The following is a 56363-nucleotide window of genomic DNA, read 5'->3' as shown; positions in this document are numbered from 1 at the left end:
CTGCGCTCGCTCGACGACGTCCGGGCGCTCAAGGAGACCGAGGGCGGCAGCTTGTACGTGCACGGCAGCGGTGAGCTGGCGGCGGGTCTCGCGCAGGCCGGCCTGGTCGACCGCTACAACCTGCTGGTCTTCCCGTGGGTGCTCGGCGGCGGCAAGACCGTGTGGGCCACCGCCGCGTCCGGCGGGCAGCAGCTGGCGCTGCGGGAGTCGCAGGCGTACGCGAACGGCGTGGTGAAGGCCGTCTACGACGTCGTGCGCTGAGCGTCCCGCTCGCGGGTCGCGGTGAGGTCCTCGGCCAGCATCACCAGGATGCCGCTCGGACCGCGCAGGTAGGTGAGGCGGTAGAGGTCCTGGTAGGTCGCCACCCCGCGCAGCGGTCGGCAGCCGTGGCGCGCTGCGGTCGCGAGCGCGGCGTCGAGGTCGTCGACGCGGAACAGCACGCGGTGCATGCCGACGTCGTTCGGGTGGGTGGGGCCGGTCTCGACCGCGTCGGGGTGCAGGTACTCGAACAGCTCGAGCCGCCCCCGCCCGTCAGGCGTCTGCAGCACCGCGATCCTCGCGTGGTTGCCGTCGAGACCGACTGCGGTGTCGGCCCATTCGCCGCTGACGGTGTCGGTGCCGAGCACCGTCAGACCCAGGTCGGTGAAGAAGGCGACCGCCTCGTCGAGGTCGCGCACGGTGATGCCGACGTTCTCCAGCGTGATCGTCACCGGCGCAGGCTACCGACGCGCGGACGGTCATGCGCTTGCGCGTACATACGTCACGCCGTATGTTTCTGCCGTGCTCCCCGGAACCGACGTCCTCGAGGTGATCGCCGAGCCCACGCGCCGGCGCATCCTCGACGCCGTGCGGGGCGGCGAGCGCTCGGTGGGCGAGCTGGTCGACCTGGTCGGCATGCACCAGCCCGGCGTGTCGCGGCACCTGCGGGTGCTGCGCGAGGCCGGGCTGGTCGAGGTCCGGCGCGACGGCCAGCGCCGGCTGTACCGGCTGCGCGCCGAGCCGTTGCGCGCGCTGGACGAGTGGCTCGAGCCCTACCGGGCCGAGCTCGCCGGCCGCCTCGACGCCCTCGAGCACCACCTGGAGCGCACCGAACGTCCGATCCCCCCGAAGGAGCGTCCGCAGTGACCGACGACCTCACCACGCGCTACGACGGCGTGCTCGAGCGCACCGCCGACGGCGGCGTGATCCGCTTCGAGCGCCACCTGGCGTACGACGTTCACGCGGTGTGGGACGCCATCACGGCGCCGGCGCGGCTCGCCGACTGGTGGCTGCCCTTCGAGGCCGACGTCACCGTCGACCTGCGCGAGGGCGGTGAGATGGTGTTCGCCGGCACCGACCCCGACGAGCCGGTGACCCTCACCTGCACGATCCTGCGCCTCGACCCACCGGTGCTGCTGGAGCACACCCACCCCGCCCCCGGCTCGCTGCTGCGGTGGGAGCTCGAACCCGCCGAACGCGGGTGCGTCCTGCGGCTGACGCACGTCGTGCCCGACGTGCAGGAGGCGGTCGACGGCAACTACCTGGTGGGGCTGCAGACCTCGCTCGACCGGCTCGTCCCGGCCCTCGACGGCCGGCCCCTCCCCTGGGACTGGAACGCCTTCGAGACCGCCCGCGCTCACTACGCCGCCGACGGCCTTGCGGCGCAGGCGGCCACGCAGTGAGCGCCTCGCGCCGACCGCTGCTGCGCGTCCAGAACCTCATGCTCTCCTCGGACGGCTTCGGCACCGGCGTCGGGCAGAGCCTCGAGCGTCCCTTCGGGCACGCCGACCCCGCCCTCCTCGCGTCCTGGGCAGGGGCGACGGCGAGCTGGCCGAACCGCACCGACCCCGGCGGCACACGCGGTCTCGACGACTACTTCACCCGCGACTTCACCAACAACATCGGGGCCGAGATCATGGGCCGTGGCAAGTTCGGGCCGCAGCAGGGACCCTGGGACGACCTCGGGTGGCAGGGCTGGTGGGGCGACGACCCGCCCTTCCGCACACCGGTGTTCGTCCTGACGCACCACCCCAGGCCCTCGATCACGCTGTCGGACACCACGTTCCACTTCCTCGACGCATCCCCGCACGAGGCGCTCGAGCAGGCGGTCGCCGCGGCCGGTGGTCGCGACGTCCGCCTCGGCGGCGGCGTGCGCACGGTGCGCGAGTTCCTCGACGCCGACCTCGTCGACGCGATGCACGTGGCCGTCGCACCGGTCGAGCTCGGCGAGGGCGGACGGCTGTGGGGGTCCCCCGACGAGCTGACCGACCGGTTCCACCTCGAGGTCGTCCCGAGCCCGAGCGGCGTCGTGCACCACCTGTTCTGGCGCCGCTGACGCGGCTCGGCGACGGTCAGCCCGGGACGCCGAGCTCGGCGAGCAGCTGCTCGACGTGCCCCCGGATCCGGTCGCGGATGCCGCGGACGGTGTCGAGGTCCTGCCCGGCGGGGTCGGGCAGCTCCCAGTCGAGGTAGCGGGTGCCCGGGTAGAACGGGCAGGCGTCGCCGCACCCCATCGTCACGACCACGTCGCTCGTGCGGACGGCGCCCGGGGTCAGGACGGCCGGGACGTTGGCGCCGATGTCGACACCGACCTCGGCCATCGCGGCCACGGCCACGGGGTTGACCTGGTCGCGCGGTGCCGAACCGGCGGAGCGCACCTCGACGCGGTCGCCGGCCAGGTGCTGCAACCAGCCGGCCGCCATCTGGCTGCGCCCGGCGTTGTGGACGCAGACGAACAGCACGCTCGGACGGTGCCGGAGCTGGGGGTGGGACTGGTGGACGGTACCGGTCACGAGATCTCCTGGTGCGTGGTCGGGCGGAGCAAGGCGTCCTGGGACGCAGGCGGTGTGCGGACGACGGGGTGCAGCACCGCGACGAGCGCGAGGCCCACCAGGCCGCCGAGCAGCTGGGCGGCGACGAACCCCGGGACGTCCGGCGGTGCGATGCCGGTGGCCGTGTCGGTGAGCGCCCGACCGAGCGTCACGGCGGGGTTGGCGAACGAGGTCGAGGACGTCCACCAGTAGGCGGCACCGACCCAGGCCCCGACCGCCGGACCGGCGAGCGCGGTGCGGCCGGTGCGCACGAGGGACCCGACGAGCGCCACGAGGCCCGCGGTCGCGACGACCTCCCCCAGCAGCTGACCGGCACCGCCCCGCGCGGTGGTCGAGGTCGCCAGCAGCCCGGTGGTGCCGGGCACCGCGAACATCGCGTGGGCGAGGGCGGTGCCGGCGACCGCGCCGGCGACCTGGACGGCGACCACGGCCGCGACGGTGAGCGGACCGGGGCGGTCACCGGCCGGGGAGCCGGGCGCACGCCGGTGCCACCAGGCGGCGGCGAGCGTGACGACCGGGTTGAGCTGCGCCCCGCTGACCGGACCGAGCCAGACGACCAGCACGGCCAGCCCGAGCGCGGTGGCCGTCGAGCCCTGGAGCAGCTGCAGCCCGGCGTCGTCGGGCGAGAGCCGCCGGGCCATGACGCCGGAGCCGACGACGACCGCCACCAGCAGTCCCGTGCCGATCCCCTCGGCCGCGAGGCGGCGTGGGAGGTCGACGCTCACGCCGGCCTGGTCGCGCGCACGACGGCGCCGTGCAGCCCGGGGACGGCCTCGTGGGTGAACTCGACCGACGCGTCGACGAAACCGGTGGCTCCCAGCAGGTCGAGGTACTCGCTGCGCGAGAGCGCCCCCGCGATGCACCCGACGTACGACCCGCGCTCGGCGCGCTGCTCGGGGGTGACGTCGTCCTGCGCCACCACGTCGGACACGCCGACCCGGCCGCCGGGCGCGAGCACCCGGAACATCTCGGCCACGACGGCCGCCTTGTCGGTCGACAGGTTGATGACGCAGTTGGAGATCACGACGTCGACCGCGCCGTCCGGCAGCGGCACCTGCTCGATCCGCCCCTGCAGGAACTCGACGTTGGTGGCCCCGGCCCGGGCCGCGTTCTGCCGGGCGAGGTCGAGCATCTCGGGCGTCATGTCGAGGCCGTAGGCGAAGCCGTCCGGACCGACCCGGCGCGCGGACAGCAGCACGTCGATGCCGCCGCCGGACCCGAGGTCGAGCACCCGCTCGCCGGGACGCAGGTCGGCCACCGCCAGGGGGTTGCCGCACCCGAGCGAGGCCAGCACGGCGTCGGCGGGGAGGTCGTCGAGCTCCCCGTCGCCGTAGAGGCCGGCGCCGAACCGGTCGCCGTTCTCGTCCAGGGCCACCGAGCCGGTGGAGCAGCACGACCCCGCCGCGTCGCCGCAGCCCGCCGCCTGCCCGGACGTCACCGCCAACGCCGCGCCGGCGTACCGCTCCCGCACCTGGTCCTGCAGCGTCTCGTCCACGATCCACCTCGTCCTGCTCGAACGGCCAGGCATCGACCGATGTCGATGCGCTGAGGAGCCTGCCGGAGGGATCGACATCTGTCAATGTCTCGGGGAGGATGGCGGGGTGACGACCCTGCCGCTGACCGACACCCGGGTGTGCTGCCCGCCCGCGACGGGCACCCCGATCAGCGCGGAGGCCGCCGAGCGGCTCGCCGCCACGCTCAAGGCGCTGGCCGAGCCGACCCGGCTGCGGCTGCTGTCCATCGTCGCCTCCCACGAGGGCCGGGAGGCGTGCGTCTGCGACCTCACCGACCCGGTCGGCCTGTCGCAGCCGACGGTGTCGCACCACCTCAAGGTGCTCGTCGACGCCGGCCTGCTCGAGCGGGAGAAGCGGGGCGTGTGGGCCTACTACCGGCTGGTGCCCGAGCGGCTCGGCGAGATCGGTGCGGCGCTGCAGGTCGGCTGAGCCCGCCGCGCTCCGCCGGCCCCGTCCCGGCGGTGGCGAACCCGTCGACGCACGACGCTTCAGTCGGGCCGCGGCCGTGTCGAAGGCTGACGAGTGGACCCGTCTGCGTCGAGCAGCTGCGTGGAGCGGGCCGCGGGCAGCGCCGCGGTCCGCAGCCTCGCGTTCGCCGTGGCCTTCCTGGTCGCCGTCCTCGCCGGTCGTGCCACCGTCATGGACGGCACCAGCCTGAGCCTGGTCTGGCCCGCTGCCGGGGTGGCCGCGCTGTGGCTGCTGGTGCAGCGCGGTGCCGGAACCCGTCGCCTCGACCTCGGCCTGCTGGGCGTCCTCACCCTCGTCGCCAACGCGGTCACCGGCGCACCCCCGTGGCTGGCTGTCGCCTTCGTGGTGGCCAACGTCGTGCAGGTGCTGGTGCTCGAGCGGGTGCTGCTGCGCTGGGCCGGCCCGTTCGGTGACGACGGCCGGCCGCGGCTGACCACGCTGCGGCACCTCGGCGGGCTCGTGGCCTCGGCCGTCGTCGCCTCCGCCGCCGGTGCCGTCATCGGCCCGGTCGCCGTCGCGCTGGCGTCCGGCACCTGGTCGTGGACGACGGTCGCGGTGTGGATGTGCCGCAACGTCGGCGCGATCGTGCTCACCGTCGCGCTCGGGCTGCACCTGCTGGCCGCCTGGCAGCGGCGCCGCGAGCCGGGCGCCAGATCCGCGTACCGGCGCGGCCGGGAGGCCGCGCGGTCGGCCGTCCGGGCCCGGGTCGAGCTGGTCGCCGTGCTGTCCACCTCGGCCCTGGCCTACGTGCTGGCGTTCCGGGTGCTGGCCGACCTGCCGGTCGCGTTCCCCCTCCTCGGCCTCACGGTGTGGGTGGCCCTGCGGTTCAGCTCGGTGGCCGCCGCGGTGCACGACAGCACGATGGCCCTGGCAGCCGTGGTCTTCACCCTGACCGGCACGGGCCCGTTCGCGCTCATCCCCGACGACGCCCTGCGCGCCCTCGTGGTGCAGGTGTTCGTGGCGATGGTCGGCATCACCGGGCAGCTCCTGGCGCTCGGTCGCGACGAGCGCGAGGCCCTGCTGACGCAGACCCGGGTCTACGCGCAGGAGGCTGCCGACGCCCGGGCGCAGGCCGAGGAGCAGACGATGCTCGCCGAGCTGGTGATGGCCGAGGTCGCCGAGCGCGCCGCGACCAACGCGGCCGTGCTGGCGTCGGTCGACGTCGGCATCGTGATGGCCGGACCGGACGGCCGGCTGCTGCTGTTCAACGAGACCGCCCGCCGCTGGCACGGTCTCGAGGCCGACGCCTCGGTCGACCCGAGGCAGCACGCCGACCGCTACCACCTGTTCGGCGAGGACGGCCGCACACCGCTCGCGCCCGCCGAGATCCCGCTCGCGCTGGTGCTCCGTGACGGCCAGGTCCGAGACCTGCGCATCGTCATCGCGCGAGCGGACGGGACGCGGATCACGGTGTCGTGCAACGGCCGGACGATGGCCGGCGACGACGGGTCGCTGCTCGGTGCCGTGGTCGCGATGCACGACCTGACCGCCGAGCTCGAGGCGAGGGCCGACCTGGCCGACTCCGAGCAGCTGTTCCGGCTGGCCTTCGACGACGCGCCGGTCAGCATGATGCTCGTCGGCCTCGCCGACGACGAGCAGGGCACGATCCTGCGCGCCAACGACGAGCTGACCGGGTTCACCGGACGCACCACCGACGAGCTCGTCGGCTCCGACATGCACGACCTGACCCACCCCGACGACCGCGTCGACTGCCGCACCGCGCTGGGCGTGTTCGTCACCGGCGAGCAGAGCCACGCGCGGGTCGAGAAGCGCTACGAGCACGCCGACGGCAGCACCCGGTGGGGGCTCATGTCCGCGACGGTCGTGCAGCCGGAGCCGCACCGCGGCACCGTCGGCGCGCCGTACCTGCTCTGCCTCGTGCAGGACATCACCGCCCGCAAGCGCGCCGAGCAGGAGCTGCAGCACCAGGCCGAGCACGACCGGCTCACCGGGCTGGCCAACCGCGCCCGGTTCGACCACGTGCTCGAGGCCGCCCTGCTGGACGCCCCCGACCGCGGCGAGCGCGTCGAGCTCGTGTACCTCGACCTGGACGACTTCAAGCCGGTGAACGACACCCACGGCCACGCGGTCGGCGACCTCGTCCTGCAGGAGGTCGCCCGGCGCCTGCAGAGGTGCCTGCGCGCGCACGACCAGGTCGCCCGGCTCGGCGGGGACGAGTTCGCGGTGGTGCTGACGACGCCGCTGGCCGCGCCGCCCCGCGCCGCCGAGGTGGCCGCGCGCATCGCCGCCGCGCTGGAGGCACCCGTGCTCACCGTCGCCGGCGCCCACCGGATCGGCGCCTCCCTGGGGACGACGGTCGCGACCGCAGGCGAGAGCCGCGCCGAGGTCGTGCAGCGGGCCGACGCCGCGATGTACGAGGTCAAGCGGGCGCAGGTGGCCGTCCCCCACCCCCGGGGCGCGACGGTCTGACCACCGGCGTGGCGCCGAGCAGGCCGGTGAGCAGGCTCGCCAGGGCGCGCTCGAACAGGTCGGCGGGAGGTGCGTCCATGCTGGCGGCACCGAGGGCCGCGACCAGGTGCTGGTGGCGCGTGGGCGAGATACCGCTCAGCGCCTGCGGACCCGTGGCCGCGCCGCCCCCGCCCGCGAACAGCGCGGCGAGTCCGTTCACCAGCGCGAGCGCTACGGCCTGGCGACCGAGGTGGGTGACCTGCGCACCGTGCTGGCCGAGACGGGCGCCACGCGCGTGGTCGGCCACAGCGTCGGGGGGCTGATGGCGCTGGCGGCCGCCCGCGAGGTGCCGATCGGCAGGCTGGCGCTGCTCGACCCCGCGGTGAGCGTCGACGGGAGCTTCCCGGTCGACTTCCTGCCCGACCTCGAGCGGGCCGTCGCGGACGGCGACCTGGTCGAGGCGGTCGTCGTGGCCGGCCGGGGTCTGCGGACCCCCGGCTCGTCGCTCCCCCGCCCGGTGCAGCGCGCCGTCGTCCGCGGCCTGATGCGCACCGGACCCGGCCGGACGATGGTCGAGCTCGTCGGCACCGTCCCGCCCGAGATCCGGTTCGTCGTGCAGGAGGACGGGCCGGCGGCACGCTGGTCCGGCGTCACCGCCACGACGCGGCTCTTCGTGGGGGCCCGTAGCCCTCGGTACTACCTGCGTGCCGCCCGAGCGCTGGCCGCCGCGATGCCCGACGCCGACGTCGAGGTGGTGCCGCGGCTCGGGCACGACGCGGTGGCGCGTGCGCCGTGGCCGGTCGTGGCGTCGCTGGCGTCCTTCCTGCAGCTCGACCCGGCCTGAGCGTTCCTCCGTCCGGGCTCAGCGGTGCGCGCCGCACCGGCGCGCGGCGAGGACCGCGAGCGCCCGTGCGGTCGAGACCAGGTCGGCGACGTCGACCTGCTCGCGGGGACCGTGGGCGAGCCGCACGTCCCCCGGGCCGTGGTGCAGCGTGGGGATGCCGCCGAGGCCGCTGTAGAGGCGCAGGTCGCTGCCGTACGGCGCCGCGGTCGGCCCCGCGTCGCGACCGCTCGTCGCGCGGACCGCGTCGCGCACCTCGCCGACGAGCGGGTGCGCGACGTCGATGCGTCCGCTGGCGAACTGCCCTCCGGGCCAGTCGACCTGGACCGGGTGGTCGCGCAGCCACGGGTCGGTGGCGCACACCTCGGTCACGACGCGCTCCAGCGCCGCGCGGGCGTCCGCGGGTACCTCGTCGAGCAGCACCCCGAGCCGCCCCTCGGCCACCAGCAGGTCCGGGACGCTGCTCGCCCACTCCCCCGTCCGCACGGTCCCGATCGAGATCGGGTAGGGCACCGGGTTGCCGTCGAACAGCCTGTCCGGTGCGGCGTTCCGCTCGCGCTCCAGGTCGGCGATCGCGGCGTGCAGCGGCAGGAACAGCTCGAACGCGCTGCGCCCGACGTGCCGGGTGCTGCCGTGGGTGGCCAGTCCGCGGACGGTGAGGCGGAACGTCAGGGCCCCCGCGTTGGCGACCACCACCTGACCGCTGGTGGGTTCGGTGATGACGGCCGCCTCGGCACGGTGCCCGCGGCGCAGCGTCGCGAAGGCGCCCAGGCCGCCGTCCTCCTCGCTGACGACCGCGTGCACCGCGAACGGGCGCGCGAGCCGCAGCCCCGACGTCACCAGGGCGTGCGCGACCGCGAGGTTGACCGCCAGACCGCCCTTCATGTCGCAGGCGCCCCGGCCGTGCACGGCGCCGTCCCGGATCGCGCCGCTCCACGGGTCGGCGCCCTCCCACGACGTCAGGTCGCCGGGCGGGACGACGTCGACGTGGCCCTGCAGGGCGAGCGCCGGCACACCCTCGGGGCCGAGCACGCCGACCACGCCGTAGCCCTCGGTGCGCGGCGCCTCGGTGCCGGGGAAGTCGGGGTCGCGCCGCAGCGCGGCCAGGTCGAGGCGCCAGGTGTCGACGTCGAAGCCGAGGGCGGCCAGGCGTCGGGCGTGCTGGTGCTGCAGGTCCGTCTCGGCGTCGGTGCCCGTCACGCTCGGGACGCGCAGCATCCCCACCAGGTCGCCGACCATCCGCTGCTCGTCGAGCGCCGCCAGCACGGCCGCGTCGGTGTCGGTGAGGCGGCCGAGGGCGAGGTCGGTGTCGGTCACGGCGCGACCGTAGGACCACCTGGACCTTCGGCGGAACCACCAGGAAACCGGTCGATCCCTCCTACGCTGTATGACGTGCTCCAGCCGCAGCAGCTACGCGTCCTGGTGGCGGTGCGCGACCACGGGTCGATGTCGCGCGCCGCCGCCGCGCTCGGGTTCGGCGTCCCGACGATCGCCCACCACCTCGCTGCGCTCGAGCGCCGGCTGCGCGTGCAGCTGGTCGAGCGGCACCCGCGCGGGGCGCGGCTGACACCGCTCGGCGCGGTGCTCGTCGCAGAGGCCGAGGAGATCCTCGCCCGGCTCGACCAGGCGGAGCGCCTGGTCACCACCCAGCGCGACCTCGGCATGGCGACCATCCGGGTCGGGACGTTCGCCTCCATCGGGTCCCAGCTCCTGCCCCGCGCCATCCGCGAGCTGCGCGCCCACGCCCGGGCGCACGTCGAGGTGGTCGAGGCCGAGCCGACCGAGGTCGTCGAGGGCGTGCTGGCGGGCACGCTGCACGCCGGGCTGGTCTACGACTCCGTCGACGACCCCGCGTTCACCAGCCCCGAGCTGCGCACGACGGTGCTGCTCGACGAGCCGTACGAGGTGCTCGTCGCCGCCGCCGGTCCCTGGGCCGGCACAGCACCGCTCGACCTCGCGGACCTCGCCGACGAGGAGTGGATCTGCAGCCGCCACCCCGACGAGACCTCCGACCGGGTGCTGCGGCGAGCCTGTCGTGCCGACGGGTTCGAGCCGAAGGTGCTCATCCGCACCGACGACCTCGCGATGATCCACGGCCTGGTGGCCGAGGGCCTGGGCTGCACCCTCACCACGGCGGTGTCGGTCGACACCCGGTTCGCGGTGCAGGTGCGCCCGACGGTGCAGGCCCTCGGCATGCGGCGCACCTCGTTCGTGCGCCGCGACGGCGTCGTGCCGCAGGCGGTGCACCACCTGCACCGGCTGCTCGTGGCGATGCTGCCCGCGCACGACGCGACGGCGCACCAGGGCCCGCCGGACGTCCCGCCCGGCTCCTCGACCGCGTGAGGGTCAGGGCAGGGTGCCGTCGCGGATGACGACCTCCGCGAGGTCACGCACCTTCCGGTTGCTGTCGCGGCTCGCCTTCACCAGGGCGTCCCAGGCCTGGTCCTCGTCGAGGTGGCGGACGCCCATCAGCACCCCGATCGCCATCCCGATCCGCCTGTTGGTGACGAGGGCGGCCCGCAGCTGCTCGACCTCCTCGTGCCGGAGTCGGGCCTCGAGCGAGATGATCTCCTCGAAGGCCCGGGCCAGATCGACGTCGTCGCGTTCACGCACGGCGGCACCTCGTGGTCGCAGCACACCGGCGCGGTCTGCTCGGCGCCGGGCGGGATCGAGCAGATCCTCGCCGTCGTGGCGCACGGCAAGCCGTCCCACCGGGTGGTCCCTGGTCCGCTCGCACCAGGGCCGGGGATGCACCGGTGCGATGTGCGGCGGCGCCCACCGGTGGTCTCCTGGGCAGGCACGGGACGACGTCCTCGAGAAGCCTGGGTCGTCCTCGACGTGAGCGTCCGTCCCCGTCCGAACGAGCCCCGGGCGGGGGCGGCCGTGCGTGCAGGCCCCCTCGGACGCATGACCGCCGCCCGCCGCCCTCCACGGCCGTGATGTCGGCGTCCCCTACCGTCGGCTCATGCAGCTGACCTGGGCCCGCGCCCTGTCGTGGCGCCTGGGGCGCCACCTGCTCGACCCGCTCGGCGACCTGCCGGCCGAGGAGGTGGTCGGCCGCCTCGTCGCCGTGCCGGCGCAGCACCTCCACGTCGCCGACCTGGTGGTGCGGAGCCGCCAGACCCGGCCGGTCCCGGGCGGTCTCGCGGACGCGTTCGCGGACGGGCGGCTGGTTTGCGTGTTCGCCTGGCGCGGCGCCACGCACCTGCTGCGGCCCGAGGACGCCGGCACGTACCTGTCCCTGCGGGGCGCGAGCCGGATGTGGGAGCTGCCGAGCTGGCAGGAGCACTACGGCCTGGCGCCGGACGACTGGCCGGCACTGCTCGACGTCGTCCGGGACGCGCTGCGCGACGGTCCGCTGACCCTGGGCGAGCTCGGGACGGCGGTGACGGCACGGGCCCGGTTCCGCCACCTCGGCCCGACCTTCGACGACGGGGCGGGGACCCTGCTCAAACCGCTGTCGTGGCAGGGCGTCCTGGGAGTCGGGCCGTCCCGTGACGGCCGGACCACGTTCCGGCTGCTCGAGGACAGCACCGGCTGGGTGCCGGTCCCCGACCTCGACGAGGCGGGTCCGGCCGCGGTCGAGGCGTACACCCGGGCCTACGGACCGGTCACCGCGGCGCACCTGCGCTACTGGCTGGCGGAGGGCCTCGGTGCCGGCCGTCACGTCCGAGGTTGGCTGCGCGACCTCGGGGACCGCCTCGCCGAGGTCGACGTCGAGGGCGAACAGGCCTGGCTGCCTGCCGATCTCGTCGACGAGGTGGCTGCGGCGCCGGCACGCGACGGGGTGAGGTTCCTCCCCGCCTCGGACCCCTGGCTGCTCGGACCCGGGACCGCCGACCCGCACGTCGTACCGCCCGGGCACCGCCGGCTGTTCAGCCAGGGCGCGGCGCCGGTGCTGCGCGGCGGCGTGGTCGCGGGCACCTGGGCCGCGCGAGGCGAACGGCTCGAGGTCGCGTGGTTCCCCGGGTCCGGGCCGGTGCCGACCGACCTCCGGAGCGAGGCGGCGCGGCTGGCCGGCCTGCTCGGGCGCGAGGTCGTCCTCGACCTGGTGTGAGGGACGCGTCGCAGCGCTCTGATCCATCGAGTATGAGGTATTTGCCTATTGTCCATAGGTTCTGCATCCTGGACGGGTGGAAGCCCTGACCGAGCAGCAGATCCGAGGCAGCTTCGTGAACGCCACCAAGGGCGAGGCCGCCCGGGTCGGCGTGCCTCGCGACCTCGACCAGGTGCGCTGGGACGAGCTGGACTTCGTCGCCTGGGTCGACCCGAGGTCCCCGCTGAGCGGCTACCTCGTCGTCCCGACGCCGTCGCACGGGTCGGTGGGGGTGCAGGTCAGGCGCTCGGGCGTCGACACCCCGCGCCGCGCCCGGATGTGCGACCTGTGCGCCACGACCCAGCGCGGCGACGCCGTCGCGCTGATGGTCGCGCCCCGCGCGGGCAGGGCCGGTCGGGACGGCAACACGGTGGGCGTGCAGATGTGCTCCGCCCTGAGGTGCTCGGCGTACGCCCGCGGCACGATCAGGCCGCCCGGTGCGCAGCTCGTCGAGGAGACGTTGTCGGTCGAGGAGCGCCTGGACCGGTTGCGGGGCAACGTGCTCGCGTTCGTCGACCGCGTCGTGGCCTGAGGACGGGACGCACCACGATGCCCCGTGCCGGGCTGACTCCCGAGGTGGTCACGCAGGCGGCGGCGGACCTGGCCGACGAGCTCGGCCTGGCCGCGGTGACGCTGGCCGCGCTCGCCCGGCGCCTGGGGGTCAAGGCCCCCAGCCTGTACTCCCACGTCGCGGGCGAGAGCGACCTCAAGCAGCGCGTGACGCTGCTGGCGCTCGCGGAGTCGGCCGACCTCGTCGCCGCGGCCGTCGCCGGACGCAGCGGGCGGGACGCGCTGGACGCGCTCGGTCGGGCGTACGGCGCGTACGCGGCCCAGCACCCGGGACGTCACGAGGCCACCACCCTGCCGCTGCCCGACGAGGTCGCCTCCGGTGGTGCGGGTCCGCGGCACGCCGCGCTGTCCCGTGCCGCCCTGCGCTCGTACGCGCTGCGCGAACCCGACCAGACCCACGCCGTGCGCATGCTCGGCGCCGTGGTGCGCGGCTGGACCGACCTCGAGCGGGCCGGCGGCTTCGCGCGGAGCCGCCCGGCCGCCTCGACGACGTGGGACCGCGTCGTGGACGGCCTCGACGAGGTCTTCCGGTCGTGGGCGAGCGCGTCGTCCGCACGCCGCACGCGCACCACGTGACACCGTCACCCCCCTCCGCTGCTCCCGGCCCGCCCCGTCCCGGCTTCGTGACGATCGCGTGACGGGAGCCGCCGCAGGTTGACGTGGGCGTCGTGTTCCGTTTGCGTAGTTCGACATGACCTCGAGCAGCACGATCCTGGCCTCGTCGACCGGTGCCGAGTCGGGGTGGTTGCAGGGCGTCGAAGAGGGCATGGACCGCGCGTTCGCCCCGATCTCCGACATCGCGAACACGGTCGTCTTCTTCCCGGTCTCCCTCTTCGGGGTCGAGGTCCCGGTCGTCGTGATCTGGCTGATCCTGGCCGCGGTGGTCATCACCGTGTACCTGAAGGTGATCCAGGCCCGCGGCCTGAAGACGTCGCTCGAGGTCGTCCGCGGGAGGTACTCGACCGACGACGACCCGGGCGAGGTGCCGCACTTCCAGGCGCTGACGTCGGCGCTGTCGGGCACCGTCGGCCTCGGCAACATCGCCGGCGTCGGTGTCGCGGTGACGCTCGGCGGTCCCGGCGCCACGTTCTGGATGATCCTGGCCGGCCTGCTCGGCATGGCGACGAAGTTCGCCGAGTGCACGCTCGGCGTGAAGTACCGCGAGGTGCACGAGGACGGCACGGTGTCCGGCGGTCCGTTCCGGTACCTGCCGATCGCCTTCGCGAAGCTGGGACGCATCCCGTCGGCGGCGCTGACCGGTCTGTACGCCGTCGCGATCCTGCTGTTCGGTGTGGCCGGCGGCAACATGTTCCAGGCCAACCAGACCTTCGCCCAGGCCAAGCAGGTCACCGGCGGCGACGACGGAGTCCTCGGCAGCGACGGCGCCGCCCTGTTCTTCGGGCTCGTCCTGGCCGGCCTGATCGCCCTGGTCATCCTCGGCGGCATGCGCTCCATCGGGCGCGTCACCAGCCGCCTCGTGCCGGCCATGGCCGTCGTCTACGTCGTCGCGTGCCTGGCCGTCATCGCGTTCAACCTCACCTCCGTCCCTGAGGCGTTCGGCGCCATCATCAGCGGCGCCTTCTCCCCCGAGGGCGTCGGCGGCGGCGTCGTCGGCGTGATGATCATCGGCTTCCAGCGCGCCGCCTTCTCGAACGAGGCCGGCCTGGGCTCGGCGGCGATCGCGCACTCCACGGTGAAGACGCGCCGCCCGGTCAGCGAGGGCTTCGTCGCGCTGTTCGAGCCGCTCGTCGACACCGTGCTGATCTGCACCATGACGGCGCTGACCATCATCATCGCCAACCCCGCGAGCTACCTCGACGCCCGCGCCGAGGTCGCCGACACCGGCGGCACCACCGCCGACGGCGTCGTCCTCACCTCCGACGCGTTCGCGACCGTCATCCCGTGGTTCCCGGTGGTCCTGGCCGTCGCGGTCGCGCTGTTCGCCTTCTCCACGCTCATCACCTGGAGCTACTACGGCCTGCGGGCGTGGACGCACCTGTTCGGGCGGTCGCGGCTGTCGGAGACGCTGTACAAGGTCGTGTTCTGCCTGTTCACCGTCACCGGCACCGTCCTGACCTTCGGCGAGGTGCTCAGCTTCGCCGACGCCATGCTGTTCGTCTGCGCGTTCGTGAACCTGCTCGGGGTGTACTTCCTGCTGCCGGTGATCCGCACCGAGATGCGGGACTACCTGCGGGACAGGCGCTCCGGCGCCCTGGAGGAGCTCGGTCACGAGGTCGGCACCTCCGGATCATGACGGCGACCTTGCCGCTCGAGGTCGCCGACGATCTCGAGGCTGTGGCAGGCAGCGAGACCCGCACCCGGTACGGGACGAGCTCCCGCGATCGCACTCGAACCAGCAACCGTCCGACCGACAGCCAGCACGCCAACCGTCCGGTTGGTGCCGCACAGGCACCCGGTCGAGGGGCGTCCTCGCCCTGGCTGGATCCGCGGCCCAGGGCCGCGGGTCATCGCGTCTCGCCCAGGGCGCACGAGAGGCCGGCGGAGGTCATCCGGCCGGCAGGTCGCCGGTGAGCTCGACGTCGGCGGCGATGTCGCGCAGCTTGCGGTTGGCGTTGCGGCTGGCCTGCACCAGCAGCTGGAAGGCCTCGTCCTTGCGGACATGGCGACCGGCCATCAGGATGCCGATGGCCGTGCCGATCTGACGGCTGGAGTCCAGCGCCGACGTCAGCTGGTCCACCTTCGTCTGCTGCAGCTCCACCAGCGCCGCCGCCCCCACGAACGGCGTCACCAGGGCGGCGGCCGCGACGTCCGTCGGCGAGAACGCGTGCGGCGCGTCGGCGTAGAAGTTCAACGAGGCGAAGCTGTCCGGTACAGGCAGCTCGATGCGGGTCGCGAGCATGCTGCGCACCCCGAGCCGCTGCGCCACGGCCGGCCCGAAGCGCTGGTACCGCTCCGCATCGAGGGTGTCGTCGACCTGCACCAACCGCTCCCGGACGGCCGCGTCCAGGCAAGGACCCTCCCCGACCTGCCCCTGGAGCTCGTCGACCCGGTCGGCCAGCTCGGACGACCCGGCGAGGGTCCGCGGGCGGCTGCGGCTGCGCAGCAGCGTGATCCCGCAGCCGAAGGCGTGCGGCACCGCCTCGGTGGCGTGCTTGACGAGCAACGACAGGTCGGGGCGCCCGTCGGCGCCGGCGAGGGCGGCGGCGAGCTCGGAGTAGCTCTCGACGACCTGCCGCAACTGATCCCTGTCCATACCTGCACTCCGAGAGGACGAGAACCGGGCCCGCGGCACTTCTGGACGGGCTCCCGGAATGCTAGTCCAGGCCGCGTGGCGCAGGAACGACCCTGAGTACCGGACCGCGGGTGTCGACTCACACCGGCGGGTTCGGCGGGATCCGGCTGCCGGCAAGAGCGGCGCGTGCTGCAGCGGCGGTGCCAGCGACCTCCCCCGCCACAGCCACGGGCCGGGTGCCCGCGGGACGCGCACAGCAAAGCGCTCTGCTGGACCCCACTGTGCTCGCCGTCTTCTACCTACCCCGCGTGGCAGCGACCATGAGCGCCGCCTCCCCACCCTTTGCAGCCGCGGCGTGAGCGACACCGGGGGCGAAACGCCGCCGCCTCCCCCGCAAGCGCCGGTGAGGCGGACCGGCGCCAACTCCTCCCCACTGCGGACCGCGGGCCGGTCTCCAGGTCGAGGCATGGCACGCCACCACGACGTCCTCAGACCGAGCAGGCACCCGCGGGTCATCACGCAGGCTGCGTCAGGTTGACCCACTCGCTTCGCTTGCCTCCGCGCTCCGGCGTGGCTCCGGGATGGTCTCGACCGACCTCGAGAAGCATCCGACGCGAAATCGGACGTGCACAGAACCTGAGCGATCGGTCTGTCAGCCGGACCCGGACGTCAGGCGCGGAGGTCGTCACCGGAGCAGGTTGGGACGGAACGGCGCGGTTGGTGCAGCTCGCGCTCGCATCCGAAGTCGCCGTGAGGCGGCTGTCCCCGCGTGGGACGCGCCGACCCGGTTCGCGTCGTCACCGGGCCGCGCCCAGCGACGTGACCCCACCTGACGGGCGACCTGTCAGCTGCCCGACGGCTCAGGTCGTCGTCGGTGCCGGCTCGGACGTGGGCACCGGTGCGGGCTCGTCGTCGAGCAGGCGGTCGACCAGGTTCGCCCAGGCGAGGTCGTCCTCCGTCGCCTCTCGACCGTCACAGAACGGCTTGTCGCCGTTGGCCTTCCAGTACTTCAGCAGACCCAGCACCTTGGCGGTGTCGGCGTCCGCGCCGCCCGCGTAGTCCGTCCCGGGCGGCCCGGTCTGGTGCTCCTGGCAGGTCACCGGGCCGTCGCCGGTGGGCGTCACCAGCGTGGCGTCGGGCGTCGACCCACCGGCCGTGCACCCGGCCACGAGGAGCGCGAGCAGCGACGCCATCGCGGGCAGCGCCCGCCAGACGGTCACGGGCCCACCAGCCCGCGCAGCACCAGGCCGAGACCCACGACGACGACGAGCACGGCCGTCGCCACGGGGAGCCAGCCGACGGCGCGTGCCGCTCCGTGCGCGTCGCGCCCGGCATCGAGGTAGCGGTCCAGGCGGCCGCGTGCACGCACGAGAAGCAGTCCGACCGCCGTCAACGTGCCTGCCATGCCCAGGCCGTACGCGATCACCAGCAGCACCCCGAAGACGGTCCGCCCCAGCGCGATGGCACCGAGCAGCACGACCAGTGCCGACGGGCTCGGCACCAGGCCGCCGGCGATGCCGAGACCGATGAGCCCGGCCCGTCCGCTCCGCTCGTCCCGACCGTGCCCGTGCCCGTGGCCGTGCCCGTGCCCGTGGCCGTGCCCGTGCCCGTGGCCGTGCCCGTGGCCGTGCCCGTGCCCGTTGCCGTGACCGGTGTCGACGGGTGCGGGCGCGGCGACGCCGCCGGCGGCGACCAGGGCGTCGGCCGGGACAGGGGCGGCGTGCGTGTGGGTGCGGGCCGCGGCGCGGTCGCGCACCGCCCCGCGCAGCAGCCCGAGCCCGACACCTGCGACGAGCACACCGCTGATCACGCCCAGCCAGCGCAGCACGCCCTCCCCGGCCAGGGTGCTCACGAGCGTCAGCGCCAGGCCGAGGACGAGGACCCCGGCGGTGTGCGTGGCGGTCACGGTCGCGCCGACCACCAGTGCGTCGCGCGGGCGTCCGCGGCGCCCGGCGAGGTAGGCGGCCATCACCGTCTTGCCGTGGCCGGGGAGCACGGCGTGGCCCGCCCCCAGCAGCACCGCGACGAGCACGGCCAGCAGACCGACCCACACCGTGGGCTCGGACCCGACGAGGTCGCCGAGCCGGCGGTCCCCCGCCGCCAGCGCCCGGCTGAGCGGATCGGAGCCCGGCGGCAGCAAGGGCGTGACGCCCTCGGCCGACGACCCGGTGCCGGGCGCCACCGACACCTCGGCCGTCCGGACGTCGAGGGGCGAGGACAGCAGGTCGTCCGGGTAGGCCCGCAGCTCGTCGCTGACCGACGTCGCCGCGACGGTGGAACTCGTCAGCCGCAGGCCCTCACCACGGACGACGACCTCGCGCCAGCCGATCCGATCAGGTCGGAAGGAGTCCTCGAAACCGACTGCTGCTGTTCCGGTCAGGGCGACCTCGGCCGCACTCGCGCACGTCGTCCGCAGGGTCGGCAGCCCGGCCTCGCCGGGCACCACCTCGATGGTGCTCGATCCTCCCACCAGCGTGGCCGTCACGTCGTCGACGGTCAGCCGGAGCGCTGACACGACCTCGGCGCAGTCACGGCCGGCGGCCTCCCCGAGCTCCTGCTCCGACAGCTCTCCGTCACCGTCGACGTCGATCCGTGGTCGCTGCTGCGCGGACGGGATCTCGGCGGCATCGACCACCGAGGTGACGCGCACGCCGTCCGGGCTCAGCACGACCGTGTCGTGGTGGCTGACGGTGAAGTTGCCCAGCGGGTGGGCCGACGCCGACCCTGCCGGCACAGCGAGCAGCGCCGCCAGGGCGACACCGCCGGCCGCGAGGATCGTGAGCCGGCGCCTCATCCGGCGGCCAGACCGTCGAGGGCGGCGCGGGCCAGGGGCGCGTGCAGGGCGGAGAAGGCGGGGTTCGTGTCGAGCGCCGCTTCCAGCGAGAGGCGCCCTGCACCGGTGTCCCCGACGGCGAGCTGGATCATGCCGCGGTGGTACGCCCAGGTGGCGTTGCGCGTCCCTGCCGCCTCCACCTCCTGCACGAGCGCCAGTGCCTCGGCGTCACGTCCGTTGGCGTGCAGCGCCCAGGCCATGGCGTCCAGCACCTGCGGGCTGCGTCGGGAGCCGTACTGCGCCTGCGCCGTCGCCAGGGCCTCGGCCGGCCGGCCGTGATCGGCCTGGTAGAGCACCATCTCGACGTCCTGCACCGACCCGGACGCCTGGAACAGCGCCGCCGCGGCGTCGGCGACGGCGTACTGCTCGGCCGCCTCGTCGCTGCGTCCGAGGCTGTCGAGCAGCTCGCCGTACTCGACCAGGTAGCTCGGCTGCGGCAGCCGCTCGACGACGTCGGCGTAGGCCAGGACGGCGGCGTCGGTGCGTCCCTGCGAGGCAGCCGAGCGCGCCTGGGAGGCGAGCAGCGCCACCTGGCCGGGGTCGCGTCGCAGGCCGTCGGCGTAGTGCTCGTCGGCCGCGGCGTAGTCCCCCTGCGACCAGGCCAGGTCACCGAGCTGGAGCAGGACGTACGAGGCGTCCCCCGCGTTCGACGAGACGTCGAGGGCGCGCTCGAGCGAGTAGCGCGCGTTCTCGACGTCACCCCGCAGCTCGTAGGTGTAGGCGACGCGCGTGAAGGACGGGACGCCCGGCCGCAGCCGCAGCATCGCGTCCAGGGTGTCGAGCGCGCTCTCCAGGTCGCCGAGCTCGAGCTGGGCGTCGGCCAGCACGCCGCGCGCGGTGGAGTCGTAGGCGTCGACCTCCACCGCGGCCGTGGCCAGGTCGCGCCCGAGCGCAAAGTCGTGGCGTGCGTTGGCGAGCGCCGCCTGACCCGCGAGCGCGTCCGCGTTGGCCTCCGGCCGCAGCTCCAGCGACCGGGCCAGCGCCTCGTCGGCTTTGCCGTAGTAGGTCGGGTCCGCGGTCCGCCGCGCCTGGGCGACGTAGGCGAAACCGAGTGCGGACCAGGCCGAATCGTCCTGCGGGAGCCGTTCGAGGCGTTGCTGGAGCGCGTCGATGGAGGTGCTGAGGTCCGCCCCGGAGTCGAGCACATCGGTGCCGGGAACGGGGGGCGTACCCGCCGAGGTGGCCGCGCCGTCGCCACCGGTGCGGGTGAGCAGCACCCCGGAACCCAGGAGCAGCACGGGGGCGAGCAGCACGGCGGCGACGATCGACGCCTTGCGGTTCATCGTGGGCTCCTCGGGGGACCGGTCGGACGACGGGCTCAGGCCGGCGTGACGCCGACGAGCTCGGCGAACACGACGACGTTGTCGTCGTAGTGGCCGGACCTGGTGTCGAACGTACCGCCGCACGTCACCAGGTGCAGGAAGCTCGGACCCTCGAAGGTGTACATCCGCTCGTTCGGGAAGTCGTCCTTCGGGAACTGCTCCTTGCTGCGGACGACGAAGGTCGCGACCGAGCCGTCCTCACGACGGACGTCGACCTCCGCCCCGACCGCCAGGTCGGGCAGCTCGGCGAAGACGGCCGGCTTGCCGTCGCCGTTCACGTGACCCGCGATCACCGCGCCGCCCGCCTCGCCGGGCGCGGGCCCGGTCTGCCACCAGCCGATGTCCATCCACTCGCTCGGGACCTCGAGCTTGCGGTCGGGGGTGACCCCGAGCGGGATCATGCCCTGGTCGATCGACAGGTCGGGGATCGCGATGGCCACCGGCGCCGGTGCGTCCACCTCGGGCGTGACCGGACCCGTCGGGACGACCGACGGCAGCGGGGCGGAGGCGCGGGCCGTCGGCGCGGGCGGCGCGGTCACGGGTTCGCCTCCGAAGAGCAGACCGCCGACGACGACGCCGAGCACGAGCGCTGCCACCACACCCGCCGCCACCTGCACGCGGACGTCACGGACCACCCGCAGGAGCGTCTGCCGGGGCCCGGCCACAGGACGGGAGTGCGCCGGGCCGGCGCGCTCGTCCCCGGCCGCGAGCAGGTCGTCGAGCCCTCCGGACGCGCCGGAGGGCCGGCGGACGTCGTCCGCCGACCCACCGGGCTCCGTCACAGGTGCTGGCCCAGCGACCGCTTCCTGCGCAGCGCGTAGGTGGCGACCCCGCCCACGGCGACCAGGACGATCGCGCCGGAGGCCACGAGCGCGCTCCTGCCGGACGCCGGACGGGCGTCACCGGTGTCGATGCCACCGGTGGGCATGATCGCGCCGCCTCCGCCCCCGCCGCCGCCTGCTCCGCCGCCACCGGCGGTCGCCGTGACCGTCTCGGTGACCGTCGTGGTCGCTCCGGGCGCCACGGCCCCGACCGACGAGCCGGAGTTCGGCAGGGCGAGGTACGGGAACGAGTCGCCGAAGGCGACCTGGTTCTCGTCCACGCCGTCGCCGGCCGCCAGCGGCTCGACGATCGAGACCCCCGTCGGGGCGCCGTCGGCGTCCACCGACACCGCGCCCGCGACCGCCTGGAGGGCGATGTCGACGACGTCGTCGGTCAGGCGGCGTCCGTTGGGGAAGCCCTGGTTGTCCCCGGCGAGCACCCCGAGGCGGTTCGGCTCGGCGGTGGGCGCGATCGAGGTGTTGAGCCGCAGCTGCTCGGACGGGGTCACGTCCGCGGGCTGGTTGAGCCCGTTCAGGCCGGTGAGGAAGATCGTCGCGAGGTCGTTGCGCGGGGTCTGCGGGATGTCCAACCCGTAGATGGCGTTCAGCAGGTACGGCACCTCCGGGTTGAGCACCTTGTTCACCGCGGCGTCGACCGAGGCGTCGTCCTCGGGGGCGAGGGCGTTGAAGGCGTCCTTGAGGTTCGCCGGGATGACGACCTCGTTGACCAGCGGGTTGCCGAGCCGCGAGACCTGCACGAACGGGCCGCTGGCCGCGCTGGTGCCGTCGGCGGCGCGGGTGGTGATGCTGGCGCGGTCGGTCGTGGACCAGACACCGATGACCGGGTCGCCGTCGGCGAGGCCGAGGCTCTCGATCGGCACCTGCAGCGCGATCGAGCTCACGTTGTACCGCGCGAGGGTGTCGTTGCCGGACTCGCTCAGGTCACCGCCGTACAGCAGGTCGAAGACGCGCAGGTCGAGGAAGAACGGGTCCTCCGCCTGGCCGACGAACGAGGTGATGCCGTCGCCGACGTCGACCACGGCCTCGTCGCGCAGGGCCTGGTAGTCGGGCATCGAGGCGTCGCCCACGTGCGACGGCGCGACCGGTGCGTCCGCGATCAGCTCGGTCTCCGTGCCGGCAGCGTCGATCACCGTCAACGTGTACGTCTGCTTGAACAGCAGCGTCGCGTCGTCGAAGGAGGTGACCTGGCCGTTGTTGTAGATGAACGAGCCGTCGGCGTCGGGGTCGCCCTGCGGCTGACCGGGCAGCGGGTAGTCGACGTCGCCACGCGTGTCGATGCTCGTGAACTCCCACCGGTAGGTGAGGTCCGGGACGGCGTCGCCGTCGGTGTCGACCTTGATGTTGTAGCGGGCCTCGTCCCCCTCGGCCCACGGGAAGAAGTTCGGGCCACCGGACGGCTCCTGGAACGGGATCCAGTTGGCGATCAACGTCACGGTGTCGGGCGCGTCAGGACTCACGAACGCGTACGTGTCCGTGTTGTCGACCAGCGGGTCACCCGCGACGAGCGGGGCCTCGCGGTGGCTCGACGCCGTGCTGCTCGACGGGGCCAGCGCCGCCACCGCGGCAGCGGCGAGGGCCAGGCCCCCCGTCGCTGCCAGACCGCGCCGGGTCCCCCTGTTCACCATCATGCCCACGAGCCCATCCCTTCGGGCAGGACGACGCCTGCCGCTCACTGGTCCCGGGGGCGCGCGCACCAGCGCTGCGACGTCACGGGTCGGATGGCCGAACCAGACCAGCGGCATCGCGACCCGACAATCCAGTTCGAGGAAGTCACGACGAATTAGCCCGAACGAGTGAACGACAGGTGCTTCCGTTGCGACCTCGTCGCATCTGAAACGCCCAGGACGCGAGGCGATCTCCCGGTCGAGGGTCTCCGAACCCCGTGCGGACAACACGTCATCCGAACGGACGAGGAGTCGATGGGTGTGGCGCGAGCCAGCTTCGTCTCGTGGGAGTGGCAGGAGCGCGCAGCCTGCCGCCACCACGACGAGACCCTGTTCGTCGGACCGGACAGGGAGCAGACCTCGACCCGACGACGTCGTGAACGACGCGCGGTCCAGGTCTGCTGGGACTGCCCCGTGCTGGCCGCGTGCCGGCGGCACGCCCTCGACGAGCGTGAACCGCACGGGGTCTGGGGCGGCCTGACCGAGGAGCAGCGCGCCACGATGCTGCGGCACGGGGAGCCGCCGGAGGCGAACTGACCGGCCCACCGACCGGCGTCCCGCGCGTCGCGCCTGCGGGGACGCGCCGGCGGCAGGCGTGGTCAGGCGGGCCACGCCCGCACCGGTCGTGAGGCACGCTCGGTGACCCAGGCGCTCGGGGACCCGGGCGCTCGGGGACCCGGACGCCCGGCGACCCCAGCCCGATCACGACGGTTGCCGATCAACCGCGGCGAAGGAGCTCGCAGTCGGCCGGACCCGGCGAGGCGGTGAGCGTGTCGACGTCGATGGCCGCGAGCAGGACGCCGACCGCCAGGGGGTGGTCCGGCAGGCCGCGGCGTCGTCCTCACCTCCGACACGTTCGCGACCGGGCGGTCGCGGCTGTCGGAGACGCTGTACGAGGTCGTGTTCTGCCTGTTCACCGTCACCGGCACCGTCCTGACCTTCGGCGAGGTGCTCAGCTTCGCCGACACCATGCTGTTCGTCTGCGCGTTCGTGAACCTGCTCGGGGTGTACTTCCTGCTGCCGGTGATCCGCACCGAGATGCGGGACTACCTGCGCGACAGGCGCTCCGGCGCCCTGAAGGAGCTCGGCGACGAGGTCGGCTCGACGAGCTGAGCGCCCCGGTGACTCACCCGCCCGGACGACAGTCGCCGTCGACGGCGTCAGGATCGCGTCAAGAACCGCGCGGTCTCGTTGACCTCGGCCGGTCGCCCGATGTCTTTGGGACCGTGAGGAACTCCCGCCTGACGACGCCGGTGCTGCTCGCGCTCGCCGTGCTGGTGCCCGCTGCCGTCGCCGCCGGGCTGGCCCAGGTCCGGTCCGTGGTCGAGGGGCCGGCGGCGGCACTGGTCCTGGTGCTGGTCGTCGTGGCGGCGGCCTCGACGGGCAGCCGCTGGGCCGGCCTGGTGTCCGCGGTGTCCGCGGCCGCGTCGTTCAACTGGTTCCTGACGGTGCCGTACGCCAGTCTCGTCATCGCCGACCGCGACGACGTCGAGGTCGCGGTGCTGCTGGCCCTGGTCGGACTGGCCGTCACCGAGATCGCCCTGTGGGGCCGGCGCCAGCAGGACCGCGCCAGCCGCACCGCAGGCCTGGTCGAGGGCGTGGCGACCGCGATGGGCGGCGTCGGCGACGACAACCCCGACCGCGTCCACGACATCGCCGCACGGCTGCAGACCGTCCTCGGCGTCGAGGCCGTCGGTTACGACCCCGGACCCGTGCGGACGGACGAGCCGGTACTGGGGGCGGACGGGGTCGTGCGCATCGGACCGGTCCCGCTCGACGTCGTCCGGGACGGCCTGCCCACCGACGCGCACGTCCAGGTGCCGGTCGACGCGCACGACCGAGGCGGCCGGTTCCTGGTCGCCGGCGTCGGCGTCGGTCGGGCGCGCCGCCCGTGCCGCCCGTCACTGTCCGAGCTGCACCTGGCGGCCGTCCTCGCCCGCGGCCTCGGCGCCGCGATGGAGCATCCCGCGGTCGACGTCGACGAGACGGCACGCACCCCGAACCGCTGAGATCCGCTGCGGAGCAGGCCGTTCAGCTCGTCTGCCGCTGGTACACGTCGGGGACGCCGTCGCCGTCGTCGTCGACCTGCTCGGCCTCCTCGATCCTGCGGTAGGCCCGGTTGCGGGCGGTGAGCAGCACCGACGCCACGGCACCGGCCAGCAGCGACCCGCACAGCACCCCGACCTTGACGGCCTCCTGCCGCTCGGTGTCGCCGACGAACGCGAGGTCGCCGATCAGCAGCGAGACGGTGAACCCGATGCCGGCCAGGCTCGCTACACCGAGCACATCGACCCAGCGCAGGTCCGGGTCGAGGCTCGCGCGGGTGAACCGCGCGGTCAGCCACGCGGCGCCGGCGATGCCGACCGTCTTGCCCACCACCATGCCCGCGACGACACCGAGCGCGACCCGGTCGGTGACGGCGTCGAGGAAACCGGACAGCCCACCGACGGTGACGCCGGCGGCGAAGAACGCGAACACCGGCACCGCGATCCCCGCCGACAGCGGGCGGATGCGGTGCTCCAGGTGCTCGGCCAGACCCGGCCCTTCCACCTCCTCCACCGGCTTGGACTCGAACGCCGTCGCGTCGTCGCCGGTGTCGTGCGGGACCTCCCGCGCGGCGACGCGAACGCTGTCTGCGCGCAGCACCGGCACGGTGAACGCCAGCAGCACGCCGGCGATCGTGGCGTGCACCCCGGACTCGTGCACGAGGACCCAGGTCAGCACCGCGAGCGGGATCAGGAGCCACCAGGACCGGACGCGTCGCTGCACCAGCACCCCGAACAGCCCGAGCGGGACGAGCGCGAGCAGCAGCGGCAGCACCTGCAGGTCGGCGGTGAAGAAGATCGCGATGATCGTGACGGCGAACAGGTCGTCGACGACCGCGAGGGTCAGCAGGAACGTGCGCAGCGCCAGCGGCAGGTGGCTGCTGATGACCGCCAGCACCGCCAGGGCGAACGCGATGTCGGTGGCCGTCGGCACGGCCCAGCCGCGCACCGCGTCGGTCCCCGCGTTCACGGCCACGAACACCACCGCCGGAACGACCATCCCGCCGATCGCCGCCGCGACCGGCAACGCCGCGCGGCGTGGGTCGCGCAGGTCTCCGGCGACGAACTCGCGCTTGAGCTCGAGCCCCACGACGAAGAAGAAGATCGCAAGCAGGCCGTCGGCGGCCCAGGCGCCCAGCGACAGGTCGAGGTGCAGCGCGGCCGGACCGACGCGCAGGTCGCGCAGGTCGGCGTAGGTGGTGGACAGCGGCGAGTTCGCGGCGGCCAGCGCGAGAGCGGCGGCGACCAGCAGCAGCGCCCCGCCGACCGTCTCGCGGCGCAGGAGGGTGGCGATGCGGCGTGCCTCGGGCCAGGAGCCTCGAGCGAGCAGCGGGGTGCGGGCGGCGTTCACGTCTGCGGGACCTCGTCAGTCGGCGGGAGCGGTGCAGGGCCTAGCGATCGCCGACCAGACTTCCCGGCACACCACCGCCAGCGTACCGGTTCGGAGCCGTGGTCCCGATCTGGCGGCAGGTGTGACGACCACCCGTCACGCACGTGACGACCTGGTGACGTCCGGTACCGACCGGTTGCTCCCGGACCTCGCGACGTGGTCCGGTGGAATACCGCCCACGATGTCGAGAGGACCAGGTCGTGATGCCCCGCCAGCGACGAGTCACGCACGAGCCGAACGGTTCGCAGCTGCTGGTGCCTCCGCAGGTCACGGCCGGTCGACCGGACGTCATGCCGCCGGTCGCGCGCGCGGGGTTGTGGTTCCTGTGGACGTCGGTCGGCTGCTGCCTGCTGCTGCTCTACGTCGCAGCCGTCGCGGGCGCCGAGCTGCGGGTCGTCGCGCCGGACGGGGACACCGTGCCGGTCACTTTCGGCTCGGTCGTGATCACGCTGCTGGTCGCCGACCTGACCGGGGTCACGGCCCTGGCCGTGCTGGGGCGACGCAGCCGCCGTGCGTGGACGACCGTCGCGGTGGCCGGTCTCGCCGTCGGACTCGCGTCGGCGGCAGTGCCGCTGGCTGCCGAGGCGGGTGCGCTCACGACGGTCGTCCTGGTGGCCATGCACGTCACCGCCGCACTGCTCTGGTTCGCGGTCCTGGTGTCGCTGCTGCCCCGACGGTGACCAGCCCGTGCCGGACGCGGCGACGGGGGGTGCGGTCGGACGGAATCGGTGGAGGTGAGGGGAACCGTCCACGGTCGGAAGACGAGCCGGATCGCGGCGGGCGTCAACGGCGACGTCCGTCGCGGTCCCACCGCGGTCTACCTCATGCCCAGGCGGGCCAACGCCTTCTGTCCGTCGGGTGTTCGCCGTCCTCGCCCTCCTCCTCGCACGGCCCGCTGCGATCGGCCTCGCCCCGGTGCGCAGCCCCTCCCGGCCGGCCAGCGCGCCGCCGCAGCCTGGTTCGGGCCGAAGGGGCTTCGCCGCGCGATCGTCACGCAGCCGCAACGCGGACGCAGGCGGACGTCAACGCGGACACGGCAGGCTGGGGCGACCGGCCCGCAGTCCTGAGGAGGTCCCGTGTCCGTGGCCACGCCCACCCGTCGCCGACCCACGTCACCGCCGGACGCCCTGCACGTGGTGGTGGCAGACAGGGCCGACCTGCACGGGCACCTCAGCCTGCAGGTGCAGGTCCGACGCGCGATCGCCTCGGGCGCGGCGATGGTGGTGGTCGAGGTGCATCGGGGCGTGGCGTTGTCGCCCGCCGACGTCGCCACGATGCTGTGGGCGAATCGGCGCTGCACCCAGCGCCACGGGCAGCTGGTCGTGGTCACCGAGCCCGGCAGCGATCTCGGCCTCCTGGGATCGACCTCTCTCGGCGATGCGGTGACGATCACCCGCGGCACTGCCCTCAGCACGTGGTGAACCGCACCGGATCGCGACGGGGCAGGTCGGGTCGCGGTGGACCACGATCATGCGGCCGATCGGGTACCCGCGCAGCGAGCCCCGACCGACAGCACGGCGCTCACCCCGGCGACTGGGCTGGACCGTGAACAGGTTCGCGCTTCCTGTGCCCTGCCCCGGGTCGGTCTGTGCATGCACGATCTGGGCGGCGGGCGTGGACGGGGATCTCGCTCGGGCGTGCGGTCAGGATCCGCACACCCCGAGTGAGGCAGCGACGAGAGCCGCCGGGAAGCCGCCACCGGCCGGGGGTCGGCTGACCCGCCCGGCGCCGGCCTCACCCCCGAGGACGGGTGCGCCTCGCGCATCGCACAACCAGCTCGGCGATGCCGGTCGCGTGGTCGCCTTCGTCGAATCCGATCGCCTCACACCGCGACAGCCGTGCGTCCGCCCGGCAGGATCAGCGGGTGCAGAACCGCGACACCGCTGGGGACCACCCACGCGACTGGGTCGGCGAGCTGCTCGGTGACGTCCGGCACGTCGACGAGCAGGCCGTCCGGCAGCGCGTGGTCGACCTGGCGCCGGAGGCGGTGCCCGAGTGCCACCACGCCGGCATCACGCACCGCTCGGGGCGCCGGTACCGGACGCTCGCTGCCTCGGACGACGTCGTCAGCCAGGCGAACCACTGCCAGTACGAGCTCGAGGAGGGCCCTGCGTGAGCGCCACGTGGGAGGACCACGCCGTCCGCGTCTCCGACGTCCTGACGGACGCGCGCTTCCCGAGATGGGGCCCGACGGTGGCCCGGATCGGCATCGGGTCCACCACGAGCGTGCCGCTGTCGAAGGTGCGCCAGGGCAAGGTCGCCACGGCGCTGAGCGTGTTCGCCCCGGCACCCGGCGCCTTCGACGACGACCAGGTCGCGGCCCGGCTGCGGTCGTACGCGGTGCAGGCGGTCACCGCGTTGCGCGTCGCAGGCCAGCTCGCCGGACTGCGCAGCGCCATGGACAGCCGACACCGGATCGGCCTGGCGCAGGGGATCCTGATGGCTCGCCACGCCTGGACCACCGACGAGGCGTTCGATCTGCTGACCGCGGCCGCCCGCAGCAACAACGCACGATTCACGGACGTCGTCGACGCGGTCGTCGAGCAGGGCGAGCTGCCGACGGAGTACCGACCGCGACGGGCGGCCACGTCGGAACGCACGCGGCCGCGGTCGTCGGCGCCCCGCCGGAGCGCCGCGGCAGGCGACCCGTGGACCACCTGATGCCTCCGTTGCGATCGCGGCGCGCGCGTCCGGCGCCCTCGCAGCGCTGCGCGACGTGACGCCGGGCCGGCCGTCGTGCCGGTGAGACCGTGACGTCCGGGTCGCCGCGTGCCAGGGCGGTGCTGACCGCGGCCAGGACCTCGCTGTGGCCGGTTCCCGTGATCTGCATCGGGCTGGCCCTCGCCCTCGGCATCCTCGTGCCGAGGATCGACGCCGCAGTCGACGACAGCCTGCCCACCTGGGTCTCGAACCTGCTCTTCAGCGGAGGACCCGGGGCCGCCCGAACCCTCCTTGACGCGATCAGCAGCTCGCTCATCACCGTCACCTCGCTCACGTTCTCCCTGACGGTCGTCACGTTGCAGCTGGCGAGCAGCCAGTTCTCGCCGCGCCTGCTGCGCACGTTCACGCGCGACCGGTTCGTGCACCTGACCCTGGGCGTCTTCCTGGGCACCTTCACCTACGCGCTCACGGTGCAGCGGACCGTGCGGTCCGCCGACGAGGGCGGCAGCGCCTTCGTGCCCGAGCTGTCGGTGACGCTGGCTTTCGTCCTCACCCTGTGCAGCGTGCTGTCGCTGGTGTTCTTCCTCGCGCACCTCGCCGGGGAGATCCGGGTGGAGTCGATGCTGCGGGCCGTCCACGCGGACGCGAGCGCCACGGCCCGTGCCGTCCTGGGCTCTGCAGATACCGGCGGCGCAGCACCGCCGGCGACCGCCGTCGGATGGGCAGCGACCCTCGTCCCGCCCCCGTCGGCGGTGCCGCTGCTCGCGCACCGTTCGGGCTTCCTGGTCCGCATCGCCGAGGACGACCTCCTGGACGCGGTCGTCGAGGCCGACGCGCACCTGGTGGTCGACGTGCTGCCCGGTGCGGCCGTCGTGGCGGAGACGCCGATCGGCTGGATCTGGGGCCATGGGGGAACGGATGTCGGCGACGCCGGTGGGTCCACCCCGGGACCTGACGCCGTGCGCCAGGTCGAGCGAGCTTCCCGCGCGGCCGTCGTGATCGGCGCGGAGCGCACGGAGGCGCAGGACGTCGCCTTCGGACTCCGGCAGCTGACCGACGTCGCCATCAAGGCCCTGTCGCCGGGGATCAACGACCCGACGACCGCCGTGCACGCCCTCGGCCACTCCAGCGCGCTGCTGTGCGAGCTCTTGGATCACGACCTGGGACCACGCGTCCTGTGGTCCGGCGGTCGCGCTGCCGGGGACACAGCACCTGGTGCTCCGCCCCGACCGCGCACGGCGCTCGCCCGTCCGTCGTTCGCGGACCTGCTCGACCTGGCGGTCACGCAGCCACGGCGGTACGGGGCGAGCGACCCACACGTCGTCGCCGCACTGCTCGACCTGCTCCGCGCGGTGTCGTGGCACGTCCGCACCGAGCAGCATGCCGATCACGACGCCGCGCGGGCCGTCCTCGAGCAGGCCGACCGCACGGCCGCCACCCTCGAGAAGGCCGCCGCCGACGGGGACCACGACCCCGTCGAGACGACCGGCTTGCGTCAGCGCCTCATCGAGGTCCGCGCCGTGCTCGACGAGTAGGCCCGTCGCGACAGCGCTGCTGACGGGCGCACGACCGCCCCTGCAGACGCACCTCCACGTGGAGTCCGTGGCAGGTCCCCGTCCCGAGCGGCTGCGTCGTGGCCGCGGTCGTGCTGGGCGAGGAGAACGCGCACCCCTCCCGCGCCGCGGCCCGCCCCGTTCCCGCGCAGTCGTCCGCGGTACGCGTTCGGGGCGACCTCGTCGCTCAAGGACACCCCGGTCGGAGCCGATCCAGCACCGGGGTTCACGCCGATGACCTCGCTCAGCGCAGCGCGGGCTGCGACGACCGCGGGTGACAGGGAAGGCCATGATCCGACGGGCCAGCATCGGGCTCGCGATCTACCCGGACGACGCGGCGACCTTCTCCGACCTCCTCCACCACGCCGACAGGCGCATGTACGCCCACAAGCGACGCCTCGTCCCGCACCCGCGATCGCGCACCAACCGGATGGTCTGAGGGCACCGACGGGCCGCGAGGTCGCGCCGCGCGCCTCTGCTCAGAACGCGTAGCGCACGGTGAGCCACGGCGTCCGCTCGGCCACCAGGTCGAGGAGGCGCTGCAGCCACACCGCCTTCCACCGTGCGCGGTAGCGGACGTTCACCATGCCGTTGTGCGACCGCTTGTCCTCCTGCAGGTCCGGCCGCCACAGCACCTCCTCGGCGCGCGGGTGCCAGCCCAGGTTCACGGCGTGCAGCGCCTGGTTGTGCGTCAGCATGATGACCTCGGCCGCCGCCTGCCGCTTCGAGGCGTCCGAGAGCTCGTCGTCGAGCCGGGTCAGCAGCTGGTCCCACTCCTCCAGCCAGCCCTCGTGCACGATCACCGGGGAGAGGTTCAGGTGCACCTCGTACCCGGCCTCGACGAAGTCGTCGACCGCCGCCAGCCGGTCGGCGACCGGGTCGGTGCGCACGTCGACCAGCTTCGCCAGCCGCTCCGGCATGAGCGAGAACCGGATCCGCGTGCGTCCCCGCGGGTCGTAGCCGAGCAGCTCGCGGTTCACGTGCTTGGTGGCGAACGACGCCTTGGCCGTGGGCATCCGGGCGAACGACGCCACCAGGTCGCGCACGTTGTCCGAGACGAGCGCGTCGACGGAGGCGTCGCTGTTCTCGCCGATGTCGTACACCCAGCTGAGCGGGTCGCACTGGTCGGCGACGGATTTCACACCCTGGCGGGCGACGTGCCGCTCGAGGTACCCCACCACCTGCTCGATGTTCGCGTACACCGTGATCGGGTTCGCGTACCCCTTGTGCCGTGGCACGTAGCAGTAGGCGCACGCCATCGCGCAGCCGTTGGCCGTCGAGGGTGCGATCCAGTTGGCCGACCGGTCGTTCCGTCTGGCCGTCAGCGTCTTGCGCACGCCCAGCGCGAGCACCTCGGTCTTGGTGCGCACCCAGCGGTCGACCGACCCCTCGTCATCGTGCACGCCCGTCACCCGCAGCGCCGAGTCGACCTCGACCACGTCGGCCGACGGCCACCGCCCCACCACCTGCTGCCCGCGGGGGAGCGCCAGCGCCGCCGGCTCGGCGTAGATCGTGCGGACGTCGAGCAGCCTGCGCGCGGTCACGTCCGGTCCGCGGCGTCCAGCGCCGCGACCACGTGCCGTGACGGCTCGCGGTACAGGGGGTAGAGCGGTCCGACCAGGCGGTCTGCGCCGGCGCGGTCGAACCACGCCGGGCCGCCGAGGCGCTCCTCGGCGTCCGGGGTCAGGTGCACCCGCGCCCACCCGCCGGGGTCGTCGCCGACGCGCACCAGGTCGAGGTCGGTGCCCAGCAGCCGCCGCACCCCGCGCTCGCCGATGCGGCCGTACGACATCGTCTCGACCTCCATCCCGGGCACGACGACCTTGACGGCGACCGCCGGTCCGCGCGAGGGCCGCTCGTGCACCAGGACGTCGAGCCCCTGCGCCGCCAGGTGGCCGACCAGCCCGTCGGCAGTCACCTCGGCGGTGCTGCGCGGCAGCGACGACAGCGGCACCCGCCGCCGCTCCACCATGACCCGTTCCTGCACGAGCGCGGCCATCTCGTCGCCGCCCAGCCGGGCCCAGGCGCGCATCGCCTCCAGGGCACGGGGCTCCTCCCCCGACGCGAGCCGCTCCACCGGGTGCGTCGCCGCCCACCCGTCCAGGTACCCCGCCGGCGTCGCCGCCCGGACGAGGTCGAGCGGGCCGTGCATGAAGGCCTTGCGAGAGCGGGCCGCCACGAACTCGAACAGCGCCTTGCGCACCGCGACGGCCGGGTCGGGGTGCGCCGCCTCGCCGCACGCTGTGGCCATGACCGGCACGGGTTCGGCCCCGTCGCGGCGGTGACCCACCACGAACACGCTCACGACGCCGAGGTCGTCGCCGGCGAGCTTCACCTGCACGTCGAAACCGTTGTCGCGCAACGAGGCCAGTAGCGCGTCGCTGTCGGGGTCGAGCGGCAGGTCGAGGTCGACCACCGTTCCGGGGTCGAGGGCCCGGTACGACACGGCGTTGCCGTCGCGCTGCACCAGCTCGAGCAGCGCGTGCACGGTCGCCCGTGGAACGTCGAACGCCGCCCCCTGGCCGTTCGTGATGATCGTGGTCAGCCACCCGCCCGGCGGCGGGCCACCCGGCAGGTCCTGCGCCGACGACGCCACGAGCTCGGACGGCACGAGCACCTGCTCGCCGGTGGTCCACCGTCGCGTCGGGTGCCAGTGCAGCACCCGGTCGTCGTCGTAGGCGCTGCCGGCCTCGAGGCACAGCGTCCGGGGGTCCTGCACGCCCTGCGGACCGCGGGCGCCGAGCAGCTCGCGGTAGGAACCGACGACGGGCTCGGTCGGGCGCATCGCCAGCCCCGACAGCGCCAGCTCGGCCATCTCGCCGAGCGCGCCCACCGCGGCCTCCTCGTCGGTGGCGCCGAAGCCCAGCCCGCTGCCGCCGGGGTGCTCCTCGAACGCCGGCAGCACCGCGCTGCGCAGGTGCACCGGGACGACGTCGAGCCCGTCGACCCGCAGCTCGTCGACCGGCGGGAAGCTGGCGCGGTACGCGGCGGCCGCCTCGGCGAGGTCCATCCCGCGACGCTAGCCGGGCCGCACCGGCGTCGCCCGTCGTGCGGGACCCGTTGACGGCGTGCAGACTCCGGCACGTGGCCCCCACCGCTGACCAGGACACCCATGACCGCCGCGAGGCGGCCCTCGCACGGCTGCGCGAGGCCGAGACGCACCCCGACGGCCTGGCCGGCGTCCCGATGGTGCTCGCGCTCGTCGACGAACGCGGGGGGTCGCCGCGACCGGTGCGCATCGACGACGCGCAGTCGCTGCGCGACGGTGCGCGCACGGCCGAGGAGATGGACCGCCTCCACGACCTGCTCGCCCCCAGCCGCGAGCTGCTCGACGCCCGCACCACCCACGTGCTGCAGGCCGAGGCCTCGCTCGCCACGTTCGCGCCCGGTGGCGCGGACGAGACCCACCCGGCACCTCGGGGCACCCGCGCCGTCGACGTGCAGCGCACCGCGCTGCGGGCCGGCTCGATGCTGCGGGTGCTGAACTTCCACCTCACGCCGGACGTCTCGCGCGACCGGTTGCGGGCCGACCTGTCCACCCTCGCCGAGCGGTTCGACACCACCGACCTCGCCGGCCTCGACGCCTTCTTCGAGAGCGGCCGCTGGCCCACCAGGCGCCCGCCGGTCCTACCCGTGTTCTACGAGGGCTACGCCGCCTCGGCCTCGGTCGCCGCGCAGGTGTGCGACGAGCTCGGCCTGACGGGCTGGTTCGCGGTCTGCACCGGGTTCGTGGAGAGCCCGGTCGACGAGCAGGAGCTCTACGCCCGGGCGCACTGGATCGACCTGCACCCGTCCGAGCTCGACGGCCGGCGGCTCGCGCTCACCTACGACGAGCTCGGTGAGCTGGCCCGGCGGCACGTCGTCTTCCCGCACACCGCCTCGCACGCGGGCATCGCCGACGTCACCACCGACGACGACGTGCGCGCCGAGCTGGCGGAGCCGCTCGCGCGCGTGCGGGAGGCGACCGGCACCGACGCGGCCCTGCACGCGTGGTTCCTCGGGACGGCGTACGGCGCGAGCGCCCGCCACGACGAGGCACTGCGGGCGGCCGGGTACCGCTACGTCGTGTCGAACACCATGGTGCAGCGCATCGCCTGAGCGGCAGGCCGTCTCGAGCGACCCAGGACGGACGTCACTTCAGGCCGCTGCGCGCCAGCCCCTGCACGAACTGCCGCTGCGCCACGGCGAACAGCGCCAGCACCGGCAACGCCGACAGCATCGCCGAGGCCATCAGCACCGGGTAGTCGGTGGCGAACTGGCCCTGCAGGAAGGCCAGGCCCACCGGCAGCGTGTACAGGTCGGGGTCGCGCAGCGCGACCAGCGGCCAGGCGAACTCGTTCCAGCGGAACATGAACGTCATCACCACGAGGACGGCGACGAGCGGGCGGCTCAGCGGCAGCACGACCGACCAGATGGTGCGGAGCTGTCCGGCGCCGTCGAGCTGGGCGGCCTCGAGCACCTCGTCGGGCAGCGACAGGAAGTACTGCCGCGCCAGGAAGACGCCGAACGCCTCCGCCGACCGCGGGATGATGACCGCCCAGTAGGAGTTCACCCAGCCGAGCTGGTTCACCAGCTCGAACTGCGGCACCAGCAGCACCTGCACCGGGATCATCAGCGTCGCGACGACGAGCAGGAACACCACGGTGCGGCCGGGGAACCGGTGCTTGGCCAGCACGTAGCCCGCCACCACGTCGACCACGACGGTCAGCACCACGGCCACCACCGCGATGGCGAGCGAGTTCGACACCCAGGTGGTGACGGGGAAGTCGGTGACCGCCGACCGGAACGCGTCGAGCGTCGCCCGCGTCGGCAGCAGACCCACCTGGCCCGAGATCACGTCGGCGCGCGACGACAGCGCCGTGACGAGCATCCACCACAGCGGGAACACCCACAGCAGCGACAGCGCCGCCACCACGGCGAACCGCGCGGCCGGGCCACCCCCGCGCCTGCGCCGCCTGGCCCTGGGGGGCTGCGCTCCGCGCGACGCCTCGGCGACGCGGTCGTCGACGGCGGTCACAGGTCGTCCTCGGTGAGCCGCTGGCTGCGGTACCAGAGCACCGTCGCGACCAGCACCACGACGAACACCACGACCCCGACGGCCGAGCCGTAGCCCTGCCGCCGCTGCTCGAAGCCCTGGTCGTAGGCGTAGGTGACGAGCAGCTCGGTCGCGCCTCGCGGGCCGCCACCGGTCATCACGTACACCAGGTCGAAGACCTGGAACGTCTCGATCACCATCAGCACGGTCAGGAAGAACGTGGTGGGACGCAGCAGCGGCCAGACGATCTGCCGCAGCCGCTGCCAGCGCCCGGCGCCGTCGAGCTCGGCGGCCTCCAGCAGGTCGGGGTCGACCCCCTGCAGGGCCGCGAGGTAGATGACGACCGACAGCCCGACGCGCGCCCACACCAGCACGACGAGCACCGAGACCGCGGCGGGCACGCCGTCCGACTGCCACTGCACGGCACCGAGACCGACCGCCTCGAGCATCCGGTTCACGACGCCCACGTTCTGGTCGAACAGGAACCGTCCGAGCATCGCGACCACGACGCCGGAGAGCACGTACGGCGCGAGGAACAGCGCGCGGAACAGACCCCGTGCAGGAAGGCGGTCGCGCAGCAGCAGCGCGACACCGAGACCGAGGGCGAGGCTGAGCGGCACCGAGACGACCGCCAGAACCAGCGTGTTCGTCGCGGCGCGCCAGAACCGGTCGTCGGACGCCATCTGCACGTAGTTGTCGGCACCCACGAAGGACGCCTCGCCGATGCCCGTCGAGTCGGTCGTCGAGATCATCACCGCCCGCACGAGCGGGTAGAGCACGAAGACACCGAACAGCACCAGCGCCGGTGCGAGCAGGGTGTACGACGTGGCCGCGCGCCGGACCCGCAGCGGGGCACCGGCGGTGCGCGCCGCGGGCAGCGCGGTCACTGGTCGAGCGCCTGCTGCACGCCGTCCGACAGCGACGCCAGGCTCTCGCCGACGTCGCCCGTCGAGGCGAACGCGGTCTCGAGCCCCTCCCGCAGCGCGGCGTTCACCGCCGTGAAGCGGGGCACGACGACCTGACCGACGAGCTCGGCCGAGATCGTGGTGGCCTGCTCGACGTACAGCGGCATCAGGTCGGGCCGGATCGGGAACTCCAGCGAGGTCGCGTCGACGTCGGACCGCGTCGGCAGCACGTTCGCCGTCGCGCAGAACGAAGCCATCTGCTCGGCCTGCGCGCAGTAGAGCAGGAACTCGCGAGCGGCCTCCTCGCGCGGGCTGTCCTTGACCGCCACCAGCGCGTTGCCGCCGAGGTCGGCGCTCGCGCGCTCGTCGCGCGGCAGGAAGGTCGCGCCGTACTCGAACGGCAGCCCCTCGAAGCCCTCGAGCAGGAAGTCGCCGGCGAAGCACATCGCCACGGTGCCGTTGGTGAACAGGTCGCTGGCCGGCGTGCCGTTCGTGGTGTTGTCCGGCGGCACCAGGCCGTCGGCGAAGAACGAGCGGGTGAACTCGAGCGCCCGCCGCGCGCCCGCGTCGTCGGCTAGCGCGCTGGCCGCGAGGTCCTCGGTGAGCAGGCGCCCGCCCGCCTGGTCGACCCAGTTGAGCCACCGGTACGCGCCGGCCTCGGACCAGTTGACGGCGAACGCGTACGTGCCCGCCGCTGCCACGCCGGCCAGGCTGCGCGCTGCCGCCTGGAACTGCTCCCACGTCCACGCGCCGTCGAGGGTCGTCGGCAGCTCGCCCAGCCCGGCCGCCTGCGCCGCCTCCAGGTTCACGAGCACCATCGAGGTGTCGGTGTGCTGCGGGACGCCGTACACCGCGGACCCGTCGGACACCGACGGCACGAACGCGGGCAGCAGCGCCTGCTGCAGCTCGTCGGCCGCACCGCCGAGCTCGGCCAGCACGTCCTGCGCGCGGTAGGGCCCGACGTCGGTGTAGCTGACGCGGAACACGTCCGGCGGGCTGCCCGACGACAGCCCGGTGTCGATGGCGGTGAGCACCTCGGAATAGGGCACCACCTCGAGCTCGACGCGCGTGCCGGTCTGCTGCTCGAACCCGTCGGCCAGCGCCTGGTACCCGCGGGCCTCGGCGTCCCCGGCCCAGGTGAGGAACCGCAGCGCGCCGCCCACTGCACCGTCCGCGTCGTCGTCGCCCTGCGTCGAGAAGCCGCTGCACCCGGCCACCGCGCCGCCCACCGCGCCGAGCCCCGCCAGCTGCAGCAGGTGCCGCCGTGACAGACCCGCCGGGCCCGCGAGCCGTCGCGCCCCGAGTGCTCTCGCCACCGTCGTCTCCGTCCGTCCGAGCGAGACCCCGGTGGGACGCCGCTGAGAACCGGACGCTAACCCGGCCCCCGTGCCACCGCGCGTCGAGCACTCCTCAGAGCAGCGGGTGGACGGCTCCGACCATGTCGGCGAGCATCTGCTCGGTCGTCTCCGGGAGCGCGATGTTGTGGAACATGGGGTAGCGCAGCAGCTGGGCGGGCACGCCCTCGTCGGTGAGGCGCTCGACGTAACGACGACCGTCGTCGCGCAGCGGGTCGTGGTCTCCGGTGACCACCACCGCCGGCGGCAGCCCGGCGAGCGACGGGGCGAGCAGCGGTGACACCAAAGGGTTCTCGCGCTGCTCGTCGGTGGCGTAGAGGCGCACCATCTCGCTCAGCTGGGCCCAGGCGGGGTCCCCGCCCAGCGACGGGGAGCCACCGGTGAGGTCCAGCGCCGGGACGTGCAGCACCTGCGCGCGGATGGCCGGGCCACCTCGTTCGCGCGCCAACAAGCACACCGCCGCGGCCTGGTTGCCGCCGGAGCTGGCCCCCATCACGGCGACGCGCTCGGGGTCGACGCCGAGGTCGGAGGCGTGCTCGACCGTCCAGACCAGGCCCGCGTAGCTGTCCTCGAGCTGGTGCGGGAACGGGTGCTCGGGGGCGAGCCGGTAGTCGACGTTGACCACGACGGCGTCGAGCCCGTCGACGAAGACCCGGCAGTAGTCGTCGGTGAGGAGCCGGTTCATCTCGCCACCGGCCTGCCACCACGCGCCGCCGTGGTAGAAGACGAGGGCGGGGTGCGGGCCGGGCGTCGTCGGGTGGAACACCCGGGCGCCGATGGTGCCGCCCTGCACAGCCAGCACGTGGTCCTCGATGGTCCCGATCTCTGGGCCGGGAGGGGTGAGGTGCACCGCCATCACGCGGGCGGCGTCCTCGTAGGCGGAGCGGATCGCGGCGACCTCGGCCTCCCACTCCTCGCGGGGCTGGCCGGGGGCAGGTGCGGGCGTCGGGGCTGCGGCGGCGGCCGCACCCTGCGGCTGGGCGGCCATCACCTCGGCGAGGTGGGCCAGCAGGCGCGGGTCGATGTCGGTGGTCATGGACGTGCCTTCCGGTGCAGGTGTTCTGGGAGTCTCAGCCGTGCCGGGGTGGTCAGGCCGTCGTGCGGACGACGATCTCGGCGGGCAGCAGCAGCTGACGAGCCCCCGCGTCGGGGCGGGCGATCGTGTCGAGGAGGAGCTGCGCACCCGCGCGGCCGGTCTCGGCGAGCGGCTGGTGCACGGTGGTGATCTCGAGCGCCTCGGCGAGCGGCCCGTCGTCGTAGCCGAGCACGGCGACGTCGTCGGGGACGTCGAGACCGGCGTCGTGCAGCTCGGCGAGGACGCCGGCGGCGATCGCGTCGGAGTGGGCGAAGACGGCGTCGGGCAGGCGGTCCCACTCCCGCATCTGCTGCACGGCCTTGCGGCCGCCCGCGACGTCGTGGCTGGTGAGCACCTCGCGCACGGCGCCACCGTCGATGCCGGCCTCCGCGAGCGCCTCCCGGAACCCGGCGAGGCGCTGTTGGCCCTGCGACAGGAAGTCCATGGACGCCTGGGGCTCGCTGACGAACGCGAAGGTGCGGTGGTCGCGCGAGGCGAGGTACTCCCCCGCGAGGTGGCCGCCACGATGGTCGTCGATGTTGACGCTGGGCAGCCGCCGGTGGTGGCTGTCGACCAGGACCGTCGGGAGGCCGCGGGCGGCGAGCCGGTCGGCCATGTCGTCCTGCAGTGGCACGCCCATCACCAGCAGGCCGTCGAGGCGGCCCGTTGCGGGCAGCGAGCCGAGCAGCGGCGAGACGGACGCCGCTGCCGACTCGTGGTCGAAGGTCACGACCTCGACCGACCTGCCGGCGCAGGCGGTGAGCACGCCGGTGAGCCGGGTGAGGTAGGACTCGTAGGAGGTGAAGGGCGCGATCACACCGATCCTGCCGACGCCCTTGCGGGCCTGGCTGACGGCGGCCGCTTTCGGCGTGAACCCGAGCTCGTCGATGACGTCGAGGACGCGTTGCAGGGTCTTCGCGCCGACCCGGGAGGGGTGGTTGAGGGCGTTGGAGACCGTCGTGATCGAGACGCCTGCGCGCCCTGCGACGTCGTAGATGGTCACGGGTCCGGTGGGGTCGGTCACGAGTGCATCCTCGTCCTGTCGTGGATGTCCGCGAGGATCTCCAGCGTCTCGTCGTGCCAGCGCCGCGCGGTCCCCCACGACGCCGTCAGGATCGCCGAGCCGTGGAGGGCACCGGGGTAGCAGCGCAGGTCGACCGGGACGCCGGCGGCCTCGAGGCGGCGGGCGAACTCCTCGGCACCCGGACGCAGGACGTCCAGCTCGGCCGTGAGCAGGTAGGTCGGCGGGAAGACCGCGTGGTCCTCGGCGAGCACCGGCGAGGCCAGCGGCGACTCGGCCAGCGCGACGTCGCCGAGGTACTCGCGCGCCGCCGGCTCGAGCTGCGCGACGAACAGCGCCATCAGCTCCTCCCACTCGTCACCGAGGTCGGCGGGCCGGTGGACCTTCTCGGCCCGCAGGTCGAGGGCCGGGACGTCGAGCACGAGCGCGCGGACGTCGAGGTCGGGGGCCGCGAGCACCGCTGCCGCGCAGAGGTTCGCACCTGCGGACGCCCCGCCGAGGGTGAGCGCGCCGGGGTCGATGCCCAGCTCGTCGGCGTGGTCGCGCACCCAGCGCACCGCGGCCACCGTGTCGTCGAGGGGGACGGGGAACGGGAGCTCCGGCGCGAGGCGGTAGTCGACCAGCACGGTGACGCAGCGCGCGCCGGCGGTGCGGTGCCGCGCGGTCGCGTCGCAGACGAGCTCGTCGACCGAACCGGTGGTCCACCCGCCACCGTGCACCAGGACGTGCACCGGCAGCCGCTCCTCGGCCTCGCGCACCGGGTGGTAGCTGCGCACCAGGATGGTGCCGCCGTCCACGGGCACGTGGTGGTCCCGGACGCGGTCGACATCCGGTCCCGGCAGGCCGAACAGCCGGAACATCCGGTCGATCTCGCGGGTGAGCAGCACCCGGCGCTGCACCGGGTCGGCGTCGGCGATCCCGGTGGGGTCGCCGGCCTGCAGGTGGGCCAGGACTTCGGGCTCGAGGTTCATGCGTCCGTCCTCAGGGCTTCGGGGTGCGACGTCGTGGTGCCGACGGTGTCACGGGTGGGGGCAGGGGCGGTAGCGGGTGCGGCGACGAGGGCGGGGAGGTCGGCGGCGTGGTGGCAGGCCACGACGTGGTCGGGCCCGACCACCACCGGCGGTGGGACGGTGGTCCGGCACACGTCGGTGGCGAAGGCGCACCGCGCGGCGAAGGAGCAGCCCCCGGTGGGCAGGGCCGTCGCGGTCGTCCGCTGGAGGGCCAGACGCGCGGCCCGGTGCCGGCGCTGCTCGTCCGGGTCGGGCACGGGGGCGGCCGCCACCAGCGCACGGGTGTAGGGGTGGACGGGTGCGTGGCCGACCTGCGCGGCGGGGCCGCTCTCGACCACCCGCCCCGCGTGCATGACCACGACGTCGTCGCTGAGGTACCGCACGACCCCGAGGTCGTGCGAGATGAACAGGTAGCCCAGGCCGCGCTCGGCCTGCAGCCGGGCCAGCAGGTTCAGCACCTGCGCCTGGACCGACAGGTCGAGCGCGCTGACCGGCTCGTCGCACACGACGAACTCCGGGTCGCCGACGACGGCCCGGGCGATCGCGATGCGCTGCCGCTGCCCCCCGGAGAACGCGCCCGGGAAGCGCCGGGCGGCCGACGGGTCGAGCCCGACCTCGGCCAGCACCTGCTCGACCCTGGCGGCGGCCTCGGCGGCGCGCACCCCCTGGCCGAAGCGCAGGCCCTCGGCGAGGGTGTCGCCGACGGACCGGGCGGGGTTGAGCGAGCCGTACGGGTCCTGGAACACGACCTGCATCCGCCGGCTGAGCTCACGACGTCGCCGCGCGGAGGCTGCCGTGACGTCCTCGCCGCGGAAGCGGACCGTGCCGGACTCGACCGGCACCAGTCCGAGCACGGCGTTGCCGACGCTGCTCTTGCCGGAGCCGGACTCTCCCACCACGCCGACGGTGCGCCCGGGACGGACGACGAGGTCGACGCCGTGGACGGCGGTCGTCCGGGTCCGGCCCCGGCGGTAGGTGACGCGCACCGAGCGCGCCTCGATCAGGGGTGTGGTCACGACAGCACCAGCTTCTCGGTCCGGGGTGGGGTCACAGGGCTCGCCGGGGCCACGTCGCGGGGCCGCAGGCAGCGCGTCCGACGCGTGCCGGCCGGCTCGTCGGCCGGACGGGTGGACGGGCTGCGCAAGGTGACGGGTGCCACCCGGCAGGCGTCGTCGGCGATCGGGCAGCGGTCGGCGAACCGGCACCCGGCCGGCCACGACCCGGGAGGCGGGACGGTGCCCTCGATCGCCCGCAGCGGCACGCCGGGCACGGCCTCGTGCGGGTTCGCCGCGAGCAGCGCCGCGGTGTACGGGTGCTTCGGCCGAGCGACCAGGTCGACGACGTCGGCCGTCTCCACCACCTCGCCGGCGTACATCACGACCGCACGGGTGCACAGGTCGGCCAGGACGCCGAGGTCGTGGGTCACCAGGACGATGGCCGTGCCGCGCTGCTGCAGGTCGCGCAGCACGTCGAGGATCTCGGCCTGCACCGTGACGTCGAGTGCGGTGGTGGGCTCGTCGGCGACCAGCATCACCGGGTCACCGGCGAGGGCGCCGGCGATGCCGGCCCGCTGCGCCATGCCGCCGGAGAGCTGGTGCGGGTGGCTGCGGAAGACCGCGACGGGATCGGGCAGCCGCACCAGCGCCAGCAGCTCGAGGGCACGGGCCCGGGCCTGGCGGCGCGAGCAGCGACGGTGGGCGCGGATCGCCTCGACGAGCTGGGCGCCCACCGTCGCCGAGGGGTCGAGGCTGAGGATCGGCTCCTGGGAGATCCAGCCGATCCTCCCGCCCCGCAGTGCCCTGAGCTGGGCCGGTGTCGCGGTGCGCAGGTCGAGGGCGTCGAAGCGCAGGTCGCCGTCCGTGACCCGGCCGGTGCCCGGCAGCAGGCCCAGCACGGCGCGCGCGGTGACGGACTTGCCGCAGCCGGACTCGCCGAGGATGCCGACCGCCTCCCCGGCGCGGACCTCGAGGTCCACACCGGTGACGACGGGGACGACCACGCCGTCGCGCTCGAACTCGACCCGCAGTCCCCGCACCTGCAGCAGCGCGTCCGACGCCGGTGCCACGACCGGGGCCGTGGACGGGGCGGCGGGGCGCCGACCGGGGCGCGGGAGGCGGCCGAGTCGCGGGCGGACGGCCGGTGCCGGCCGCGACGTGCCGTACCCCTCGGCGAGCACGTCGCGGACGGCGTCACCGAGCAGTCCCAGGCTCAGCACGAAGCTGATGACCAGGACACCGGACGGCACGAGGAGCCAGGGCTGGGTGCCGATGTTCTGGGACGCCTCGGCGATGGCACCACCCCACGTGGCCTGCTGCGAGCCCAGGCCGAGGAAGCCCAGGCCCGTCTCGAGCAGCACCGCGGCGGCGCCGAACAGCGAGAGCTGGACGACGACGGTGCCCAGCACGCGGGGCACGATGTGGCGCCGCATGATCGTGGCGGGTCCCAGCCCGCCGACCCGCGCGGCGCGGACGAACAGCTCGTGCCGCAGCTCGCGGGTGATGGAGCGGACGATGCGGGCCAGCCCCGGAGCGGCGAGCAGCCCGAGGGCGACCATCGCCGCGGTCTCGTCCTGGGGGTGCACCGCGACGACGACGAGCAGGACGATGATGACCGGCACGGAGTGGACGACGTCGGCGACGCGCAGCACGACGCGCTCGACCCAGCCGCCCAGGTAGCCGGCCAGCACCCCCAGCGGGACGCCGACGGCGAGGTAGATGGCGCACGACACCAGGACGCCGGTCAGCGTCACCTGGCCGCCGTGGAGCAGTCGGCTCAGCACGTCGCGTCCGAGCACGCCGGTGCCGAGCCAGTGCGAGCCGGTCGGGCCGGACAGCACCTGGGTCAGGTCCTGGTCGTCCGGACCGTAGGGTGCGATCAGCGGGGCGGCGAGGCTGGCCACCGTGACCACGAGCAGCCAGAGCGCGGCGGAGACGCCGAGCGGCTTGCGCAGGAAGCGGTGCACCGCACCGGTACCGGTCATGTCCGCACCTTCGGGTTCAGCCCGGCGTAACCGAGCTCGACGAGCAGGTTGACGAGCACCACGGCGATCGTGAAGCACACCGCGACGCCCTGGATGGTGGGGATGTCGTGGGCGGCCGTCGCGCTCACCACCGCGCTGCCGAGGCCCGGCAGGACGAACACCGTCTCGACCAGCACCGCACCGCCGAACAGGCCGACCGCGACCAGGCCCAGGACGCTGAGCACCGGCGTGCCGGCGTTGCGCAGCACGTGACGCACCACGATCCGCGGCTCGCTGATCCCCCGGGCCCGCAGCACCGCGACGTAGTCGCGTCCGAGCTCGTTCAGCACGCCGTCCCGGGTCTGCTTCGCGACCGGGGCGACCGCGCCGAACGCCAGGGTCAGGACGGGGAGGACCAGCGACTGCGCCCACCCCGCAGGCGATTCCGCGAGCGGGACGTACCCGGTGGCGGGGAACACCTGGTGCTCGACGGCCAGCGTCGTGAGCAGCACCAGCCCGAGCCAGTAGCTCGGCACGGCCAGACCGGCGAGGGAGACGACGTCGACCAGCCGCCCGAGGACGCCGCCGCGCAGGGCGCTGGCCAGGCCGAGCGCGATGCCCACGACGGCTGCCACGAGGACGGCGCCGAGGACGAGCGAGGTCGTCACGCCGACGCGGTCGGCCAGCTCGGCGCTGACCGAGCCGGACGAGGAGATCGAGGTCCCCAGGTCGCCGCGGACGGCGTGGGTGAGCCAGTCGGCGTAGCGCTGCCAGAGCGGCTGGTCGAGGCCGAGCTCGAGCCGCAGCTGCTCGTACTGCTCGTCGGTGGCGCCGACACCGAGGATCGAGCGGGCTGCGTCGCCCGGTACCAGGCTGGTGAGCACGAAGGTCAGCACCGAGACACCGAGCAGCAGCGGCGCGGCCGTCAGCGACCAGCGCAGGACAAGTCCTCGCACGGTGGTCCTCCTCTCCAGGTGGGACGGATGGTGTGGGTGGTCGAACGGGTCGGGGTGCCCCGGTCCCGGTGGCCGGGACCGGGGCGGGTGGCGCCTACTTCGTCGCGTACCAGTCGGTCGGGGACGCGATCGGTGCGGCGCCGCTGACCTCGAGGCCGCCGATGTCGGCCTGGCTGAAGTACAGGACCGGGCTGAACGCGACCGGCGCGAACCAGGCGTTCTCGACCAGGTGCAGCTGCATCTGCCGGTCCAGGTCGGCGCGCGCCTCGGGGTCGGCTGCGGCGGCCTGGGCGTACAGGTCGGTCAGGACGGGGTCGTCGGTGCCGAAGGCGTTGAACGCCGGGGCGGTCGGCAGGAACAGGCCCTGGCCCTCGAGGTGCATCGGCTGCGCGCCGTAGCCGATGGCGGTCGCGGGGAACTCGCGGCTGGTCATGTCCTGCAGGTAGGTGCCGACGTCGGCGCTGGTGGACAGCTCGACGGTGATGCCGACCTCGGCGAGCTGGCCCTTGATCGCCTGCGCCATGGTGTCGATGCCGGCGAAGGTGGCCGAGGCGACGGGAAGTGTGAAGCCGTCCTCGTAGCCGGCCTCGGCGAGCAGCTCGCGGGCCTTGTCGGGGTCGTAGGGGTAGGCGTCCGCGGCCTCCTGCGACCAGCCGTCGGACCCCTCGGTGACCGTCTGCGTGGTCGGCACGCCGTACTCCCCCAGCACCGCCGTCGCGACCGTCTCGCGGTCGATCGCGTAGTTGATGGCCTGGCGCACGCGGACGTCGCCGAGCGGCTCGCTCACCGTGCCCTCACGGTCCAGCAGGTTCAGCCCCTGGAACACGAAGGGCATGGCGTCGACCACCAGCCCGGCCGACTCCACCTGGGAGGCCACCGTCGCGTCGCCGCCGATGGCCACGTCCACCTGGCCCGTGCGCAGCGCGTTGACCACGGCCTGCGGGTTGGAGATCACCCGCACGACGACCGTGTCGAAGTTCTGTCGGTCGTCCTCGAAGTAGTCCCCGCGGGCGGTGTAGGTGTAGTGGTCGCCGGCGACGGTCTCGTCGGGGTCGAGCACGTAGGGCCCGGCACCGACGGTCAGTGCGCCGGACGCCACCTCGGCGGCGTTCTCGAGGCCGGCCGGCCCGACGATCTGGCCCACGCCGTAGAACTGCGAGAACGTCTCCGCCAGCAGCGGGTTCGGCGTCGCGGACGCGATCGACACCGTGCCCTCGCCGGTGGCGGTGAAGGTCATGCCGAGCAGCATCGTGGCCTGCGCACCCGGCGAGGACTGCGCGTGCTGCAGGGAGGCCACGACCGCCTCGGCGGAGACGGGCGTGCCGTCGGAGAACGTGACGTCGGGCCGCAGGACGAGGTCGAGCTGCTGGTTCCCGTCGGCCACCTCCCACGACTCGGCCAGACCGGGCTGCAGGGAGCCGTCAGCCGCGCGGTACAGCAGCGACTCGTACCCGAGCATCGTGTAGGTAGTGAACGCCGCGTCGACCAGTGCGGGGTCGAGGCTGTTCGGCGGGGCGCCGGCCGCGATGGTCAGGGTGTCGCCGTGCACCCGCTCGCCGGAGTCGGTTGCGCCGGCGGTGGACCCGGAGGTTCCTCCGCCGCACGCGGCGAGCGTCGACAGCAGGGCTGCGGCGCCGGTGACGGCGACCAGCCGGGTCCAGCGGCGGGGGGCGGTGGGAGCAAGGTCGTGCACGGGAACCTCCGGGTGGGCGTGCTGGGACGTGCGAGGGCAAGGCGGAGCAGACGTCACCGGGGCAGGGACGTGAGGGCGGTGCGAGGTGCGGGTGCCGGCGCGTGCGCCGGACGGACTCGGACCCCTGAGCTCAGGGGTCGGTGGGAGCGGAACCGCCGCCGACCGCGGCCGGCCCGGTCAGGGCGCGGGTGGCGGACCGGCAGCGAAACGTGTTGGGACGGGAGCGTTCTGAGGTGCGGCGCCGACGAAGTCAGCACCGGGTCGGAGGGACGGTCGGTCCCCTGCCAGCCACGTCGCTGATCTCGTCGCACGCCTACCGTGCCATCTCGTGAGACGTCGCGCAAGCCCTTTGTGTAAAGCACTTTAGTCACGGGTTGGAGATCAGCAGGCAGCACCGTCGACGCGTCGCGCAACCGCCCACCGACACCCGTCGCCGACTCGGACGACGCATGCCTGCAGGCGGCTCTCGAGCCGCTCCCGATGCGGCTGCGACGACCAGCAGCGTCCCCGGCCCTCGACGGTGGTGCTCGACTCGACCTGCCAGCGCACGGTGAGCGCAGACCGCCCTCTCGATCGCTGGCGACTCTGCCGTCGTGCCGCGTCAGGTACCGGTCACACCGGTCAGTGCTGCGTGGGCGATCTCCTCGTTGTGGGCGAGGTGCTCGTCGAGAGCCGCTGCGGCGACATCGGGGTTCCTCTGGCGGAACCGTTCGATCAGCAGCTGGTGCGCCTCGCGCCGACGCTCGTGCTCGCGCGGGTCGGGGTCGAGCAGTCCGAACCCGATCCGGACGTAACGCTCGCCCGCGCGCCACAGCATCATCAGGATCCGGATGTCCCACGCGGACGCCGCGGGCGCCAGCAGCGCCAGGTGGAAGGCGCGGTGGTCGTCGTAGATGTCGTCCATGCTGCGGTCGGCGGCACCCAGGTCGCCGGCAGCGCGGTGCAGGTCGTCGAGGTCGGCGTCGCTCAGCTGCAGCACCGAGCGGCGGGCCAGGTCCGGCTCGAGCATGCGGCGCACGCGGTAGATGGAACGGAGCTCGTCGAGGTCGAGCGGTGCGACGGTGGCGCTGCGGCCGGGAGGGTTCACCACCAGGCCCTCGCCGCCGAGCACCTTGAGGGCGTCGCGGACGGGGATGAAGCTGACGCCGAGCTGCTCGGCGAGCTTGCGCAGCGACAGGCTCTCACCCGGGGCGAGCACGCCGGAGAGGATGGACCGGCGCAGCTCGTCGGTGACCTGGTCGGACACCGAGCGCGAGGCGATCGGGCGGACGGAGTCCGCCGTGCCGGACACGGTCGTCATCTGCGCTCCCCTGGGTCGATCCGCCGACGATATCAAAGATATCGGCCCTTGACTGTTATCACATATCATTGTTAGCGTCCGTCACGTCGCATCGAGGCGACCGGACAGGAGGCACCTGACGATGAGACTGGCCGTTGCCGCACAGCGGATCTCGCTGGTCGAGGAGCGTGGGCTGGTCGACATCGCGACCGCCAGCGACGGCGAGTTCGGGCCCGACCCGCTGGCGGCCTACGACCGCTGGGACGACCTCGTCACCTGGGTGCAGGACCACCGGGACGCGATCGACGGCGCGACGGCGACCCCCCTGGACACCGCCTCGCTCGACGCCCCGGTCCCCGCCCCGCGGCAGGTGTTCGCGATCGGTCTGAACTACCGGGCGCACGCGGCCGAGGCCGGCCTGGCGCTGCCGGAGGGCCACCCTGTCGTCTTCACGAAGTTCCCGTCGTCGGTCACCGGCCCGCGCGCGACGGTGGAGCTGCCCTCGGAGGCGGTCGACTTCGAGGCCGAGCTGGTGGTCGTGATCGGGCGGCGCGCGCACCGGGTCTCCCACGAGGACGGCTGGGCGCACGTGGCCGGCCTGACCCTGGGCCAGGACCTGTCCGAGCGTGTCGTGCAGTTCCGGGGCCTGACGCCGCAGTTCTCCCTCGGCAAGTCCTACCCGGGGTTCTCCCCCACCGGCCCGGTCCTGGTGACCCCGGACGAGTTCGACGACCCGGACGCGATCGCGCTCGGCTGCTCGCTCAACGGCGAGCAGATGCAGTCCGGACGCACCGACGACCTGGTCTTCGACGTGCCGAACCTGGTCGAGCAGCTCTCGGCCGTGGTGCCGCTGCTACCGGGTGACCTCGTCTTCACCGGCACCCCCGCCGGCATCGGCTGGGCCCGCGACCCCCGGGTCGTGCTGCGCCCCGGCGACACCCTCACCACCACCGCCGATCTCATCGGCGAGATGACGACCACCTTCACCTCACGCTGACCCGACCCGACCACCCGCACCGGAGGAGACCCCGTGGCCAAGCCCAAGTTCGCCCACATCGTGTTCCAGACCGCGCAGCCGCAGCAGATGCGCGACTGGTACTGCGCGGTCCTCGACGCGCACGTCGTCTACCAGGACGAGACGCTGTCGTTCCTGACCTTCGACGAGGAGCACCACCGGGTCGCGCTGCTGCACCCGCCGATCCCGATGGAGGCCAAGAGCGCCTCGACGGCGGCGCTGCACCACTCCGCCTACACGTTCGAGAACATCGACGACCTGCTCGAGCGGTACACGACGCTGCGCGACCAGGGCATCACCCCCGCGGTGTGCGTCGCCCACGGCGTCACGACGTCGATGTACTACCAGGACCCCGACCGCAACTTCGTCGAGCTGCAGATCGACCGGTTCGAGGAGCCCGACGACGCCACCGGCTACATGAACGCACAGGAGTACGCGGATGACTCCGTCGGACCGGCCTTCGACCCCGAGGAGCTCCTGGCCGCCCGCCGCGCCGGGGCCACCGTCGAGGAGCTCTGCGACCGCTCGTGGGCGAGGAAGTTCGAGCTCCCGAACGCCCTCGGGGTCCTGATGGGTGGCTGAGGTGAGCCACCAGGACTGCCTCATCTGCTCCATGGAGGACACCGAGCCTGCCGCGCGCGTCTTCGCGGACGACCTGTGGGCCGCCGAGGTCGCCCCCGGCTACGAGGTGCCGGGCTGGTTCTTCCTGCGCCCCCGCCGCCACGCCGAGCGCCTCTCGGGGCTGGACGACGCCGAGGCCGACGCCCTGGGTCGCCGCGCTCGCGACCTGGTCACCGCGGTGGAGCGGGCCACCGGAGCACCCGCCGTGTACCTGATGTCGTTCGGCGAGAACTACCGCCACTTCCACGCCCTCGTCGTCGCACGCGGCGACGACGTCCCACCCGAGCATCGCGGCGGGGCCGTCACCGGGCTGCTGGCCGACGGCCGTGACCGGGCCGCAGCACTGACGGTCGCAGAGCACGTCCGCGCGGCCTACGACGACGTCCTGCACGACCGCGTCGCCGCACTGCCCGGCGGCGGTGGGCGTCCGTGACCGCGGTCAGCGGGCAGGCGCCCACGCCCTCGCCGTTCCCCTCGACCAGGATCACGGCGGCGGACGAGGCCACGCTGCGCGAGGTCGCGCGCCGCGTGCTGTGGCTGTCGGTCGCGATCGTCGACGCGGCCAACGCGGGCCGCCCGAACGACACCGGCGTCAAGGTCGGCGGCCACCAGGCGTCCAGCGCCTCGATGGTCGACGTCATGGTGGCGCTGTGGTTCGCCGAGCTCACCGCGCACGACCGGGTGTCGATCAAGCCGCACGCCTCCCCCGTCCTGCACGCCATCAACTACCTGCTGGACGACCTCGACGAGTCCTACCTGCCGACCCTGCGCGCCAAGGGCGGCCTGCAGTCCTACCCCTCACGACTGAAGGACCCCGACACCGTCGACTTCTCCACCGGCTCGGTCGGCATCGGCGCCACCGCCGCGCTCTGGGCCGCGATGGCCCACCGCTACGTCGCCTCGCAGTTCGCCGACGCCCCACCGGCCGGGCGGTTCGTCAGCCTCCTCGGTGACGCCGAGCTCGACGAGGGTGCGATCTGGGAAGCCGTCACCGACCCCGCGGTCGCCGAGCTCGGCGAGCTGCTGTGGGTCGTCGACCTCAACCGGCAGTCCCTCGACCGCGTCGTACCCGACATGCAGATCGCCCGGCTGCAGGGCATGTTCGCCGCCGCCGGCTGGCAGGTCGTCGTGCGCAAGTGGGGCCGCCGCATCACCGAGGTGTTCGAGCGAGCCGGCGGCCCGGCACTGCGTGCCCGGCTGGAGGCGATGCCCAACGAGGAGTACCAGCGCATGCTGCGCGCCCCCGCCGACGAGGTGGCCTCCCGCGTCCTGACCGGCACCGATGACGCAGAGCTGCAGCACCTGCTCGACACCTTCACCGCCGACGAGCTCGCGGCCATCGTCCGCGACCTCGGGGGACACGACCTCGGGCTGCTGGTCGAGACCTTCCGCGGTGCCGACACCGACCGACCGACAGTCGTGTTCGCGTACACCATCAAGGGCAAGGGCCTGCCGACCGAGGGGCACCCCGCCAACCACTCGGCGCTGCTGACGCCCACCCAGGTGCAGGCCCTGGCCGCGGCGTCCGGCATCGACCCCGACCGTCCCTGGCAGCGGTTCGACGACGGCAGTGACGCCGGACGGCTCTGCGGCGTCCGCGCCGAGCAGCTGCGACGTGCACCTGTCGCGCCCGAGCGGCGGGTCGAGGTGCCCACCTCGCTCGGCCACCCGCACCGCAAGCCGGCGTCGACCCAGGCCACCCTGGGGCGCCTGCTCGCCGACCTCGTCCGCGACGCCCCCGACGTCGCTGGCCGGGTCGTCACCTGCAGCCCCGACGTCGCCTCCTCGACGAACCTCGGCGGGTGGATCAACAAGGCCGGCATCTGGTCGGTGCGTGACCGTCACGATTGGTTCGCCGACGACACCGACCGGGTGCTGCGCTGGCACGAGGCGAGCAACGGCCGGCACATCGAGCTCGGCATCGCGGAGGTGAACCTGGTGTCGCTGCTGGGCGAGCTGGGCGCCACCTGGTCCCGCTGGGGCCAGCGGCTCATCCCCGTCGCCACGCTGTACGACCCGTTCGTGCCGAGGGCGCTCGAGCCGTGGTCGTACGGCATCTACGCCGGCGGGCAGTCCATCCTGGTCGGCACGCCCTCCGGAGTGACCCTTGCACCGGAAGGCGGTGCGCACCAGTCCATCACGACCCCGTCCATCGGACTGGAGCAACCCGGTTGCGTGGCCTGGGAGCCGGCGTTCGCGCAGGACCTGGAGTGGTGCCTGCTCCACGCGATGAGCCAGGTAGGCGTCGAGGGCGGTACGTCCGCGTACTTCCGGCTCTCCACCCGTCCCATCGACCCTGCGCTCGCCCAGCTGCCGCACGACCCGGCTCTCGCAGAGCGACGGCGCCGCCAGGTCGTGGCCGGTGGGTACCGGTTCCCGGCACCGCACGGCCCCGCCGACGAGGTCACGCTGGTCGGCGTCGGCGCGATCGTGCCGGAGGTGCTCGCGGCCGCCGACGCCCTGCGCTCGCAGGGGATCCGGGCGGGGGTGGTCTGCCTGACGAGCCCTGACCTGGTGTTCCGCTCGTTCCAGCAGCGCGGGTCCCGCGCGGCGGGCGCCGGCGGCAGCGTCGCCGACGACCTGTTCCCGGCCGGCAGCCCGGCACCGCTGGTAACGGTCCTGGACGGCCACCCGCACACGCTGTCCTTCCTCGCCGGGCTGCGGGGCGACCGCATCCGCTGCCTGGGCGTCACCGAGTTCGGGCAGTCCTCGAGCCTGCCCGACGCCTACGACCTGCACGGCATCGACGCCACCGCGGTGGTCGACGCCGCCCTGACCCTGCTCGGCCGCTGACCCGAGCACCGACACCCACCCGGACGACCCAGGAGGAACCCTTGTCCCAGCACCAGATCGGCACCGCCGACGCACCCGTCGCAGCCACCTTCCACGCGCCCGAGCGGCAGGTCGACGGAGCACCGCTGCTGGTCGCCCTGCACGGCGGCACCTACACCAGCACCTACTTCGCGGTGGCAGGCGGCCCGTTCGGCTCGTTCCTCGACCTCGCCTCCCGCAACGGGTTCCCGGTCCTGACGATCGACCGTCCCGGCTACGGCGGCAGCGCCCCCGTGGCCGAGGCCGAGAACACCTTCGCCCACCAGGCGGCCCTGCTCGACGACGCGATCGCCCGGTACCTGGAGCAGTCGCCCGCAGCAGCGGTCGTGCTGGTCGGCCACTCGATCGGCGGGATGATCGCACTGGAGATCGCGGCCAGGCAGCCGTCCTGGCCGCTCGTCGGGGTCGCCACCAGCGGCATGGGCGCCCGCATCCCGGCCGGTGGCGCCGCCGAGCAGCTCGGCTCGCTGCCGTTCTCAGGCGTGGTCGACCTGCCGGTCCCCGACCGCGAGGGTGTCATGTTCGGCCCGGCCGGGTCGTTCAGCGAGCGGGCCCGCGAGGCTGCCCGCAGCTCCTACGCCCCCACGCCGTTCGTCGAGCTGGTGAACGCACCGAGGTGGGCCCGCGAGCGGCTGGCGGCGGTGGCCGCGGACGTGCGGGTACCCGTCCACAACGTCCTGGCCGAGCACGACGCGCTGTGGGACTCCTCCGCCGAGGCACGGGCGGAGTTCGCCTCGCTGTTCTCCGGCGAGGTGTCCACCCACCTCGCCCCCGGCGTCGGCCACTCCCTCGACCACCACACCGCCGGTGCGGCCCTGCACCTGCAGCAGCTCGCGTTCGCCTTCACCTGCGCCGTCGCCGCCGAGGCCGACGTCCTCGTCCCGTGAGCCCGACGACGCCGCGCAGCAGCACCTCCGTCCTGGTCAGCGGCGCGGGCCCGGTGGGCCTCGCGCTCGCCGTCGAGCTCGGGCTGCGCGGCGTCGAGGTCGTGGTCGCCGAACCACGAACCGAGCCGACCCGGCTCCGCCCGCGCGCCAAGACGCTGAACGCCCGCACGATGGAGCACGTCCGGCGATGGGGACTGACCGACCGGCTGCGGGCCGCGGCGCCGCTCGCGGTCTCCTGGTCCCAGGACGTCGCCTTCCGCACCTCGTTCCTCGGTACGGAGATCACCCGCTTCACCGGTGTCCTCGGGCTCGCCGACGACGGCACCTCTCCCGAGCGCGGCCAGCAGATGCCGCAGTACGTGCTAGAGACGCTGCTGCGGCAGGTGGTCGCAGAGCTCCCGACGTGCGACCTGCGGATCGGCGCCCGAGTGAGCACCGTCCGCGACCGGGGCCCGGCGGTCGAGGTCGCCCTCGACCGGGACGGGGTCCAGGAGGTCGTCGAGGCGGAGTACGTCGTCGGCGCCGACGGCGGCCGCAGCGTCGTCCGCGACCAGATCGGCGCCCGCTACGAGGGCGCGCAGGCGCTGCGCCCCAACACCGGCATCGTCTTCCACGCACCGCAGCTCGGTGCCCTGGCGCCGCACCCTCCCGCGGTGCAGACCTGGCTCCTGAACGGCTCGACCCCGGGGATGATGGGTCCGGTCGACCGCGACGGCACCTGGTGGCTCATCGCCTTCGGCGTCGACGGCACCAGCGCGGACCTCGACCCGCAGCGGCTGGTCGACGGCGCCCTCGGCCGGCACCTGCCGGTCGAGGTGGTCAGCACCGACCCGTGGACGGCCCGGATGGAGCTGGTCGACCGCTGCCGCGTCGGACGGGTCTTCCTCGTCGGCGACGCCGCCCACCTCAACCCGCCGTTCGGCGGCCACGGCCTCAACACCGGCATCGGTGACGCCGTCGACCTCGGCTGGAAGCTGGCCGCCACGGTCCAGGGCTGGGCCGGCCCGGCACTGCTCGACTCCTACGAGGCCGAGCGGCGCCCGCTGCACCGCCGCGTGATCGCCGAGGCGACCGCGAACATGGCCGTCCTCGCGCCCGAGCTGCTGAGCCCCGACCTCGAGGCCGACGGTGCCCAGGGTCTCACCGCGCGCGAGGCGGCGGCCGCGCGCATCCACACGACCAAGCGCGCCGAGTACTTCAGCTCCGACCTCGTGCTCGGCCACCGGTACACCCGCTCCCCCTTGCTGCCCGGTGACGACGAGGCGGCCGCCGAGGACGACTGGCACAGGGCCGCCGCACCCGGGCGCCGGCTGCCGCATCGGTGGCTGACCCCGACGGTCTCGACGCTCGACCTGGTGCGCGACGACCACGTGCTGCTGGTGGACGACCGCGCCGTCGCGCGCCCGCTGGCGGAGGCGGCCGACCGTGCCGGCGTCCCGGTCGACGTCGTCGACGTCGATCGTCAGGTGCTCGACGGTCTCGGCGCGCGGGCGCTCCTCGTCCGCCCCGACCAGGTCGTCGCGTGGTGCGGCACCGCGCCGCCTCCCGACCCCGACGCACTGATCGGCCTCGTGTCCGGTCATTGCCACCAGCGAGCGGAAGCGAGCACCCGACCATGAGCACGAGCACCGTCCTGGCAGACGTCCGCGTTTCGACGGCGAGGGCCTCAGCGACCCGACCGACCTCGTCCTGGTCGACGGCCTGGTGTCCGGCGGGCCTGCGCCTGTCGGCGCGACGGTCGTCGACGGTGCCGGGGCGACGGCGCTGCCCGGTCTGATCGACACCCACGTCCACGTGCACGACAGGCGCACCTCGAGGCGCTGGCGCGCTGGGGCGTCACGACGGCGCTGGACATGGGAGCACCGCACCTCGAGCGGACCCAGGCGCTGCGCGACCTGCCCGGCCTACCCACCCTGCACACCGCAGGGCGACCCGCCAGCGGCCCCGGTTCACGCTTCATCACCGCGATGGGCATGCCGGCCTCGACGGGGGTCTCCGGGTCGGCCGACGCGCAGCGGTTCGTCGAGGACCGGCTGCACGAGCGCTCCGACTACGTGAAGATCATCGTCGAGGACCCCAAGTTCCCTGGCGCCAAACCGCTCTCGGCGCAGACCGTCGCAGCCCTCGTCGAGGCCTCCCACGAGGCCGGCCTGACCACAGTGGCGCACGTCGTCAGCCCGGACACCGTGCGCCTGGCGGTGCGCGCCGGGGTCGATGTCGTCACGCACTCGGCCGTCACCGGCGGGCTCGACGACGGGTTCGCCGCGGAGCTCGCCGACCGTCCGGTCACGATCGTCCCCACGCTGGGGATGATGGACGGCGTCGAGCGGACGATCGGCCGCAAGCCGGTGCTGCGGGTGCTGTCGACCGTGGTCCCGGCGCTGCGGATGCGGTACCACCACGCCGAGGCGACGGTGCGGCTGTTCCGCGACAACGGGTCTCACGTGCTAGTCGGCACCGACGCCACGTCGACCACGACGCCCCCTGGTCACCGGCGTTCGGCGAGTCGGTGCACGACGAGCTCTCGCGACTGGTGGCCGCCGGCCTCGATCCGGTGCAGGCGCTGCGCGGGGCCACCTCGACCGCGGCCGAGGTGTTCGACCTGCGTGACCGCGGGACGCTGCGGCCAGGGAGCCGCGCCGACGTGCTGCTGTGCGGGGGCGACCCGACCCGCGACATCACCAGGACGCGCGACGTCCGGGGCGTCTGGATCGCAGGCACCCGTGCCCGGTGACGGCGACCAGGTCGTCCTGGTGACGGCTGCGAACGGCAACCAGGGCCGTCTGCTGGTCCCGAAGCTGCTGGCCGCCGGCGTGCGCGTCCGAGCCAGCGTCACGTCCGAGGCGTCGGCGGAACGGTTGCGCGAGATCGGGGTCGAGGACGTCGTCGTCGGCGACCTGTCCGAGCCCGAGGTCGTGCACCGCGCCGTCCACGGTGTCGACCGGATCTACCACGTCGGGCCGACGCTGCACCCGCGCGAGCGCGACATCGGTCTGGCCGTCGTCGACGCCGCCGTCGAGCACGGCGTGCGGTACCTCGTCCTCAGCTCGGTGCTGCACGCCATCACCACCGACCTCGTCCAGCCCATGCCATCGTCAGCGGTCGCAAGAGACGACGTCGACCACTCCCCGATCCCCTGTCTCAGTAGGCGTCCGCCAATCGGACCTCCCCCGGATGGACGCAGCATGCCTGAGATGATTTACGCGTGTCGACAGCGGCTGGGAGACCCACAGATTCTGGTGCCGCGGCTATACCGGACCTGGTCGCGGCGCTGCGCGCCGCCGGGTTGCGTGACGTCGACGACTCGTCCCGGCGCCGCGCGGAGTACTCGACCGATGCGTCGAACTACCGGGTGCCTCCGGCCGTGGTGGTGATGCCGCGGCACGTCGAGGAGGTGCTGGCGGTGCTCGAGGTGGCCCGCGCGACTGGGACGCCGCTGACCGCTCGCGGCGCGGGGACGTCGATCGCGGGCAACTCGATCGGGCCGGGCATCGTGCTGGACACCTCCC

The 56363-nt window shown here is 73.9% G+C and carries 58 protein-coding genes (1 of these 58 running past the window's edge); 31 read left to right on the top strand and 27 right to left on the bottom strand.

Going from position 1 to position 56363, the window contains the following annotated elements:
* On the top strand, window positions 1-261 hold the 3' end of the coding sequence (locus tag ACYVKY_RS05705; protein WP_460434003.1) for a dihydrofolate reductase family protein. It extends 315 nt beyond the left edge of the window; the window shows 261 of its 576 coding nt (coding positions 316-576); its start codon lies off the left edge, out of view; its stop codon occupies window positions 259-261.
* Here ACYVKY_RS05705 and ACYVKY_RS05700 read toward each other — a convergent pair.
* A complete protein-coding gene (locus ACYVKY_RS05700; protein ID WP_460434002.1) occupies window positions 243-710 on the bottom strand; it encodes a VOC family protein in 468 nt (155 codons plus the stop codon). The genes ACYVKY_RS05705 and ACYVKY_RS05700 overlap by 19 nt on opposite strands.
* 70 nt (window positions 711-780) lie before the next feature.
* Between ACYVKY_RS05700 and ACYVKY_RS05695 the strand changes: the two genes are divergently transcribed.
* Genes ACYVKY_RS05695 through ACYVKY_RS05685 form a run of 3 tightly spaced genes read left to right on the top strand, consistent with a single transcriptional unit; the run spans window position 781 to window position 2314 of the window.
* Complete coding sequence (locus tag ACYVKY_RS05695; RefSeq protein WP_460434001.1) at window positions 781-1125, top strand: ArsR/SmtB family transcription factor; 345 nt, start codon at window positions 781-783, stop codon at window positions 1123-1125.
* Window positions 1122-1661 carry an SRPBCC family protein gene (locus tag ACYVKY_RS05690; RefSeq protein ID WP_460434000.1) on the top strand — a complete coding sequence of 180 codons (540 nt, stop codon included), beginning with the start codon at window positions 1122-1124 and terminating at the stop codon, window positions 1659-1661. The genes ACYVKY_RS05695 and ACYVKY_RS05690 overlap by 4 nt, the downstream gene beginning before the upstream one ends.
* Window positions 1662-1699: 38 nt before the next feature.
* A complete protein-coding gene (locus ACYVKY_RS05685) occupies window positions 1700-2314 on the top strand; it encodes a dihydrofolate reductase family protein (protein WP_460434010.1) in 615 nt (204 codons plus the stop codon).
* Window positions 2315-2330: 16 nt separating this feature from the next.
* Here ACYVKY_RS05685 and ACYVKY_RS05680 read toward each other — a convergent pair whose 3' ends face one another.
* The 3 genes from ACYVKY_RS05680 to arsM all read right to left on the bottom strand — a co-directional run bounded on the left by ACYVKY_RS05680 (window position 2331) and on the right by arsM (window position 4338).
* Window positions 2331-2681 (bottom strand): arsenate reductase ArsC, encoded by a 351-nt coding sequence (locus ACYVKY_RS05680; RefSeq protein ID WP_460434009.1) that lies wholly within the window; start codon window positions 2679-2681, stop codon window positions 2331-2333.
* Between the two features lie 86 nt (window positions 2682-2767).
* Window positions 2768-3535, bottom strand: a complete 768-nt coding sequence (locus tag ACYVKY_RS05675) for an MIP/aquaporin family protein (protein ID WP_460433999.1) — start codon at window positions 3533-3535, stop codon at window positions 2768-2770.
* Window positions 3532-4338 carry an arsenite methyltransferase gene (arsM, locus tag ACYVKY_RS05670; protein ID WP_460433998.1) on the bottom strand — a complete coding sequence of 269 codons (807 nt, stop codon included), beginning with the start codon at window positions 4336-4338 and terminating at the stop codon, window positions 3532-3534. Before arsM ends, ACYVKY_RS05675 begins: the two co-directional genes overlap by 4 nt.
* Before the next feature lie 73 nt (window positions 4339-4411).
* On the opposite strand from arsM, the gene ACYVKY_RS05665 reads away from it, so the two are divergent.
* Together ACYVKY_RS05665 and ACYVKY_RS05660 are read left to right on the top strand one after the other, a co-directional pair.
* Window positions 4412-4753 carry an ArsR/SmtB family transcription factor gene (locus tag ACYVKY_RS05665; RefSeq protein ID WP_460433997.1) on the top strand — a complete coding sequence of 114 codons (342 nt, stop codon included), beginning with the start codon at window positions 4412-4414 and terminating at the stop codon, window positions 4751-4753.
* 120 nt (window positions 4754-4873) lie between these two features.
* Window positions 4874-7222 carry a diguanylate cyclase domain-containing protein gene (locus tag ACYVKY_RS05660; RefSeq protein ID WP_460433996.1) on the top strand — a complete coding sequence of 783 codons (2349 nt, stop codon included), beginning with the start codon at window positions 4874-4876 and terminating at the stop codon, window positions 7220-7222.
* On the opposite strand, the gene ACYVKY_RS05655 is transcribed toward ACYVKY_RS05660, so the two are convergent.
* The gene (locus ACYVKY_RS05655) at window positions 7173-7421 is read right to left on the bottom strand and encodes a hypothetical protein (protein WP_460433995.1); all 249 of its coding nucleotides are present in this window, start codon (window positions 7419-7421) and stop codon (window positions 7173-7175) included. The genes ACYVKY_RS05660 and ACYVKY_RS05655 overlap by 50 nt on opposite strands.
* A gap of 30 nt (window positions 7422-7451) precedes the next feature.
* Between ACYVKY_RS05655 and ACYVKY_RS05650 the strand changes: the two genes are divergently transcribed.
* Window positions 7452-8045, top strand: coding sequence for an alpha/beta fold hydrolase (locus ACYVKY_RS05650; RefSeq protein ID WP_460433994.1), 594 nt, complete (start codon window positions 7452-7454; stop codon window positions 8043-8045).
* 18 nt (window positions 8046-8063) lie between these two features.
* Here the strand turns inward: ACYVKY_RS05650 and ACYVKY_RS05645 are convergent, their stop codons facing one another.
* Window positions 8064-9281, bottom strand: coding sequence for an ArgE/DapE family deacylase (locus tag ACYVKY_RS05645; RefSeq protein WP_460434008.1), 1218 nt, complete (start codon window positions 9279-9281; stop codon window positions 8064-8066).
* Between the two features lie 153 nt (window positions 9282-9434).
* Here ACYVKY_RS05645 and ACYVKY_RS05640 point away from each other — a divergent pair, with 153 nt between their 5' ends.
* Complete coding sequence (locus ACYVKY_RS05640; protein ID WP_460433993.1) at window positions 9435-10385, top strand: LysR family transcriptional regulator; 951 nt, start codon at window positions 9435-9437, stop codon at window positions 10383-10385.
* 3 nt (window positions 10386-10388) lie between these two features.
* Here ACYVKY_RS05640 and ACYVKY_RS05635 read toward each other — a convergent pair whose 3' ends face one another.
* Window positions 10389-10655, bottom strand: coding sequence for an ANTAR domain-containing protein (locus ACYVKY_RS05635; RefSeq protein ID WP_460433992.1), 267 nt, complete (start codon window positions 10653-10655; stop codon window positions 10389-10391).
* 352 nt (window positions 10656-11007) lie between these two features.
* Between ACYVKY_RS05635 and ACYVKY_RS05630 the strand changes: the two genes are divergently transcribed.
* The 4 genes from ACYVKY_RS05630 to ACYVKY_RS05615 all read left to right on the top strand — a co-directional run bounded on the left by ACYVKY_RS05630 (window position 11008) and on the right by ACYVKY_RS05615 (window position 14962).
* Window positions 11008-12099: a winged helix DNA-binding domain-containing protein gene (locus ACYVKY_RS05630; RefSeq protein WP_460433991.1), complete on the top strand. Its 1092-nt coding sequence runs from the start codon at window positions 11008-11010 to the stop codon at window positions 12097-12099.
* A 76-nt stretch (window positions 12100-12175) separates the two neighbouring features.
* Window positions 12176-12670 carry an FBP domain-containing protein gene (locus tag ACYVKY_RS05625; RefSeq protein WP_460433990.1) on the top strand — a complete coding sequence of 165 codons (495 nt, stop codon included), beginning with the start codon at window positions 12176-12178 and terminating at the stop codon, window positions 12668-12670.
* Between the two features lie 17 nt (window positions 12671-12687).
* Window positions 12688-13284: a TetR/AcrR family transcriptional regulator gene (locus ACYVKY_RS05620; protein WP_460433989.1), complete on the top strand. Its 597-nt coding sequence runs from the start codon at window positions 12688-12690 to the stop codon at window positions 13282-13284.
* A 115-nt stretch (window positions 13285-13399) separates the two neighbouring features.
* A complete protein-coding gene (locus ACYVKY_RS05615; protein ID WP_460433988.1) occupies window positions 13400-14962 on the top strand; it encodes an alanine/glycine:cation symporter family protein in 1563 nt (520 codons plus the stop codon).
* Window positions 14963-15214: 252 nt separating this feature from the next.
* Here ACYVKY_RS05615 and ACYVKY_RS05610 read toward each other — a convergent pair whose 3' ends face one another.
* The 6 genes from ACYVKY_RS05610 to ACYVKY_RS05585 all read right to left on the bottom strand — a co-directional run bounded on the left by ACYVKY_RS05610 (window position 15215) and on the right by ACYVKY_RS05585 (window position 22526).
* Window positions 15215-15922, bottom strand: coding sequence for a GAF and ANTAR domain-containing protein (locus ACYVKY_RS05610; protein ID WP_460433987.1), 708 nt, complete (start codon window positions 15920-15922; stop codon window positions 15215-15217).
* Window positions 15923-16761: 839 nt separating this feature from the next.
* Window positions 16762-17121, bottom strand: a complete 360-nt coding sequence (locus ACYVKY_RS05605) for a hypothetical protein (protein ID WP_460433986.1) — start codon at window positions 17119-17121, stop codon at window positions 16762-16764.
* Window positions 17118-18695: a High-affinity nickel-transporter gene (locus ACYVKY_RS05600; protein ID WP_460433985.1), complete on the bottom strand. Its 1578-nt coding sequence runs from the start codon at window positions 18693-18695 to the stop codon at window positions 17118-17120. Before ACYVKY_RS05600 ends, ACYVKY_RS05605 begins: the two co-directional genes overlap by 4 nt.
* Entirely contained in the window at window positions 18692-20017 is a 1326-nt protein-coding gene (locus ACYVKY_RS05595) for a tetratricopeptide repeat protein (protein WP_460433984.1), read from the bottom strand. Before ACYVKY_RS05595 ends, ACYVKY_RS05600 begins: the two co-directional genes overlap by 4 nt.
* A gap of 35 nt (window positions 20018-20052) precedes the next feature.
* Window positions 20053-20838, bottom strand: a complete 786-nt coding sequence (locus ACYVKY_RS05590; protein ID WP_460433983.1) for a class F sortase — start codon at window positions 20836-20838, stop codon at window positions 20053-20055.
* Window positions 20835-22526, bottom strand: a complete 1692-nt coding sequence (locus ACYVKY_RS05585) for a DUF4331 domain-containing protein (protein ID WP_460433982.1) — start codon at window positions 22524-22526, stop codon at window positions 20835-20837. Before ACYVKY_RS05585 ends, ACYVKY_RS05590 begins: the two co-directional genes overlap by 4 nt.
* A 291-nt stretch (window positions 22527-22817) precedes the next feature.
* Between ACYVKY_RS05585 and ACYVKY_RS05580 the strand changes: the two genes are divergently transcribed.
* The 3 genes from ACYVKY_RS05580 to ACYVKY_RS05570 all read left to right on the top strand — a co-directional run bounded on the left by ACYVKY_RS05580 (window position 22818) and on the right by ACYVKY_RS05570 (window position 24571).
* Window positions 22818-23099, top strand: a complete 282-nt coding sequence (locus ACYVKY_RS05580) for a WhiB family transcriptional regulator (RefSeq protein WP_460433981.1) — start codon at window positions 22818-22820, stop codon at window positions 23097-23099.
* Between the two features lie 339 nt (window positions 23100-23438).
* Window positions 23439-23675 (top strand): alanine:cation symporter family protein, encoded by a 237-nt coding sequence (locus ACYVKY_RS05575; RefSeq protein ID WP_460434007.1) that lies wholly within the window; start codon window positions 23439-23441, stop codon window positions 23673-23675.
* Between the two features lie 113 nt (window positions 23676-23788).
* Entirely contained in the window at window positions 23789-24571 is a 783-nt protein-coding gene (locus ACYVKY_RS05570; RefSeq protein ID WP_460433980.1) for a DUF4118 domain-containing protein, read from the top strand.
* A gap of 22 nt (window positions 24572-24593) precedes the next feature.
* On the opposite strand, the gene nhaA is transcribed toward ACYVKY_RS05570, so the two are convergent.
* Entirely contained in the window at window positions 24594-25958 is a 1365-nt protein-coding gene (nhaA, locus tag ACYVKY_RS05565) for a Na+/H+ antiporter NhaA (RefSeq protein ID WP_460433979.1), read from the bottom strand.
* A 242-nt stretch (window positions 25959-26200) separates the two neighbouring features.
* On the opposite strand from nhaA, the gene ACYVKY_RS05560 reads away from it, so the two are divergent.
* The 6 genes from ACYVKY_RS05560 (at window position 26201) to ACYVKY_RS05535 (ending at window position 30650) form a co-directional block, all read left to right on the top strand.
* Complete coding sequence (locus ACYVKY_RS05560; protein ID WP_460434006.1) at window positions 26201-26677, top strand: DUF6069 family protein; 477 nt, start codon at window positions 26201-26203, stop codon at window positions 26675-26677.
* Between the two features lie 453 nt (window positions 26678-27130).
* Window positions 27131-27418, top strand: a complete 288-nt coding sequence (locus ACYVKY_RS05555; protein ID WP_460433978.1) for a hypothetical protein — start codon at window positions 27131-27133, stop codon at window positions 27416-27418.
* A 443-nt stretch (window positions 27419-27861) separates the two neighbouring features.
* Window positions 27862-28113 (top strand): hypothetical protein, encoded by a 252-nt coding sequence (locus ACYVKY_RS05550; RefSeq protein ID WP_460433977.1) that lies wholly within the window; start codon window positions 27862-27864, stop codon window positions 28111-28113.
* Window positions 28110-28658 (top strand): GAF and ANTAR domain-containing protein, encoded by a 549-nt coding sequence (locus ACYVKY_RS05545; RefSeq protein ID WP_460433976.1) that lies wholly within the window; start codon window positions 28110-28112, stop codon window positions 28656-28658. The genes ACYVKY_RS05550 and ACYVKY_RS05545 overlap by 4 nt, the downstream gene beginning before the upstream one ends.
* A gap of 89 nt (window positions 28659-28747) precedes the next feature.
* Window positions 28748-30193 carry a DUF2254 domain-containing protein gene (locus ACYVKY_RS05540; RefSeq protein ID WP_460433975.1) on the top strand — a complete coding sequence of 482 codons (1446 nt, stop codon included), beginning with the start codon at window positions 28748-28750 and terminating at the stop codon, window positions 30191-30193.
* A 307-nt stretch (window positions 30194-30500) separates the two neighbouring features.
* The gene (locus ACYVKY_RS05535) at window positions 30501-30650 is read left to right on the top strand and encodes a hypothetical protein (RefSeq protein ID WP_460433974.1); all 150 of its coding nucleotides are present in this window, start codon (window positions 30501-30503) and stop codon (window positions 30648-30650) included.
* A 40-nt stretch (window positions 30651-30690) separates the two neighbouring features.
* Here ACYVKY_RS05535 and ACYVKY_RS05530 read toward each other — a convergent pair whose 3' ends face one another.
* Window positions 30691-31860, bottom strand: coding sequence for a spore photoproduct lyase family protein (locus ACYVKY_RS05530; RefSeq protein ID WP_460433973.1), 1170 nt, complete (start codon window positions 31858-31860; stop codon window positions 30691-30693).
* Window positions 31752-33221 carry a YcaO-like family protein gene (locus ACYVKY_RS05525; protein ID WP_460433972.1) on the bottom strand — a complete coding sequence of 490 codons (1470 nt, stop codon included), beginning with the start codon at window positions 33219-33221 and terminating at the stop codon, window positions 31752-31754. Before ACYVKY_RS05525 ends, ACYVKY_RS05530 begins: the two co-directional genes overlap by 109 nt.
* 74 nt (window positions 33222-33295) lie before the next feature.
* Between ACYVKY_RS05525 and ACYVKY_RS05520 the strand changes: the two genes are divergently transcribed.
* Window positions 33296-34309, top strand: a complete 1014-nt coding sequence (locus tag ACYVKY_RS05520) for a polysaccharide deacetylase family protein (RefSeq protein WP_460433971.1) — start codon at window positions 33296-33298, stop codon at window positions 34307-34309.
* A gap of 34 nt (window positions 34310-34343) precedes the next feature.
* Here the strand turns inward: ACYVKY_RS05520 and ACYVKY_RS05515 are convergent, their stop codons facing one another.
* The 11 genes from ACYVKY_RS05515 to ACYVKY_RS05465 form a co-directional block, all read right to left on the bottom strand.
* The gene (locus ACYVKY_RS05515; protein WP_460433970.1) at window positions 34344-35228 is read right to left on the bottom strand and encodes a carbohydrate ABC transporter permease; all 885 of its coding nucleotides are present in this window, start codon (window positions 35226-35228) and stop codon (window positions 34344-34346) included.
* Window positions 35225-36133 (bottom strand): carbohydrate ABC transporter permease, encoded by a 909-nt coding sequence (locus ACYVKY_RS05510; RefSeq protein WP_460433969.1) that lies wholly within the window; start codon window positions 36131-36133, stop codon window positions 35225-35227. Before ACYVKY_RS05510 ends, ACYVKY_RS05515 begins: the two co-directional genes overlap by 4 nt.
* On the bottom strand, window positions 36130-37467 hold the full coding sequence (locus ACYVKY_RS05505; protein ID WP_460433968.1) for an ABC transporter substrate-binding protein: 1338 nt from the start codon (window positions 37465-37467) through the stop codon (window positions 36130-36132). Before ACYVKY_RS05505 ends, ACYVKY_RS05510 begins: the two co-directional genes overlap by 4 nt.
* Window positions 37468-37561: 94 nt before the next feature.
* The gene (locus ACYVKY_RS05500) at window positions 37562-38542 is read right to left on the bottom strand and encodes an alpha/beta hydrolase (RefSeq protein ID WP_460433967.1); all 981 of its coding nucleotides are present in this window, start codon (window positions 38540-38542) and stop codon (window positions 37562-37564) included.
* 52 nt (window positions 38543-38594) lie between these two features.
* Window positions 38595-39605 (bottom strand): LacI family DNA-binding transcriptional regulator, encoded by a 1011-nt coding sequence (locus ACYVKY_RS05495; RefSeq protein WP_460433966.1) that lies wholly within the window; start codon window positions 39603-39605, stop codon window positions 38595-38597.
* The gene (locus ACYVKY_RS05490) at window positions 39602-40573 is read right to left on the bottom strand and encodes an alpha/beta hydrolase (protein WP_460433965.1); all 972 of its coding nucleotides are present in this window, start codon (window positions 40571-40573) and stop codon (window positions 39602-39604) included. Before ACYVKY_RS05490 ends, ACYVKY_RS05495 begins: the two co-directional genes overlap by 4 nt.
* The gene (locus tag ACYVKY_RS05485; RefSeq protein WP_460433964.1) at window positions 40570-41628 is read right to left on the bottom strand and encodes an ABC transporter ATP-binding protein; all 1059 of its coding nucleotides are present in this window, start codon (window positions 41626-41628) and stop codon (window positions 40570-40572) included. Before ACYVKY_RS05485 ends, ACYVKY_RS05490 begins: the two co-directional genes overlap by 4 nt.
* Entirely contained in the window at window positions 41625-43592 is a 1968-nt protein-coding gene (locus ACYVKY_RS05480) for a dipeptide/oligopeptide/nickel ABC transporter permease/ATP-binding protein (protein ID WP_460433963.1), read from the bottom strand. The genes ACYVKY_RS05485 and ACYVKY_RS05480 overlap by 4 nt, the downstream gene beginning before the upstream one ends.
* Entirely contained in the window at window positions 43589-44527 is a 939-nt protein-coding gene (locus ACYVKY_RS05475) for an ABC transporter permease (RefSeq protein WP_460433962.1), read from the bottom strand. The genes ACYVKY_RS05480 and ACYVKY_RS05475 overlap by 4 nt, the downstream gene beginning before the upstream one ends.
* Before the next feature lie 94 nt (window positions 44528-44621).
* Complete coding sequence (locus ACYVKY_RS05470; protein ID WP_460433961.1) at window positions 44622-46220, bottom strand: ABC transporter substrate-binding protein; 1599 nt, start codon at window positions 46218-46220, stop codon at window positions 44622-44624.
* A gap of 601 nt (window positions 46221-46821) precedes the next feature.
* Window positions 46822-47520 (bottom strand): GntR family transcriptional regulator, encoded by a 699-nt coding sequence (locus ACYVKY_RS05465; protein WP_460433960.1) that lies wholly within the window; start codon window positions 47518-47520, stop codon window positions 46822-46824.
* Window positions 47521-47641: 121 nt separating this feature from the next.
* Here ACYVKY_RS05465 and ACYVKY_RS05460 point away from each other — a divergent pair, with 121 nt between their 5' ends.
* From ACYVKY_RS05460 to ACYVKY_RS05420, 9 genes are all read left to right on the top strand, one after another.
* Entirely contained in the window at window positions 47642-48496 is an 855-nt protein-coding gene (locus ACYVKY_RS05460; RefSeq protein WP_460433959.1) for a fumarylacetoacetate hydrolase family protein, read from the top strand.
* 33 nt (window positions 48497-48529) lie between these two features.
* Window positions 48530-49096, top strand: a complete 567-nt coding sequence (locus tag ACYVKY_RS05455; RefSeq protein ID WP_460433958.1) for a VOC family protein — start codon at window positions 48530-48532, stop codon at window positions 49094-49096.
* Between the two features lies 1 nt (window position 49097).
* Window positions 49098-49568: an HIT family protein gene (locus tag ACYVKY_RS05450; protein ID WP_460433957.1), complete on the top strand. Its 471-nt coding sequence runs from the start codon at window positions 49098-49100 to the stop codon at window positions 49566-49568.
* Entirely contained in the window at window positions 49565-51928 is a 2364-nt protein-coding gene (locus tag ACYVKY_RS05445) for a transketolase-like TK C-terminal-containing protein (RefSeq protein ID WP_460433956.1), read from the top strand. The genes ACYVKY_RS05450 and ACYVKY_RS05445 overlap by 4 nt, the downstream gene beginning before the upstream one ends.
* A 41-nt stretch (window positions 51929-51969) precedes the next feature.
* Window positions 51970-52854 (top strand): alpha/beta hydrolase, encoded by an 885-nt coding sequence (locus tag ACYVKY_RS05440; RefSeq protein ID WP_460433955.1) that lies wholly within the window; start codon window positions 51970-51972, stop codon window positions 52852-52854.
* Window positions 52851-54473 carry an FAD-dependent monooxygenase gene (locus ACYVKY_RS05435; protein ID WP_460433954.1) on the top strand — a complete coding sequence of 541 codons (1623 nt, stop codon included), beginning with the start codon at window positions 52851-52853 and terminating at the stop codon, window positions 54471-54473. Before ACYVKY_RS05440 ends, ACYVKY_RS05435 begins: the two co-directional genes overlap by 4 nt.
* Before the next feature lie 890 nt (window positions 54474-55363).
* On the top strand, window positions 55364-55588 hold the full coding sequence (locus ACYVKY_RS05430; RefSeq protein ID WP_460433953.1) for an amidohydrolase family protein: 225 nt from the start codon (window positions 55364-55366) through the stop codon (window positions 55586-55588).
* Complete coding sequence (locus tag ACYVKY_RS05425; protein ID WP_460433952.1) at window positions 55578-56228, top strand: SDR family oxidoreductase; 651 nt, start codon at window positions 55578-55580, stop codon at window positions 56226-56228. Before ACYVKY_RS05430 ends, ACYVKY_RS05425 begins: the two co-directional genes overlap by 11 nt.
* Window positions 56114-56363, top strand: a 250-nt coding sequence (locus ACYVKY_RS05420; protein WP_460434005.1) for an FAD-binding oxidoreductase, incomplete at its 3' end; no start/stop codon positions are given. The genes ACYVKY_RS05425 and ACYVKY_RS05420, both read left to right, overlap by 115 nt.

The organism is Angustibacter speluncae (assembly GCF_054777815.1).
Note: the sequence above shows the minus strand (reverse complement) of the source record. Positions and strands in the feature narration are given on the sequence as shown.

Excerpts from the sequence above, each read along its gene's own strand:
- ACYVKY_RS05630 (WP_460433991.1), top strand. The coding sequence starts at position 11,008 with ATGCAGCTGACCTGGGCCCGCGCCCTGTCGTGGCGCCTGGGGCGCCAC.
- ACYVKY_RS05535 (WP_460433974.1), top strand. The coding sequence starts at position 30,501 with ATGATCCGACGGGCCAGCATCGGGCTCGCGATCTACCCGGACGACGCG.
- ACYVKY_RS05480 (WP_460433963.1), bottom strand. The coding sequence starts at position 43,592 with ATGACCGGTACCGGTGCGGTGCACCGCTTCCTGCGCAAGCCGCTCGGC.
- arsM (WP_460433998.1), bottom strand. The coding sequence starts at position 4,338 with ATGCCTGGCCGTTCGAGCAGGACGAGGTGGATCGTGGACGAGACGCTG.
- ACYVKY_RS05600 (WP_460433985.1), bottom strand. The coding sequence starts at position 18,695 with ATGAGGCGCCGGCTCACGATCCTCGCGGCCGGCGGTGTCGCCCTGGCG.
- ACYVKY_RS05525 (WP_460433972.1), bottom strand. The coding sequence starts at position 33,221 with ATGGACCTCGCCGAGGCGGCCGCCGCGTACCGCGCCAGCTTCCCGCCG.
- ACYVKY_RS05610 (WP_460433987.1), bottom strand. The coding sequence starts at position 15,922 with ATGGACAGGGATCAGTTGCGGCAGGTCGTCGAGAGCTACTCCGAGCTC.
- ACYVKY_RS05500 (WP_460433967.1), bottom strand. The coding sequence starts at position 38,542 with ATGACCACCGACATCGACCCGCGCCTGCTGGCCCACCTCGCCGAGGTG.
- ACYVKY_RS05465 (WP_460433960.1), bottom strand. The coding sequence starts at position 47,520 with ATGACGACCGTGTCCGGCACGGCGGACTCCGTCCGCCCGATCGCCTCG.
- ACYVKY_RS05615 (WP_460433988.1), top strand. The coding sequence starts at position 13,400 with ATGACCTCGAGCAGCACGATCCTGGCCTCGTCGACCGGTGCCGAGTCG.
- ACYVKY_RS05460 (WP_460433959.1), top strand. The coding sequence starts at position 47,642 with ATGAGACTGGCCGTTGCCGCACAGCGGATCTCGCTGGTCGAGGAGCGT.
- ACYVKY_RS05560 (WP_460434006.1), top strand. The coding sequence starts at position 26,201 with ATGCCCCGCCAGCGACGAGTCACGCACGAGCCGAACGGTTCGCAGCTG.
- ACYVKY_RS05580 (WP_460433981.1), top strand. The coding sequence starts at position 22,818 with ATGGGTGTGGCGCGAGCCAGCTTCGTCTCGTGGGAGTGGCAGGAGCGC.
- ACYVKY_RS05645 (WP_460434008.1), bottom strand. The coding sequence starts at position 9,281 with ATGGTCGGCGACCTGGTGGGGATGCTGCGCGTCCCGAGCGTGACGGGC.
- ACYVKY_RS05680 (WP_460434009.1), bottom strand. The coding sequence starts at position 2,681 with ATGGCGGCCGGCTGGTTGCAGCACCTGGCCGGCGACCGCGTCGAGGTG.
- ACYVKY_RS05585 (WP_460433982.1), bottom strand. The coding sequence starts at position 22,526 with ATGATGGTGAACAGGGGGACCCGGCGCGGTCTGGCAGCGACGGGGGGC.
- ACYVKY_RS05685 (WP_460434010.1), top strand. The coding sequence starts at position 1,700 with ATGCTCTCCTCGGACGGCTTCGGCACCGGCGTCGGGCAGAGCCTCGAG.
- ACYVKY_RS05620 (WP_460433989.1), top strand. The coding sequence starts at position 12,688 with ATGCCCCGTGCCGGGCTGACTCCCGAGGTGGTCACGCAGGCGGCGGCG.
- ACYVKY_RS05595 (WP_460433984.1), bottom strand. The coding sequence starts at position 20,017 with ATGAACCGCAAGGCGTCGATCGTCGCCGCCGTGCTGCTCGCCCCCGTG.
- ACYVKY_RS05490 (WP_460433965.1), bottom strand. The coding sequence starts at position 40,573 with ATGAACCTCGAGCCCGAAGTCCTGGCCCACCTGCAGGCCGGCGACCCC.